The following is a 53885-nucleotide window of genomic DNA, read 5'->3' as shown; positions in this document are numbered from 1 at the left end:
GGCAGGCAACGCCCGCCGCCACCCCGGCCCGCCCTCGCCCCCGGCAGCCGAGGAGGCGACGGACGGGGAGACGGCGGGCGAGGAGACGGCGGGCCTGGAAACGGCAGCCCGGGAGGCAGCGGGCGGGGAGGCGGCGGGTGGGCGGGGGCGGGTCAGGGCGGTGGCCGCCAGGGCGACGAAGGCCAGCGCGGCGGCCAGCACCAAGGCCCATCCCAGCAGCGCGACCGGCCGCGGCACCGGCAGGACCAGCAGCGGCACCCCCGCGTTGAGCGCCGCCAGCCGCGCCGGCCAGCCGCGCTCCAGCAGCGCCGCGTTCTCCTTGAACCGGGCCGGACCGCCGCCCAGCACCGCGGGCAGCAGGTGCAGCAGCGACCCGAGCAGCACCTGCGCCACGAACCCGGCCAGCACCAGCGGCAGCAGCGGGGCCAGCGCGGCGGCGACCTGGTGGGCCGGCCTGGTGGCCACCACCACCAGATCGGCGGCCAGCGCCACCTCGAACCAGACGATCGCCGCGCCCAGCATCCACGCCGCGCCGGTGTGCGGCCTCCTGCGCCGCAGCGCGTCGCCCAGGGGGACGAGCGCCGCCAGCCCGCCCGCCGCGTACGCCGCCAGCCCCGCGAGCGCCACCCACCGCCAGTCCGCCAGCAGCCCGGTGACGGCCACCGCCAGTCCCGGCGCGGCCAGCCACAGGCCCGCGCGCGAGGCACGGCGGGTACGGTCCGACATGCGGGTGCGCAGGACCGTCGGCCACAGGGTGAACAGGGTGCCGAGGACGGTGAGCCCGATCCAGCCGAAGACGTTCACCTGGGAGTGGGCGGCGCTCATGCGCTCGTGCAGCGCGCCCTGGACGGTCTGGGCGGCCATCAGCCCGCCGAGGGTGCCGCCGGCGGCGAGCGCGCAGGCGGCGGTGACGTACCAGCCGATGACGTGGCCGAACCGGCCGGGCAGCGCGCCGCGGACGAGCCGGACCAGGACGGCCGCGTGCCACAGCGCCACGCCCGCCAGCAGCGCCGCGCCCGCCGCCGCCAGGTGCCACGGCCCGTACGCCACCCCGGCGAGCACCGCGACCGTGGCCGTGTTGAGCAGGGCCAGCCGGGTCAGGCTCCCCCGCTCGGACGGGCCGCGGACGCGCAGCAGCGCCACCGTGAAGTGCTCGCTCCAGATGAGCACGGCCGTGCTGACCGCGCCCAGCAGGAACACGTGGATCAGCAGCCACGACGGCGCCGGGAGCACGTCGCCCGCCGTCGCGGCCACGACGGTCAGCGCCAGCCAGGCGACGACGATCGCGTTGGCCCGCAGGTGCCAGGACGCGCGGGCCCGCTTCGGCGGCGGCGGCAGGCCGATCGGCCGGCCGCTCTCTATACGGATGTCGACCGGCATCCCGGGCACCTTCCTGTCTGTGGCGGGCGAGGGCCGGCGGATCGCGGGCGGGTGGATCGGGGGCCGGCGGGTCGGGGGCCGGGACGTTCAGGCACGCCGGGCCCCCGTCCGGTCGAGGACCTCGTACACCGGGCGCCGGGGGACGCGCGGGACCGGCGGCCCGTACCCCAGCCTGATCAGCATCTGCACGTGCCCGAACGGACCGGGCCGGTCGCCGCGGTGCTGCGGCGGGCGCAGGTCGAGCGGCTGGCTGAACATCGAGGCCGCCACGCCGTGCGCGGTGGCGGTCAGCAGGACGCGTTGCAGGGCCTGCCCGGCGCGCAGCCAGTCGTGCGGGCCGTCGCCCCGGGTGAACAGGGCGACGAGCTGCGGCTCCGGCTCGAAGTCGGCGACCTGGCCGCCGCCGAAGCCGCGCATGGGCAGTTCGCCGGAGCGCGGGCGCGGGCCGAAGGCGTGGGCGGGGACGCCGTCGGAGCCGCCTTCGGGCCGGGTCCAGCGGGCCAGCTCGGCCCGGTAGGCGGCGTCGGCGGTCAGCGTGTCGTCGGCCAGGGCGACCATGTCCAGCACCCGCCTGGCCGTCCCGCCCTTGACGAGGAGCAGCGTGGCGTCCTCGTCGTGGGCGGCGTTGACCAGGTCGAGCAGGACGTCCCTGGGCAGCGGGCGGCGCTCGAAGGGGAAGCGGTTGGTGCGCCGGTGCGGGATCATGTCGTGCAGCAGCCGCTCGTCGGGGGTGGGCGGCCCGCCGGGAGTCGCCCGTACGGTCGCCAGCAGCTCGGGCCGGCCGCCCGGGTCGGGCAGCGGCAGGACGACGGGGTCGTGCCCGGTCATCCGGACCGCCAGCCGCAGGTTGAACAGCGCGGCCCCGCAGCTGATGCCGAGCCCGCGCCCCAGGGGGTCGGTGACGGCGAGCAGCCGGTCGAGGTCGGCGTACAGCTCCATGGTGGTGTCGTCGAGGCGGCGGAAGCGCCAGGGCTGGGTGTTGTGCACCGAGGGCGCCGCGACGGCGGAGGCGACGATCCGGCGCACGCCGGCATGTGAGGCGAAGGGTCCGTCCCAGGAGCGGGCGACGCCGGTCATCGCGGGGCTCCCGGCACGACGGTTGCTGCGGGCATGTCTCCACGATGGCGCGGCCGGCGGTGCTCCCGTCAGGGACGAAAGTCCCTTTCCGCGCCTCCGATCGGCCATGATCAGGTGGCGGGCAGCGCGGCGGCCAGCAGCACGACGCCGATCGACCCCACCAGGGCACTGACGGCCATCGTCCGGGCCAGGCGGGGGCGGGCGCGGGCGGCGGCCCAGCCGTGCAGGGCGGCGGCGGCCATGACGGCGCAGAACAGCAGGAGTTTGGCGGCCAGGACGCGGCCGTAGCCGGGTTCGGCGAGCGAGGCCCAGGTGACGCCCTTGTGCCAGGCGATGGCCACGCCGGTGGCGAGCTGGAGGGGCAGGAACAGGGCGGCGGTGAGCAGCCCGAAGCGGCGGCCGACGGCGCCGAGCACCAGGGCGCGGCGCTCGTCGTCCAGCAGGCGGCGGGCCAGCGGCAGCAGGACGAGGGAGACGGCGAGCTGGCCGCCGACCCACAGCGCGGCCCCCAGCACATGCAGGAAGCGCACCACCGACCACCAGGTCATCGCGCGCCCGCCCGGTCGCCGGGCGCCGTCCGGCGCGGGATGCCGGTCGCGCCGAGGTGGAGGCGGGCGTAGAAGTCCTCCAGCGCGGCCAGGGTGCTGTTGATCGTGCTGGTGGCGTAGCGGCCGTCCAGCTCGCCGTGGTAGGCGTGGGCGGTGCGGACGGCCACGGTCGTGTCGGCCAGCGGCTCGCCCGCCAGCAGGCCGCGGTCGGCGGCGGCGGCGACCCAGGTCAGGTAGCGGCCGACGCGGCGCAGGTAGCTGGCCTTGCTGGAGGCGGCCAGCGGCGAGCCGGCCAGCGCGGCGGCGTAGGCGGCCAGCATCGTGTCGTAGGGCGCGGCCAGCCCGCCGGGCCTTCTTCGCTCATACATGGGCGGCCAGTTCCTTCTGGTAGGGGAAGCTGCCGGGCTCGTAGGCGCACCACGGCTCCTCGCCGAGGACGTCTCCCGAGCAAGCGTAGGCGCGTGACCGGGAGCCGCCGCAGATCGTGCGGAACTCGCACGCGCCGCACCGGCCGGTCAGCCGATCGGGGTCGCGCAGCGCGGTGAACAGCGGCGAGGAGCGGTAGATCCCGGTCAGGGGCCGGTCGCGCACGTTCCCGGCGTCCAGCGGGAGGAAGCCCGAGGGGTGCGCGGTCCCGGTGTGGGAGACGAAGACGAACCCGCGTCCGGCGTTGACGTCGACGGGCGGGCGGCGGCCGCGCCGCTCCTCGATCAGCCCGGCCTGCTCGGCGCGTCGCCGCAGGGTGCGGTAGAGCGGGCCGAGCCGCAGCGCCCCGGCGTGGTCCACGCCCTGCCCGGCCAGGACGAGCCGCTGCACGGCGACCCGCCGGAAGTGGTGGGCCTCGGTGGTCTTGACCGGGATCGCGGTGCCGACGTCGTGCAGGAAGTGCAGCACGTCCTCGGTCTCGTGCGGGGTCAGGGCGGCCAGGTCGCGGCCCCGGCCGGTGGGCACGAGGAAGAACACGCTCCACAGCAGCGCGCCCTCCTGGCGGACCAGGGCGGCGATGTCCGGCAGGCTCGCCAGGTTGTGGCGGGTCACGGTGGTGTTGATCTGCACCTTGAGCCCGGCCGCGCGGGCCGCCCGCCAGGCGCGCAGGGTGCGGGCGAACACGCCGTCGTAGCCGCGGAAGGCGTCGTGGACGGGCGCGGTCGCGCCGTCGAGGCTGAGCGAGACGGCGGCGGCCCCGGCCTCGCGCAGCCGGGCGAGGTTCGCCGGGCCGAGGGCGGGGGTGGCCGACGGGGACACGGCCGGGGCCAGGCCGCGGGCGCGGGCGTGGCGGACCAGGTCGAGCAGGTCGGGCCGCTCGAACGGGTCGCCGCCGGTGATCACGAACAGCGGCGGGGGCGTGCCGAAGTCCGCCACCTGGCCGATGAGCCGGCACGCCTCCTCGGTGGTCAGCTCCTCCGGGTGCCGGTCGGGCACGGCTTCGGCGCGGCAGTGCAGGCAGGCCAGCGGGCAGGCGCGGGTGGCCTCCCAGATCACGATGAACGGGCTCGCGGCGACGTCGCGCCGGACGCGGCGCAGCGGCCGCCCGCCGGGTGGTGCGGTCATGCGGGTGCTCCTCGCAGGAGGTGGTCCACGACGTCGGCGGCCGAGTGGTCGTCGGGCAGGCCGTCCAGGAAGCCGAGGTCCTGGCCCAGGGTGAGCAGGGCGGGCTCGTGGTAGCCGTCGGCGCGGTGCTGGCCCAGGCCGATGGCGGCGGTCAGCCCGTTGCACAGGCACTGGCGGCCCTCGGCCTCCTCGGCGGGCCGGCCCTTGCGGACGTAGGCGTCCACGGGTTCGGCGGGGCAGCGGTAGCCGATCGCGCCGCCGGGCCTGACGTACGGGGTGCGCAGGTAGCCCAGGTCGCACAGCCGGGGACGCCGGTCGAACACCCCGGGCTCCGACAGGGTGCCGGGCAGGCTCGCGACCTTGAACGGGAAGCCGGTGGGCGAGGCGCGCGGGTCGTTGCGCACCTCCAGCGCGCCCCGGCGGGCCCGGCTCAGCATGCGCCGCCGCAGGCCGTCGTCCAGGCCCGACTCCCGGCACAGCGCGAACGCCGTCCCGACCTGGATGCCGGCGGCTCCGGTGGCCCGCGCGCCGGCCGCGCCGCCGGGGGTGGCGTAGCCGCCGGCCAGCCAGAACGGCAGGCCGATCGCGGCGACCTTGGCGGTGTCGGCCTCGTCGCGCGGCCCGTAGACGGGTTCGCCGCGCTCGTCGAGCACCAGCCGGCCGCGCGGCGGCGCGCTGTGCCCGCCGGCCACCGGCGTCTCCAGGACGAACCCGTCGGGCCTGGTCACCGGCGAGCGGGCCAGGTAGGCGGCCAGCACGTGCGAGGAGACGATCGCCAGCAGCTTGGGACGCCGCAGCGGCTCGGCCGGGGCGGGCCGGTGCGCGGGCCACAGGGCGGCCGGGTCGAGGCCGACCGTGTGGCGGGCGTCGCCGGCCTCGGCCACGGCGACGGTGAGCTCGGCCGGGCGGTGCGCGGAGAAGGCGTCGAGCAGCGCCGGGATCTCCGCCGGGATGCCGGCGCCCATCAGCACGTAGTCCACGCCGGCCAGCATCGCGCCGTAGGCGGCGGCGGGCGTGGCGAGCTGGATCTTCTCCAGGTAGTTGACGCCGACCGGCCCGTCGTGGCCCTGCTTGGCCAGGAAGACCTCGGCGAAGTTGGCGACCACGGTCAGCTCGTCGCGGGCCCGGCTGGGCCGCAGCCCGAGCCGGGGCACCGGCCGGTACGGCGTGCCGGGCGCGATCCCGCCGGGCACGAACCAGCGTCCGAGCACCCGTTCGGCGATCTCGGGGATCGGGAAGCAGGCCAGCGCCCGGCGCAGGTCGCCGCCGGGGTCGCCGCGCTGGAGGCGGCGGGCCAGGGCGACGTCCAGGGCGGTGCCCGACACCACGCCGAGCTGCCCGGTACGGGCGACCGCGCGCGCCAGCCGCCATCCGGACACCGCGACGCCCATGCCGCCCTGGATCAGGACGGGGAGCCCGGCCTCAGACACGCCGCGCCCGCAGCGTGCCGGCCCAGGTGAGCACGTCGGCGTTGATCTCCCTGGCCACCTCGCGGGTGGCCAGGATGTGCACGACGTCGTCCTCGGGCAGCGTCTCGACCATGAGCGACAGGCCGTCGCAGTCGCTGACGTGCGGCAGGATCTCCCGTGCCAGGGCGATGCCCCAGGCGGCCTGGTTCTCGTCGATCTCGCCCAGGCCGTCGATCGCGGCCAGGTCGGCCAGCTCGGCCAGCTCGCGGATGTTGCGGATCGTGTCGTCGTGGTCGCTGAGCAGCTTGTCCACGTAGTGCGCGCCGAGGACGGACGTCAGCCCCGGGTACATGGCCTCCTCCTCGTAGCGGAAGTGCGGCCCGACGGCCGCCGACAGGGCCGCCACCAGCTTCCCGGCCCGCGCCGCGTCGCCGGCGCCGAAGGCGTCGATCAGCGCCAGCAGCAGGTCCCTGACCTCGCGGTGCTCGGCGTGGAAGGTCTCGGTGAAGTGATGGCCGATGGACAGCACACAGTCCTCCAGCTGGGTCGTTCCGGACGTCGCCGGTCGCATGGTTCCCGTCCCCCGTCACGCGTCGGCGGCGAGGGTGGCGCCGCAGGTCAGCAGGGCGGCGCCGGTGAGCGTCAGCAGCCCGCCCAGGCCGATGGCCAGGTTGCCGAGCTGCCAGGCCTGGTAGGCGTTGAGCAGGGAGGCGCGCAGCATCTGGCCGGTGAAGGCGGTCTGCCGCAGGCTCTCCAGCTCGGCGTCCGCGCCGCCCGCCGCGAACAGCTCGGCGCTGACCTGCGCGTACGTCCGGCCGCCGGTGGCGGTCAGCACGTTGCGGCCGATCACCTGGGCGTAGGCCCTGGCCTGCGGGCCGGTCAGGACGGCGCGGCCCTGGTGGGCGGCGAGCCCGGCGGGCAGCCCCTTGCCGGGGAAGCTGATGGCCTGCCGGCGCAGCTCGTCGCGGATCTCGCCGCGCGCCTGGACGCCTCGGGCGGCCATGACGGGACCGGCGGCCGCCATCGCGGCGCCGGCGGCGCCCAGAAGCGCCCTCGCCGCGCCTCGGACAACGCTCATCTCATCCTCCTGGTCACGTGGATCGCCGGTGGACCGGCGGGTGGTCCGGCGGGCGGGCCGCCGGGGCGGGCGGTCAGCCGGCGGCGAGCCACAGGTCGGGCCCGAAGACCTCGTAGTGCACGTCGCGGGCCGCCACGCCGGCCTTGAGCAGCGCGGCGCGCGCCTCGCGCATGAACGGCAGCGGCCCGCACAGGTAGGCGACCGCGCCCTTCGGGATCGGCACGCCGCCGAGGTCCATCAGGCCGTCGCGGTCTGGGGCCTGGGCGCCGCGCTCGTACCAGAAGACGTGGTCGGGGGCCAGGCGGGTCATGTCCTCGCGCAGCGCGTGCCGGTCGGGCGAGCGGTCGGCGTGCAGGGTCAGGACGCGGCGGCGGGAGCCGGTGGCGGCGAGGTGGTCGAGCATGGCCACCATGGGGGTGCCGCCGATGCCGGCGCTCACCAGCACCAGCGGCGCCTCGGAGTCGTCCAGGGTGACGTCGCCGAAGGGCGCCGACAGGGTGAGCTCGTCGCCCTGGCGCACGGTGGCGTGCAGCAGGGTGGACACCTCGCCGGCGGGGTCGCCGTCCACGCGCTTGACGGTGATCCGGCGCAGGCCGTCGCCGGCGTTGGACAGCGTGTACTGGCGGAGCTGGCGCACGCCGTCGGGCATCTCGACCTGGACGCTGACGTACTGGCCGGGGCGGGCGGGCGGCGGGGGCTCCTCGCCGAGCGGGGTGAGCAGGAAGGAGGCGACGTCGGGCGTCTCCTCGCGGCGGCCGGCCACCCGCCAGCGCCGCCACGTGCGGCCCTCGACGGCGCCGGCCTCGGCGTAGAGGCGGGCCTCCATGGCGATCAGGGCGCCGGCCATCAGCCAGTAGACCTCGTCCCAGGCGGCGGCGACCTGCGGGGTGACGGCCTCGCCGAGCACCTCGGCGATCGCGCCGAACAGGTACTTGTGGACGATCACGTACTGGTCGTCGGTGACGCCGACCGCGGTGTGCTTGTGCGCGATCCGCGCGAGCAGGTGGTCGGGCCGCTGGTCGGGGTGGTCCAGGAGGGTGGTGGCGAAGGCCGCGACGGAGGCCGCCAGCGCCTTGCGCTGCTCGCCGCTGGCCTGGTTGCCGCGGTTGAACAGGCCGTCCAGCAGCTCGGGCCGGTCGGCGAACATCGTCGCGTAGAACCGCTCGGTGATCGCGTCGAGCGAGGCGCCCACGACGGGCAGCGTGGCGCGGACGACGGCGGCGGATTCCGCGGACAACATGTGACCTCCACAGTCCCAGGGGTGAGACCCGCGACCGCGGGCCGGTTCTCAGGCTAGGGAGCGCGGCCCGGCCGCTGACCGGGGCGAACGTCCGCACTTGAAGGGCCGAAGGTCCCGGACGGGACATCCGGCCGCCCGCGGGCCGGTCGGCGGGGAAGATGGGACTTTCGTCCCTGCCGCGGACGGCGGCGGGTGCGGGATCCTGGAGAGCATGCAGCTCGACTCGTCCGGACTGCAGGTGCTCTCCGAGGAGGAGTGCTTCCTGCTGCTGTCCTCGATGCCCATCGGGCGGATCGTGTTCACCGATCGTGCCCTGCCCGCCGTCCAGCCGGTCAACTTCTGTCTCGACGGGCGGTCCATCGTGATCCGCACCGCGACCGGGTCGAAGCTGGCGGCGGCCACCCGGCGGGCCGTGGTGGCCTTCGAGGCCGACGACTTCGACGCCGGGCGGCGTACCGGCTGGTCGGTCACGGCGGTGGGGCACGCGCGCGAGGTGACCGACGCCGCCGAGCTGGCCCGCCTGGCCGGGCTGCCGCTGACGACGTGGGCGCCGGGCGAGCGGGACCACTACATCGTGGTCGAGGCCGAGCAGATCTCCGGCCGGCGCATCGCCCCCGCCCGCGCGGCCGTCGTGTGACGGGTTCCTGAACGGCCGGCGCCGCCCCCGGTCCAGGGGGCGGCGCCGGTTCTCAGTCCTCGTGCGCGGTGGTCACCAGGCCGTAGTCCCCGTCGTCGCGGCGGTAGAGCAGGCAGCCCGCTCCGGTCGCGGAGTCGGCGAAGAAGACGAACGGGAAACCGGTCAGCTCCAGCCGGTCGAGGGCCTGCGCGGCGGTGAGGCGGGGGGCGGGCAGCGGGCTGACCGAGATCGCCGCGCAGGTCGGCGCCGGCAGGTCGGGACGCGGGTCGAGCTGGGCGAGGCGGTAGCCGTCGCCGGTGCGGTAGATCACGCTGTCCTGGCCGGTCGCGGCCTCGGTGAACAGCAGGAAGTCGTAGTCGAGGTCGTCCATGTCCACGGCCGCCTCGTCGGGCACGGCGCGGGCGGCCGTGTACGTCCGGACGATCCGGCGTTCCCCGGCGGGCGGGGCGGGGTGGGACGGCCGGGGGTGGCGGCCGCGCCGGTTCTCCCAGTCGCGGGTGCTCTCCAGCAGCCGCGCCCGCAGCCGGTCGCCGAGCAGGTGGATGGCGGCGCGGGTGGAGCCGGCGCCGGCCCGGGCCCTGATGAGCCGGCCCTGGACGTCCACCACGGCCTCGGCCGTCCGCCGCTCCCCCGCGACCTGCGGTGTGGCGGCGAGCTTGACCGTCGCGCCGAGCACCGGCTCGTGGGCGAGCCGGGTCAGGTCGGCCACGGTGTGGCGGGCACGCCGCACGTCGGCCGCGCGCACGCCGCCGCCGCGGATCCTGACCTGCACGTCGTCGGCGTCAAGGGCGATGGGCCTGTGCCTCATTCGTGAACACCTTCTTCGCATCCGGTGGTGATGATCCAAGCCTCTGGCCTGGGCGGATGCGGCTGCCAGAGCCGTAGGTCCCGCCGCGCGGGGACCTACGGCCCGCCGGGCGGCGGGCGGACTCAGGAGCGGCGGTAGCCGGGATGCACGCCCGGCGTCAGGCCCTGGTCGGCGGCGACCAGCTCCAGCAGGGCGAGCAACTGGCCGCGCTGGTCGGGGCTGAGGCACGAGGTCAGGTCGGCCTCGTGCGCCATCGCGGCCTTCCTGACGTCCTCCATCACCTTCGCGCCCTGCTCGGTCAGGTGCAGCTCGTGGTTGCGGCGGTCACCGGCCGAGCGGCGCCGCTCGACCAGGCCGGCCCGGTCGAGCGGGTCGAGCAGCGCGGTGACCCGGCTGGGCACGACGCCGAGGTCGGCGGCGAGCGACTGCTGGCTGCGGCCCGGCTGGAGGGCGATCATCCGCAGCAGCCCGACGTCGGACGGCGACAGGCCGAGCTCGGCGACCCGCGCGGCGAACCGGCCGGCGGCGTGCGCGCCGAGCTGCGCGAGCAGGAAGGCGACGCCCATCGGGCGGTTGCGGGACGCGGACACAGCGCATACTGTACTCCGCACAGAACCATTCACAAGAGTGAACCTTTCTCCAGAGAGAAGCAATGCGATGACCACCGACCGGCCTGACTGGCCCAGACATCCAGGACTGGAGGGCAAGGTCGCCCTCGTCACCGGCGGCTCCCGCGGCATCGGCGCGGCGACCTGCCACGCGCTGGCCGCCAACGGCGTCAAGGTCGCGGTCACCGGCCGCGACACCGAGGCGGTGGACCGCGTCGTCGCCTCGATCACCGCCGAGGGCGGCCGGGCGCTGGCCGCGCCCGGCGACGTGACCGACGCCGGCGTCCTGGCCCGCATCCGCGCCGAGGTGGAGGCCGCGCTCGGGCCGGTGGACATCCTGGCCCCGTTCGCCGGCGGGCAGGGCGCGCCCGCGCCGACCGCGGGGCTCGACCCCGGCCGCTGGCGCGCCGTGCTGGAGTCCGACCTGACCTCGGTGTTCCTCACCGTCCACGAGTTCCTGCCGGGCATGCTGGCGAGGCGCGACGGGTCGATCGTCCTGATGTCGTCCACCGCGGGCCGGCAGCCCGGAGGCGCCAACGCCGCCTACGCCGCCGCCAAGGCCGGTGTCGTCATGTTCGCCCGGCACCTGGCCGCCGAGGTGGGCGGCGACGGCGTGCGGGTCAACTGCCTGGCGCCCTCGGCCGTGCTCAACGACAAGCTCGCCGCGCTGCCCGCCGAGCGGCTCGCCCAGCTCGCCGCGGCGTTCCCGCTCGGGCGCGTCGGCCGGCCCGCCGACGTCGCCCAGGCCGTCCTCTACCTCGCCTCGCCCGCCGCCTCCTGGGTGACCGGGGCGACCCTCGACCTCACCGGCGGACGGGTCTCGTGATGAACGCCGCGCTCCGCCCGTCCCCCGCATCCACCGTCCAGACGGAGGCCATGTCATGACCGACCCGATGACCGACCCGATGACCGAGCGGCTCGTCCGGTTCCAGCGGCCCGGCGCCCTGCCGTACCTGATCGGCGCCGACGAGGCCCGCCTCGCCGCCCTGTTCGGCCTCGACGCCGGCGCCTACCGCGCGCTGCTGGACGGCTTCGACCGCCAGACCCGGCAGGCCGCCGAGACGCTGCTGGCCCGCCCCGGCCTCGCCGACGCCGTCGACCGGCTGCCCCTGCACCCCGAAGACGCCCGCGACCCCGGCGACGCCCGCGACGCCTTCCATGTCGTCGCCGTCGGGGAGAGCACCACCGCCGACCGCCTGTCCTGGTTCGAGATCCTGCGCCGGCTCGTCGCGCTGCGCCGTCCCGGCGACGCCGTCCGCTTCACCAACCTGGCGATCAGCGGAAGCACCACCACCCAGGCGCTCGCCCAGCTTCCCGCCCTCGGCTTCCAGCGGCCCGACCTGGTGCTGTGCATGATCGGCGCCAACGACACCCAGCACCTGGCCCCCGGCGCGCCGACCCTGGTCAGCGCCGCCGAGACCGAGCGCAACCTGGCCATGCTGCACGACCTGGCCCGGCAGCGGGGGCCCGTCCGCTGGGTCTGGCTCACCCCCAGCCCCTTCGACGAGCCGCGCGCCGCCGCCTACCCGCACTTCCGGCGCGCCGGCATCACCTGGGCCGGCAAGGACGTCGACGCCATCGCCGACCACCTGCTGAGCCGTCCGGAGCCGGTCGTGGACACCAGGCTCGCCGTCCGCGAGGACCACCACTTCCTCGACGACGGCGTGCACCTGAGCATCGAGGGCCAGCGCGAGATCGCCGAGGCCGTCGTACGGGCCCTGGCCGGTGCGGCATGAAGCTGATGGTCCTCGGCGCGACCGGCGGCACCGGACGCCAGGTGGTCGAGCAGGCGGTCGCCGCCGGGCACGACGTCACCGTCCTGGCCCGCGACCCCGGCCGCGTCCCGGCGGGCGAGCGGGTCCGCGTGATCGGCGGCGACGTGCTCACCCCCGGCCCCTGGCGGGACGCCGTCGCCGGGAACGAGGCCGTGCTGTCGTGCCTGGGCAGCACCGACCGCGGCCACCCCACCACCGTCTACTCCCAGGGCACCGCCAACGTCATCGCCGCCATGCGCGACAGCGGGGTGCGCCGCCTGCTGTGCCTGTCCTCGGCGGGCCTGGACATCCCGCCGGGCACGCCGCTGGGCCGCCGCCTGGTCACCCGTTACGTGATCCAGCGCCTCTACCGGCACGGCTACGCCGACATGAGACGCATGGAGGCCGCCGTCACCGCCGCCCACGACATCGACTGGACGATCGTGCGCCCGCCGATGCTCACCGACGGCCCCCTGACCGGCCGCTACCGCACCGCCGAGAACGCGCCCCTGGCCAAGGCCGGCTCGATCTCCCGCGCCGACCTGGCCCACTACCTGCTCGGCCACCTCGCCGGCGAGCACAACCGGCACGCCGTCGTCGAGATCGCCGGCGGCTCCTGACCTGCTTCCGGCCGGCGGCGGTCTCAGCCCAGCCGGGTGGCGAGGAAGCGCAGGGCGCTGTCGATCTCGAAGTCCGGCACGTCGGCGTGCCTGCCGGGATTGGCGTGCAGGGTCTTGTCGGCCGAGCCCAGGGCGTCGAACAGGGCCAGGGCCTCGGCCCGCGGCACCCGTTCGTCGTCCCACTGCACCAGGAACCGCACCGGGACGGTGACCCCGGCGGCGGCCTGGGCCGAGGCGAGCGAGGTGCCGCTCAGCCCCAGGACCGCCGCGCCGATCCGCGGCTCGGCGGCCACCAGCGGGATCCCCAGGGCACAGCCCAGCGACACGCCCCAGTAACCGACCGGCCCCTGGTCGCCGAGCGCGTCCAGGACCGACCGCCACTCCGGCACGGTCCGGGCCGCCAGCAGCGCGTGCAGCTCGGCCAGCAGCGGGGTGGGGTCGCCCGCGCCGGCCATCCGCTCCCGCAGCGCGGCGATGAGTCGCTCGTGCTCGGCGCCCGGCGGCCGGTCGCCGTGGGCCGGGGCGTCGATGGCCGCCGCCGCGAGGCCGCGTTCGGCCGCCAGCCGGTGTGCGCGTCCCACGACGCCCGGGGCCTGCTTGTGCTGCCCGCCGCCGTGCCCGATCAGGACCAGGCCGCGGGGTTCGGCGTCCTGCGGGGTCCACAGGACGCCGGGGATGTCGCCGAGGGCGAAGGATCGTTCGATGACGCCGTCGGCCGACGTCCGGGTGAGAAAACGCATGCGCGTCTTGAGCCTTTCGGGATGCCTTGTGCGGGCGCTCCCTAGGCGATGCGCATGAGGGAGCCCCGACCTGTCACGACGTTGATCGGTCTCACCTCCTCAGTTCGATGCGTGGCAAAACGTACCACACCATCAGTTCTCCGCCGCGGTGAAGGAGATCCACACGTCCGGCGGGACGTCCGGGCGGTTCGGGACGGGCCGGCGCTCCTCCGTCCACGCCGCACCGGCGAACTCGGTCGCGACGCGCCGCCAGAACGCCACGCCCGCCGTGTTGGCGTCCTGGAAGGCGATCCGCCACGGCCCGGGATGCCGGGAGATCACCTCCCGGACGACCCGCAGCCCGATCCCGGACCGGCGCGCCCCGCGCACGACGAAGAAGCTGTTCAGCACCCGGACCGGTCCGGCCGCCGCACGCACGAACGCGAACCCGACCGGCCGGTCGCCGCTGGTGAACAGGTAGGCCGTCCAGTCCTCGCCGTCGAGGGCGGTGCGCAGGCGGTCGCCGTGGTAGGTGCCGTCGGGGTCGGGCAGCCCGCCCTGGAAGTCCGCCATGTCGTGGCGGAACATGAGCCAGAGGCGTTCGACGGTGGGATGGTCCGCAGCCTCGACGGGCCGCACGCTTACCGGAGAAATGCTCATACAAGCACTCTCGGCCGGATGCAACATCCGGCCGGAAGGTAAAAACTAGCAGAAGACGATCACCGCTTGGGCCCGCGGGCGTCAGCCGCGCAGCAGGTCGAGGATGTGCGGCCAGGCGTCGGCTCCGAGCCCGGCGTCGGCGACCGGGTCGCCCCCGTAGAGGAAGTCCGGCGACTCGGGGACGGGCCCCTCCCCCGGCAGGCGCGGACGGTGACCGGCCTCGGCCCGGCTGACCACCCGCACCGGGAGCCCGGCGGCGCGACGCCGGGCGGCCAGCCGCCCGGCGAACGGCAGGGACGGCCACATGGCGTCGTCCCCGCCCGCCACCAGCAGCACGTCGGCCGCCGCCGCCTCGATCGGGATCTCCGCGGCCGGCACCAGGCCGGCGAACGTGCGCTCGCTGAGCTCGTACAGCTCGCGCAGGGCCAGCGGGCCGTGCTCGGGCTCGGCCTCGGCCCAGTCGTCGTCGTACGGGACGAACGGCAGCGGCCGCCCCCGCCACGTCCAGGACGACCGGTAGGGACGTCGCTCCCCGTCCGGCCCCGGCCCGACGTTGCCCCACACGACCGAGGTCGGCGACAGCGCCACCACCCCGCCGATCCGAGGGTCCCGGACGGCGGTCAGCAGCGCGGCCTCGGCCCCCTTCGACATGCCCAGCACGCAGACCCGCCGGACGCCGGTGGACTCCAGCAGATCGACGGCCGACACGAACGTCTCCAGCGGGATCTCGCAGATGCCGGGCGGCTGCCCCGGACCGCCGAACCAGCGGATCGACAGCGCGGTCACCCCCTCCGCGGCCAGCAGGCGGGCCCTGTCCCGTTCGATCCGCCCGCTCGACCCCGCCAGCACGAGCACGCCCGTGCGGACGGCCGGGCCCGGCGTGACCAGGACGCCTTCCCACGGGGAGCTCAGTTCGCGCTCGTCCATCACCGTCACCCCTCGGCCTTGGGCGGAACGGCATTCTACTGAGACCGCGCGCTCACCGAAATGGTGCATCATGGCCGGAACACCCCATGACGAGCGGAGCACACCATGTCCTTCCAGGCTTACCTGGACAACATCGAAGCCAAGACCGGACTGACCCCCCGCGAGTTCATCGCCCTGGCCAAGGAACGCGGCTTCGACGCCCCGTCCACCAAGGCCGGGACGATCATCGACTGGCTCAAGCAGGACTACGAGCTCGGACGCGGCCACGCCATGGCCCTCGTCCACGTGATCAAGAAGGGGCCGCAGATCGACGCCAGGCACGTCGGCACCACCGGTTCCCACCGCGACGAGTCCGACGTCCTCTGGCTGGACGGCAAGGACAACCGTCCCGGCCCCGCCTGACCGCCCGGCGGGGATTCATCTCCCACCGGGCGGCTTTACGTTGTAGATCTGTAGGGGTCAGAAGTCGGCGTCGAAGCTGACCGAGCCGGTCACCCCCACCTGGTACGCCGACACCCGCCGCTCGAAGAAGTTCGACAACTCCTGCACGTCCTGCAGCTCCATGAACGCGAACGGGTTCTTCGACCCGTACAGCGGCTCGATGCCGAGCTGGGCCAGCCGCCGGTCGGCCACGTGCTCCAGGTACGAGCGCATGTCCGCGGTCGACATGCCCGGCACGCCCTGCCCGAGCAGGTCCTCGGCGAACTGCGCCTCGCAGTCGACCGCCTCGGCCAGCATCTCCCTGACCTGGCCGGCCATCTCCTCGTCGAAGAGGCCCGGCTCCTCCTGCCGGACGACGTCCACCACGTCGAAGGCGAAGGCCATGTGCATGGACTCGTCGCGGAAGACCCAGTTGGTGCCCGAGGCCAGGCCGTTCAGCAGGCCGCGCGAGCGCAGGAAGTAGACATAGGCGAACGCGCCGTAGAAGAACAGGCCCTCGATGCAGGCGGCGAAGCAGATCAGGTTGAGCAGGAACGCCCGCCGGTCCTCGCGGGTCTCCAGTCGCTGGAGGCTGCCGATGGAGTCGATCCAGCGGAAGCAGAACTCGGCCTTGCGCCTGATGGAGGGGATGTTCTCCACCGCCGCGAACGCCGCGAACCGCTCCTCCTCGTCCGGCACGTAGGTGTCCAGCAGGTTCAGGTAGAACTGGACGTGCACCGCCTCCTCGAACAGCTGCCTGCTCAGGTACAGGCGCGCCTCGGGGGCGTTGACGTGCTGGTAGAGGTTGAGCACCAGGTTGTTGGCCACGATCGTGTCGCCGGTGGCGAAGAAGGCGACCAGGCGGCTGACCAGGTGGCGCTCGGCCGCCGACAGCTTGGGCAGGTCCTTCAGGTCGGAGTGCAGGTCCACCTCCTCGACCGTCCAGGTGTTCTTGATCGCGTCGCGGTAGCGGTCGAAGAACAGGGGGTAGCGCATGGGCCGCAGGGTCAGGCTCATGCCCGGGTCGAGCAACATCGGATTCTCCTCAGGGGTCACTGGCAGGCCTCGCACGACTCGGGGTTCTCCAGGGAGCACACCAGGGCCTCCTCGGACTTGTTCGCGAGGGGCGCGGGGGGCGCGAGGGGCACGGTGGCCTGCTGGATGCGGGTGGCCGGTCGCGAGCGCAGGTAGTAGGTGGTCTTCAGGCCGGACTTCCAGGCGTACAGGTACATCGAGGAGAGCTTGTCGATCGTCGGCGCGCTCATGAACAGGTTGAGCGACTGGCTCTGGTCGATGAACGGCGAACGCGCGGCGGCCATGTCGATCAGGGCGCGCTGCGGCAGCTCCCAGGCGGTGCGGAACAGCCGGCGCACGTCCTCCGGCAGCTCGGCGATGCCCTGCACCGAGCCCTCGGCCTGCTTGATGGCCGCCCGGACGCGGTCGTTCCACAGGCCGCGCGACTTCAGCTCGGCCACCAGCGCGTTGTTGATCTGCAGGAACTCCCCGCTCAGCGTCTCGCGCTTGAACAGGTTGGACACCTGCGGCTCGATGCACTCGTAGCAGCCGACGATCGAGGCGATGGTGGCGGTCGGCGCGATCGCGATCAGCAGCGAGTTGCGCAGGCCGTGGGCGGCGATGCGCTCGCGCACCGCGTCCCAGCGCGCGGACTGGGTGCCGTTCCGGCCCCACAGGTCGTGCTGGAGCCGGCCGCGGGCCGCCCACGTCTGGTCGTAGGCGGGGTGGGCGCCGAAGCGCTCGGCCAGGCCGGCGGAGGTCTCCAGCGCCGACAGGTAGATCTCCTCGGCGATCCGGGTGGACAGCTCCTTGGCCTCGGCCGAGTCGAACGGCAGGCGCAGGGCGAAGAAGACGTCCTGCAGGCCCATCACGCCGAGGCCGACCGGACGCCAGCGCGGGTTGCTGGCCGCGGCCTGCTCGCTCGGGTAGTAGTTGATGTCGATCACCCGGTCGAGGAAGGTGACCGCGGTGCGGACGGTGGCGCGCAGCCGCTCCCAGTCGATGTCGCCGCCGGTCAGGTGGGCGGCGAGGTTGACCGACCCGAGGTTGCAGACCGCGGTCTCGGCGTCGCTGGACACCTCGACGATCTCGGTGCACAGGTTGGACAGGTGCACGACGTTGCCGGGCTCGGCCGCCTGGTTGCACAGGCGGTTGGCGGCGTCCTTGAAGGTCATCCAGCCGTTGCCGGTCTGGGCCAGGGTGCGCATCATCTTGGCGTACAGGTCGCGGGCCTTGATCTGCCGGACGTACCGGCCGTCGCGCTCGGCGGCGCGGTATGCCTCCTCGAACGCCTCGCCCCACAGGTCGGGCAGCTCCGGGACCTCGTCGGGGTCGAACAGCGACCAGGTGCCGTCGGCCTCGACCCGGCGCATGAACTCGTCGGGGATCCAGTTGGCCAGGTTGAGGTTGTGGGTGCGCCGGGCGTCCTCGCCGGTGTTGTCGCGCAGCTCCAGGAACTCCTCGACGTCCGGGTGCCAGGGCTCCAGGTAGACGCAGGCGGCGCCCTTGCGGCGGCCGCCCTGGTTGACGGCGGCCACGGACGCGTCGAGCGTGCGCAGCCACGGGACGATGCCGTTGGAGTGCCCGTTGGTGCCGCGGATCAGCGCGCCCCGGGAGCGCACCCGCGACCAGGAGATGCCGATCCCGCCGGCGAACTTCGACAGCTGCGCCACCTGGGCGTAACGGTCGTAGATGGAGCCGATCTCGTCACGGGGCGAGTCGACCAGGTAGCAGGAGGACATCTGGGTGTGCCGGGTGCCGGAGTTGAACAGCGTCGGCGAGCTGGGCAGATAGGCCAGCGACGACATGAGCCGGTAGAAGCCGACGGCCTCGGCGGGCGTCTCGGACAGCCCGCAGGCCACGCGCAGCAGCCAGTACTGCGGCGTCTCCACCACCAGCCGGGTGGACGGGTGGCGCAGCAGGTAACGGTCGTAGACCGTGCGCAGCCCGAAGTACTCGAACCGCAGGTCGGCGGTGACGTCGATGGCGTCGTCCAGCTTGCGGGCGTTGGCGTTGACGAACTCGGCGGTCTCGTCGCCGATGAGCCCCTCGGCGTGGCCCAGCCGGATCGCCTGGCTGAAGGAGGCCACGCCCTGCCCGCGGACCTCCTTGTCGATGTAGCCCGACAGCAGCCGCGCGGCCAGGCGCGAGTACTGCGGCTCCTCGCCGATCATCTCGGCGGCCGTCTGGATGGACAGCCGGTCCAGCTCGGCGGTGGTGGCCCCGTCGTAGAGGCCGCTGATCGTCTTGGTGGCCACCCGCATCGGGTCGATGTCCGTCAGATCGGTCGCCCAGTGCTCCACCGCACGTACGATCTTGTTGACGTCGACCGGCTCCGCGGTGCCGTTGCGCTTGCGCACCTGCATCTGCACGCGCCGCGGCGCGGACCTGTCGGCGTCCGCCCGCGCCGGCTCGGCCAGGTCCGTCATCGGGTCCCCTGTGACCGTCACTGCGCTCTCCCCTCGTGAACTCGGTCAGCTGCCGAGAACGCGCGCAGGAGGCGGACGGCGAGGCGCCACAGCCCTCTCGCCAGCGCCGTCCACCGTCCCACGCGGTCTCGGAGCAGCCGCGCGCGCATGATCGCGCGCGGCGCGCCGGCAGGTCTTCGGACTCGTGGGCATGCTGTCGCTGCCTACTGGCCGTCGCTTCCCGGGCCGTCGGCCCAGTGCGTGTGACGGCGTTCGTTCCCACTCACCGCTGCGGGGCAGTCCCGGATTCCCACCGGGTTCCCTCTTGCCTCGGCCGCCCTGGCGGGGCGACCGAACCGGCTGCGGGGAACACCATATATAGGGTGGATCAAAAAGTCACACCCAACATCTCGTGTTGCGAAGAACCCGCGCTCCGATCCGTCCGCCCGCCGCGAGGCCGGCCGGGCCGCCTCTCCGCGTGCCGCGCGGGCGGGGCGTGTGATCGACGCCACAGACCGGTTGCGCCCCGTTTTCGCTACCTTAGGTATCGATACTTCAAGTAGCGAAAAGCTGAGGAGACGACCATGAGCCAGACCTCCACCGGCCGTCCGGTCACGCCGGACTGGGACACCGTCACCCCCGCCGAGCTGGCCGCCTACGCCGAGGCGGAGAACCGGCTGCGCGCCTCCGCCGAGGCCCAGGCGATCACCGGCCGGCCGGACCCCGGCGCCACCATCGACTGGCGGACGGTGGCGCTGCCCGGCCGCGACATCCGCGTCCGGGTCCACCGGCCGCGCGCCGCGGCAGAGCCGGGGGACGTCCTGCCGCTCGTGCTGCACGTGCACGGCGGCGGCTTCGTCGGCACGGCGCCGCAGAGCGACTGGGTCAACAGCCACCTCGCCGCCCGCCTGCCCGCCGTCGTCGCCTCGGTGGACCACCGCCTCCTCGACCGGCGCACGCCGCTGGCCGACGCCGCCGACGACGGCTGGGACGTGCTCCGCCACGTGCTGGAGCACGCCGCGCAATGGGGTGTCGACCCGGCGCGGACCGTCCTGTTCGGCGAGAGCTGCGGCGGCCTGATCTGCGCCCTGGCGGCGATCAGGGCACGCGACGCCGGCCTGCCCCTGAAGGCGCAGGTGCTGGTCAACCCGGCCGTGGACGTGACCGGGACGATGTTCGACCACCCCTCGATCGCCCGGTACGCCGACACCCCGACGCTCAGCGTGCCGGTGCTGCGGCTGTTCCACCGGCTCGCCGTGCCCACGGGGACGGACGCCCGCGCGCTCTCCCCGCTGCACGCCGCCGACCTGGGCGGCCTGGCCCCGGCGCTCGTGGCGGTGCCGACCCACGACCCGATCGCCGACCACGGCCGCCGCTACGCCGAGGCGCTGCGGGCCGCCGGCACCCAGGTCCGCCTGGCCGAGTACCCCGAGGCCGGGCACGCCTTCCTCAGCATGCCGGCGCTGGCCCCCCAGGCCGAGGACGCGCGGGCCGAAATCCTGCGCTTCCTCCGCGACGCCCTCGCCGCGTAACCCCGCGACCGGAGCGGGGACGGGCCGCCCCTCGCGTGCCGCCGGGTTCTGCTTCATGATTCGAAGTGTCACCCCGTGGCCCCTCGCGATGGGACGGTCAGTGAAGCGCATCCTCGCCTGGGTCGGCGTCAACGTCGACATCCTCATCGCCCTGGCGGTGGCGGTCGTCGTGAGCGTCCTCGACGTCGCGGGCATCGCCACCGCGGAGGCCGTCAGCAACGCCACCGTGGCCACGCTGGCGGTGCTCGCGTTCGTCATGCTGCGCAGCCGGATGCGGGCGCAGTCGGCGGAGAACGCCGTGGAGCGGGCCGTGCTCGCCGCCGATCGCAAGCTCGACCTGCTGCCGTCCCTGCTCCAGGAGCAGTCGGCGGTCCGGCTGGTGCGCGGCGAGGAGTTCAACCGGATGCTGGCGCAGGCGCGCGGGGACACCGACCGGTGGATCTTCAAGGGCTCGACCGGCGCGTACGTGCGGGCGGTGACGCTGCCCGAATGCCTGGCCAAGGCCCGGCAGGGACGGCGGGCGCTGCTGGTCCGGCTGGAGATCCTGGACCCCGACGACCTCGTGCTGTGCGAGCGGTTCGTCCGCCTGCACCGCAGCCTGGCGCTGGACGACGACAGCCCGGAGCTGACCTGGACCGCCGACGGCACCCGCAGGGAGCTCTACGCGACCGTGCTGTCGGCCTGCTGGCATCACCAGCGTTACGAGCTCCTGGACATCGAGATCGGGTTCTCCTCGATCGCCTCGACGTTCCGCTACGAGCTGTCCTCCCGCCACATGTTCATCACGCAGCGGGGGCCCGGCTTCCCCGCCACCGTCATCACCGGGAACGCCCTGGCCCTCGACTGCTGGGCCACCGAGCTGCACGCCAGCCTCCGCCAGGCCCGCCCGCTGAACCTCAGGGGCGCCGAGGACGTGACGCTGTCGTTCTCGCCCACGGTCGAGGAGGTCCGGGCGCTGTTCGAACGCCTCGGCCTGGCCCTGCCCGGCGCCTACGGCGACGACGACGTCGAGGAGATCGTCGGGATGGCCTTCAGGAACGTCGACCCGTACGACAAGGCGGCGGCCTGGGGGTGAGCCGCCGCCGGTGCGGTCAGCGCCCGGCGTCCCGGGCGACGACGCCGTGCGCCAGCCGGGTCAGGGCGGCGGTGATCTGCCCGGGGGTGAGCCCGCGCCTGCGCTGCTCGGCGTAGACGTCGGGGCCCAGCGGGGCGAGCAGGATGTCGGCCAGCGCCTCGGTCTCCGGGACGCCCGCCTCGGTCAGCAGCACCCGCACGTGCGCCCGCCAGAATCCGTAGGCGCCGGTGGCGTAGCGCAGCGCGCCCTGCTCGGCGCCCAGGACCAGCGAGATGTGCTCGTCCAGCAGGCCGGTCATCGCGGCGTAGAAGGCGGCGAGCCGGTCGGCGGGGGGCGCGCCGGGGCCGAGCGGCGGGTCGCCGCGCAGCAGGCGTTCCTGCAGCTCGCGCTCGTGCTCGTCGAGCAGGGCCTGCGCGATCGAGACGGTGTCGGGGTAGCGGCGGTAGAGCGTGCCCCGCCCGACGCCCGCGGCCTTGGCGATGTCGTCCATGGTCACGCCGCGCGGGTCGCGGGTGGCGAACAGCTCGGCCGCCGCGGCGAGCACCTTGGCGCGGTTGCGGGCGGCGTCGGCGCGCTCGCGCGGGCGGCCCGCCTCCGCCACGGGACGTCCGGTCAGCAACTCGGTACGGGACTCCATGGCGGCGACTCTAACCCACTCCGAGATAAGTGGACAACGTGCCCGCTTAGTTGCTACGGTCACCTCGACCGCAAAACGGACGTCATGTCCACTTATTTCGAGGAGTCCCTCATGGCCGTTCTGCTGCACCTGGACGCCAGCGCCCGACGCCGTTCGATCAGCCGCGAGCTCGGCGACGCCTTCGCCGAGGCGTGGCGGTCCGCCCACCCCGAGGGCACCTACGTCCACCGCGACCTGGCCGCCGAGCCGGTGCCGCACATCGGGGAGGCGTGGACCGAACTGTGCGACTACGTCATGGCCAACCAGATCACCGACATCTCCCGCTACCACGAGGCCGCCCGCACCCCGGAGCAGGCGGCCGCGTGGGCGATCGTCGAGCCGCTGCTGTCGCAGCTGGTGGCCGCGGACGTGGTGCTGATCGCCACCCCGATGTACAACTACTCGATCCCCTCGGCGCTCAAGGCCTGGCTCGACCAGGTGACCTTCCCCAAGATGTCCCTGGCCGGGCGGCGTTTCGTGATCACCACCGCCCGCGGCGGGGCCTACTCGCCCGGCGCCCCCAAGGCCAGGTTCGACTACCAGGAGCGCTACCTGCGTGACTTCTTCGCCGGCCACTTCGCCGTCGAGGACACCACCGTCGTCGCCGCCGAGCTGGCCAACTCCCGCGTCGACCCCGGCCTCTTCCACCTGCGCGCCCAGCACGACGAGCTGTACGCCTCCGCGCTGCGCGGCGCCCGCGACCTGGGGAAGGAGTTCTGACGATGAACTGGCTCATCCTCGGGCTGGCCGGGCTGGTGGAGATCGCCTGGGCGCAGAGCATCAAGCCCACCCAGGGCTTCACCAGGCCGCTGCCCACCCTGCTCTGCTTCGTCCTCATGGTGGCCGCGGTCTGGCTGCTGTCGTACTCGATGAAGACGCTCCCGGTCGGCACCGCGTACGCCGTCTTCACCGGCATCGGGGCGGTCGGCGCCATCGCCCTGGGCGTCGTCGTGCACAAGGACCCGCTGTCGATCGGCCGGATGGCGGCGCTGGCGCTCATCGTCGGCGGCATCGTGCTGGCCCGCGTCACCAGCCCGGAGTGACCCCGCCCCGCGCGGACGGGCGGCCGGGCTCAGCTCGGGCCGAACCAGCGGGCGAGGGCGGTCCCGAGGCCGCCGGGGTCCGCGCCCGACCAGGCGACGTAGCCGTCCGGCCGGACGAGCAGCGCCGGGGCGGGGGCGTCGGCGGCGGCGGTGGCGGCCACGTGCCGCACCCGGTCGAACCAGGGCGCGGCGGCGGCGGCCAGGGCGTCGCCGCCGGTCAGGTCCAGGAGCAGGGGGCGGGCGTCGCGCATGAGCTCGGCCAGGCGCCGCGGCCGCCCGTCGCCCGTGGTCACCGTCAGGGACGGCGCGAACCAGCCGGTGGGCCCGGCGGGCCGCTCCTCCCCCATGTCGTGGCGGACGTCGCCGCCCGCCATCAGCTCGGCGATCATGCGCAGGTTCTCCGTACGGCCCAGGAGCTCGGCGAACAGCCGTCGCAGCGCGGTGACCTCGGCGCCGGGCGCGAGCAGCGCGGTCGCGGCCAGGGTCTGGGTGACCACGCGTTCCGCGCACGCGCGGCGCTCGGTCTCGTAGCTGTCCAGGAGCCCTTCCGATGCCTGCCCGCGCAGCGTGGCGGCGAGTTTCCAGGCCAGGTTGGCGGCGTCGTGAAGCGCCAGGTTCAGGGTGGGCCCGTGGCTCACCTGGGCGGCGTCGCCGGCGATGAAGACCCGTCCGGCGCGGTAGCGGTCGGCGAGCCGGGTGTTGCGCCCGCACAGCCGGCGCAGCATGACCGGCGCGCCCTCGGGCGGCGGGCTGAGCGGCAGGCGCACCCCGAGAACGCGTTCGACGCTCTTCTCCATCTCGGCCAGCGTCATCGGCGCGCCCGGCCCCGGGAAGCCGCCCGCCGGACGGTCCTCCCACTCGGCCGTGTTGATCAGCGGCCGCCGCGGGTCGTGGGCCAGGAGGGTGAAGACGCCGCGGTCGGTGCGGTGGAAGTGGGCGGGGATCTCGCCGAGCCCCTCGATCAGGACGCGCCCGCCGGGCAGGATCCGGAAGTGCTCGCTCGGGCCGACGAGGGCCGAGCGGTCCACCACGTGGTCGTCGCTGACGCCGGGGAAGCCGATGCCCGCCGCCTTCCTGACCATGCTGTGGCCGCCGTCGCAGCCGACCAGGTAGCGGGCGGTGAGGGTGGTCTCGGCGCCGCCGGGGCCGCGGGTCACCACCTCGACCCGGTCGTCGTCCTGGCCGAAGGAGATCACCTCCTGGCCGCGCCGCACCTGCGCGCCGAGTTCGGCCGCGCGCGCCGCGAGCACCCGTTCGAGGTCGCGCTGGTCGCAGGGCAGGAGGTACATCGGGTTCGCCGCGCCGAGCGTGTGCAGCGGCAGCGGCATCCCGCCGAAGAAGTGGCCCGGCGCGGGCGCCGGGACGCCTCGTCCGCCGCACCGTTCGAACAGGCCGCGGTGGTCCAGGAGCCGGACGACCTGGCCGGCCAGGCCGTGGGCCTTGTCCGACAGGTCGGGCTCCGGCCGTCGTTCCAGCACCAGCGGCCGGACGCCGGCCAGGCGCAGCTCGCAGGCGAGGAAGAGGCCGGCGGGCCCGGCGCCGACGACGATGACGTCGAACATCATGGACGGTCCTTTGGGTACAGGGCTGTATCTAATTCCGGCAACCGTAGGGTGCCGCGTTAAGATACGCAAGTGAATCTCAAGCACCGTGCCCCCGGCGGCGCGTCCCGCCGCCGCGGCCCCGCGCTGGAGGACGCGATCCTCGACGCCGCCTGGCACGTGCTGGTCGAGCACGGCTACCACGGCTTCACCTTCGAGGCCGTCGCCGCCCGCGCCGGCACCAGCCGCCCGGTGCTCTACCGGCGCTGGCCCCGGCGCGACGACCTGCTGCTGGCCACCCTCGCCAAGTTCTGGCGGCTGATCGACGTACCCGACACCGGCAGCCTGCGCGAGGACGCCGTGGGGTTCCTGCGCAACGCCGGCGACGACCGCGCGGGCATGCTGACGCTGATGAGCGTGCAGCTCGCCGGCTACTTCCGGGAGACCGGCAGCAGCCTCACCGAGCTGCGCGACACCCTGCTGCCGCCCGGCCAGGCGACCGCGTTCGAGACGATCGTGGGACGGGCGGTCGAGCGCGGCGAGCTGCCCGACGTGCCGCGTTCGTCCAGGGTGGTGAACCTGCCGCTCGACCTGCTCCGGCACGACATGCTCGTCACGATGAGCCGGGTGCCGGAGGAGTCGATCGCCGAGATCGTGGACGAGGTGTGGCTGCCCCTGCTGGGCGCGCCCACGGGTTGACCGGCCGGTCTCCGCGGCGGCGAGCCGGTCAGCTCCCGTAGTAGTCGCGGATCTCCCAGAACCTGGACGGGTGCCCGTCGCAGGTGTACTGGACGGCCTCCAGGTTGTTGGCGGTGCTGACGCCGCCGCCGATGGTCAGGCACTTGGCGGTCTGCACGTTGCGGAACTCGACGTACTGGCCGACGCGGGTGCCGAGCGCCCAGTAGCGCGAGGGGTGGGTGTCGCAGGTGTACTGGAGGGCGACGACGTTGTTCTCGGTGCTGACGCCGCCGGCGATGGTCAGGCACTTGCCGGTCTGCCGGTTCCTGACCTGCAGGGCCGCGCTGGAGTAGCCCCAGACGTCCCAGCGGCGGGAGGGGTGGCTGTCGCAGTCGTACTGGACGGCGTGCACGTTGTTCTCCGTGCTGACGCCCCCGGCGATGGTCAGGCACTTGCCGGTCTGCCGGTTGACGAGCTGGACGTTCGACGCCGCCCAGACGGACGAGGCCGACGCGGGCGCCGGGGCGCAGGTGAGAGCGAGGACGAGCAGCGGGGCGGCGACGGCCGCCGGGCGAAGGAGGTGTGTCTTCATGCGACCAAGCGTGCGACCGCGCGGGCCCGTACGGCCTGAGTAGCGCGTACTCAATGTGCGCCGGCGGGGTTGTGCGCCTGGACGATCACGAAAGAGGATCGTCCGCATGACAACACAACGAATTCAGGGAAGGGTCTTCGGCGAGGTCGCCGACGAGTACGACAGGGTCCGGCCGGGCTACCCGGCGGAGCTGGCCGCGGACGTGCTGGCCTACGCCGGAGGACCCGCGCTGGAGGTGGGCGCGGGCACGGGGAAGGCGACGGAGCTGTTCGCGGCGACCGGAATCGACGTCGTGGCCACCGAGCCGGATCCGGCCATGGCGGCCGTGCTGGCCCGGCGGACCGCCGACCGCCCGAACGTGACGGTCACCGTCTCGACGTTCGAGGAGTACGTCCCGGAGCGGGCGTTCGGCCTGCTGTACTGCGCCCAGGCCTGGCACTGGGTCGACAAGGAGGTGCGCTGGCAGCGCGCCGCCGCGGCGCTGGCCCCGGGCGGCGGGCTCGCCCTGTTCTGGAACGCCGACTGGCCCGCCGACGAGGGGGTGACCGCGCGGCTGCTGGCCGCGCACGAGCGGTTCGCCCCGCACATCAGGCCCAACACCGGCCCGATCGGCAGGCCGGTCGGCGAGGAGGCCGGGGCCCGCGAGTGGGCCGCGGAGGTGGGGCTGCCGTCCGAGTTCGGCGACCTCGGCACCCGGCTCTACCGGTCGGGACGCACGGTCTCGGCCGCCGACTACGTCGCCCTGCTGTCCACCCAGTCGTCCTACCGCCTCCTGGCCGAGGACGTGCGCGAGAACCTGTTCGGCACGCTCCTCGACACGCTCGGCGACCAGGTCGTCCTGAACGTCGAGACCGTCCTCTACCTGGCCCGCCACCTCCCCTGACCGGCGGCGCGGCACGGACGGGCGCACCCCGTCACGGCTGGGCCCGGCCGGTCGCCCACGCCCATCCCGCGATCATCACGCGGTTCCTCGCGCCGATCTTGCGCTGGACCGCGGCGACATGGTTCTTCACCGTCCCCGGGGACAGGAAGAGCTCGGCCGCGATCTCCGCGTTGGTCCGCCCCTGAGCCACCAGGGCGACGATCTCGTCCTCCCGCTCGGTCAGCACCACGTCCGAGACCTCCCGGCGCGGGCCGCCGCCGCGCAGCAGCCGGACGGTGAGCTGGGGGCTGATGAGCATGTCGCCGTTCACGGCCGCCCGGACGGCCTCCACGAGCAGCGCGGGGCCCGAGCGTTTCAGCACGAACCCGGCCGCGCCGTGCCTGAGCGCCGCCTGGACGTACTCCTCCAGCCCGAACGTGGTGACGACCACCACGTGGATGCCGGTGCCGGACAGGGCGCGGGTCACCTCGATGCCGTCGGCGCCGGGCATGCGGATGTCGGCGAGCACGACGTCCGGCCGGACGGCGAGGGCGGTGTCGATCGCGGTGCGGCCGTCGGCCGCCTCGGCCACCACGCTCAGGTCGGGCTGGGCGTCGAGGATCAGGCGGAAGGCGTCGCGGATGCCCTCCTGGTCGTCGGCGACGAGGATGCGGATGCTCACCCGGGAGATTGTCGCAGCGGCAGCCGCGCCGTCAGCGACCACCCGTCCGGCACGGCCCCCGCGACCAGCTCGCCCCCCTGTCCGGCGACGAGCGCGGCCAGGCCGGGCAGGCCCGAGCCGCCGCGGCGGCGGCCGGCCGCGCCGGACGTCCCGTCGTTGGTCAGCGTGATCTCCAGGACGTCGCCCGGCGTCGTGACGGACAGCTCGACGCGGCCGGCCCGCGGCGCGTGCCGCCGGATGTTGGTCAGCCCCTCGATCACTATCCGGTAGGCCAATGCCGCCGTCTGCGCCGGGACGGCCGCCGCGCGGTCGATCCGCACGCCGACGTGCGCCGATCCGGCGGCGGAGAAGCGCGCGGCGGCCTCGACGATGCCGTCCAGGTCGCCGGACGGGCCGAGCGGCCGGTCGTGATGGAGCATGTCGAGCGTGCGGTCGAGCGTGGACAGGGCCCGCTGACCGGCCGCCTCGACGCGCTCCAGCGCCCGCAGCGGATCGCCCGCGACGGCGCCCGCCTGGGCGTGGGCGACCATCTCGCTGATGTCGTGGGCGAGGAAGTCGTGCAGGTCGCCGGCCAGCCGCAGCCGCAGGACGGTGCGGCCGTCGGCCACCGCCCGCCGCTGCCGCGCGTCGAGCAGGCGCAGATAGGCGCCCGCGGCGGCGCCCGCCAGCACGCCCGCCCCCCAGAACGCGCACGCCCCCACCGCCTCCAGCGCGGAGGCCGGCGTGAAGACCCGCGGCAGCCAGGTGGCCGCGGCGAGCCCCGCCAGCAGCGCCGCGGGCACCGCCCGGCGGACCGGCGCGTACCGGACGACCAGCCCGGCCGCGACCGTCAGCGCCGCGCTCTCGGCCATGCCCAGCGCACCGACGCCCGGCGTGGACGGCCCCCCTGCCGCCCGCCACAGGGCGGTGACCGCCAGGGACGCGCCCGCGGCCGGCAGGAGCAGCCACGCCAGCCACCCGGCCCTGCTCCCGGTCAGGAACAACCCGGTCGCCGCCACGGCGACGGCGACCGCCGCCGGCAGCCAGGCGGCGGCCATCCACAGCACGTTCACCCGGGACACGATATGCGCCCGCGCCGCGCGCCCCCACGTGCCGAACGGCACTGCCGCGGCCTGCGGAAGGTGCCGAACGGCATCTGCCCGCCGTGCGCCCGCGCTGGAAGGCTCGTCGGCATGACGATCTTCACTTCCGGCCGGTACGGGTACGCGGCGGCGCTGTGGGCGGTCGCCTACGGCCTGCTCGGCGCGGCGTGGGCGCTCGGGGCGCCCGGCTACCCCTGGGGGGCCGACGATCCCGACCCCGACGGCGCGCTGTCGATCCTGGCCGGCACGGCGCCGCCGTTCGGCTGGTGGATCGCGGCCTTCTCGGCCCTGACGGCCGCGACCGCCCTGGCCCTGACCCGCCGCAACGGCGTCCGCCCGGCGAAGGGGGCGTGGGGGCGGGTGCCGGTCCTTCTGGCCTGGCCGATCACCGCGCTGCTGGTGCTGGTGGTTCCGGACTCGCGGCTGATGATGGGCGTCGCCTACACGCCGTTGCTGCTGGCCGCGCCCCTCTTCGGCTGGGGGCTGGGCGGCGCGACGTTCGCCGACGCCTGGCCGTGGCCGGTGCTCAACCAGCTCGTGTGCGTGCTGGGCGGCCTGCTGCTGGCCGCCGCCGCGCGGGACCACGGGCGCGGACGCGGGAACTGGTTCACCCCGGCGCGCGGGCGGATCGCGGTGTACGTGGCGGTCGCGGTGCCGCTGGTCTACTGCGCCACCCGGTGGGCCTGGGCGCTGGGCATCCCGCTCGGCGTGAGCGCGCGGTTCCTGGCCGAGGGCGAGGACGGGCTGTGGCTGGCGGGGGCGTACCTGGCGACGTTCGGGGCGCTGGGCGGCGTGCTGACGCTCGGGCTGGTGCAGCGGTGGGGCGAGGTGTTCCCGCGGTGGATCCCGGGGCTGCGCGGCCGGCGGGTGCCGCCGCTGCTGGCGATCGTCCCGGCCGGGTTCGTCTCGATCATCATCACGGTGGCCGGGCTCACCTACATCCGCTGGACCGTGGCCGGCCGGTTCGCCCTGGAGGAGTGGGGAGCCTGGCTGCCGGAGTGCTTCTGGCCGGTGTGGGGGGCCGCGCTGGCCACCGCCGCCGTCTGCTACCACCGGCGCCGCCGGGAGAGCCCGCGGCCGGCGGCGGCGGTCAGCCCACGCTCTGCCGCTCGGGCTCGATGAGCAGGACGACCCGTTCCTCGGCGCGCGAGTAGGGGCCGCCGATGTACTTCGCGGCGATCCGGTCGACGATCTCCCAGCCCGCCTCGCCCTCGACCCACTCCACGACCCGGCCCCGGACGAGCACCGGCCGGAACGGCTCGCCGGGCGGCGTCAGGGAGAGCGCGACCCGCGGGTCGCGCCGCAGGTTGAGCGCCTTGCGGGAGCGCGGGCCGGTGAGGACGGCGACGTGGTCGCCGTGCGTGCCGATCCAGACCGGGACGGAATGGGGAGCGCCGTCGGGCAGGAGGGTGGCGAGGTGGGCGATCGGGGTGCCGTCGAGCACGCCGCGCACGTCGGGGTCGAGTTTCATGGATTCTCTCCGGGCTTCTGGAGTTCCTTGAGGAGACTCTGTAACCGTAGCACTGCGAGTTCCTTCAGGGAACCCCGAAAGGTAGAGTGGGGCCATGCAGCGCACGAACTTCGCGGAGATGGCCTGCTCCATCGCCCGCACCCTCGACGTGATCGGCGAGCCGTGGTCGCCGCTGATCCTGCGCGACGTGTGGGCCGGGATACGGCGGTTCGACCAGCTCCAGGCCGATCTCGGCATCTCCCGCAAGGTGCTGACCGAACGGCTGGCCCACCTCGTCGATCACGGCGTCCTCGAACGCCGCCCCTACGACCAGCGGCCGCGCCACGAATACCACCTGACGGCCAAGGGCGCCGAGCTGGTCGACCTGCTCATGGTCATGGCCGGATGGGGTGACAGGTGGCTGGCGGGCGAGGCCGGGCCGCCCGTGCTCTACCGCCACCACGCCTGCGGCGAGATCAGCGCCGTGGAGCTGGGCTGCGCCCACTGCGGCGCGCCGATGCACGCCGGCGACGTCGACCTGCTGCCCGGCCCCGGCGCGACCGGCCGGCCCGGATGAAATCGGTGGCCGGCGCCACGGGCGGTCTGGGAGCCCGAGCCATGCCTCCCACGGAACCGGGCCCGTACCGAGCCGGCGCAACGGCCCTGGTGGTCGCGATCCCCGAAGCCGAGCCGCTGGTCGGCCCCTGGCGCTCCCGGCTGGACGCCGTCGCCGCCGACGGCGTCCCCGCGCACGTGACGATCCTCTACCCGTTCCTCGATCGCGGCCGTCTCGACGAGGAGGCGCTCGACCGGCTGATCGGCGCGCATCCGGCCTTCGACGTGCGGTTCACCCGATGCGGCAGGTTCCCGGGGGTGCTCTACCTCTCCCCCGCCCCCGAACGGCCGTTCCGTGAGCTGACGGAGGCGGTCGCCGCCCGGTGGCCCGAGGCCCCGCCCTACGGGGGGCGGTTCGCCTCGATCGTCCCCCATCTCACGGTCGCCGACCAGCAGGAACCGGAGCTCCTCGACCACGTGGAGGCCGAGCTGACCGCGGGGCTGCCGCTGGCCGCCCGGGTCCGCGAGGTGCGCCTGCTGGTCAGCGACGGCCGCCGCTGGCACCCGGACCGGACCTTCGAGCTCGGGCGGCGCCGCTGAGCGCCCGGCACGCTTTCGTCACTTACCGCGTCTTTGCCATTCCTTGGCGTTACGATCGGGAGACTCCCGTCCCTGATCGATCATGGAGTGCCGTATGGAGCGAACGGTTCTGGCCGCCGTCACCGAACACCCCGACGCCGACTCGGCGCTCGCCGAGCAGATCCGCCGGGTGTGCGCCGAGATGGGCGAACTCGGCCTCCAGGTGCGCTGGACCCGCCGCACGGCCGACGCCCTGGCGGTGGTCGGGTCCGACGCCTCGCTCACGGCGATCCTGGCGGCCTGGGACGCGCCCGGCGCCGAAGACCTGCTGGCCGCGGTGGCCAAGCGCTTCCGCGGCCTGCCGGTCTTCCTGATCACCCAGGACCAGGAGCTGCCGCTGTGGGTGTACGAGGTCATCCAGGGCTACGTCTTCCCGCTGGAGGACACCCCGCAGTTCATCGCCGGGCGCATCGCGCACGCCGCCGACCAGTACGCCGACCAGATCCTCCCGCCGTTCTTCCGCGCGCTGCTGCACCTGGAGGACCACCACCCCTACTCCTGGCACACCCCGGCGCACGCGGGCGGCGTGGCGTTCCTGAAGTCGCCCGTGGGCCGGGCGTTCTTCGACTTCTACGGCGAGCGGCTGCTGCGCACCGACCTGTCGATCTCCGTCGGGGAGCTGGGCTCGCCGCTCGACCACACCGGCCCGATCGGCGAGGCCGAGCACAACGCGGCCCGCGTCTTCGGCGCCGAGCGCACGTTCTTCGTGGTCAACGGCAACTCCACCGCCAACCGCATCGTCGGGCACCACGCGATCGCCCGCGGCGACACCGTGCTGGTCGACCGCAACTGCCACAAGTCGATCCAGCACGCGCTGGCGATCAGCGGCGCGCGGCCGGTCTACCTGGTTCCCGAGCGCAACGGGCTGGGGCTGGCCGGGCCGATCCCGGCCGCCGCGCTGGAGGCGTCCGCCGTCCGGGCGCGGGTGGCCGGTCATCCGCTCGCGGCGGGCGACCCCGCGTACGCGGTCGTCACCAACTCCACCTACGACGGCGTCTGCTACGACGCGGTCCGGGTCGCCGAGCTGCTGGGCGCCACCGTGCCGCGGCTGCACTTCGACGAGGCGTGGTTCGCCTACGGCCGGTTCCACCCGCTCTACTCCCGCCGGTACGCCATGTCGGTCGACGAGCGCACGCTGCCCGGCCCGGGGCGTCCCACGGTGTTCGCCACGCAGTCCACGCACAAGTTGCTGGCCGCGTTGTCGCAGGCCGCCATGTTGCACGTCCGTCCCTCTCCGCGGGCGCCGGTCGACTACGACGCCTTCAACGAGACGTACCTGATGCACGCCTCGACCTCGCCGCTGTACCCGATGATCGCCTCCCTCGACGTGGCCGCGGCGATGATGGACGGCCCCTCAGGGGCGTTCCTGACCGGCGAGGCGATCGTCGAGGCGGTCCGGTTCCGGCAGGCGATGACCCGCCTGGCCGCCCGCATCCGCGACGACGGCCACCGGCCCGCCTGGTTCTTCGGCCTCTGGCAGCCGCCCTCGGTGCCCGACCCGCACACCGGCCGGGCCGTGCCCTTCGCCGACGCCGACCCGGCGCTGCTGTGCTCGGAGCCGCGCTGCTGGGCGCTGGAGCCCGGCGCCGCCTGGCACGGCTTCGACGGCATGCGCGACGACTACGCCCTGCTCGACCCGGTCAAGGTGACGATCACCTGCCCCGGCGCGGACGCGGCCGAGGGCACGCTGGAGTGGGGCATCCCGGCCAAGGTGGTGGCCGCCTACCTGCAGCGGCGCGGCATCGTGGTGGAGAAGACCGGCGACCACACCCTGCTGGTGCTGTTCTCGATGGGCATCACCAAGGGCAAGTGGGGCACGCTGATCGACGCGCTCACCGACTTCAAGAACGCCTACGACGACGACAGGGCGCTGGCGGACGTGCTGCCCGGGTTCGGGCCGTCCGGCGTGTCGTTGCGGGCGTTCTGCGGCGAGGTGCACGCCAAGCTGCGCGACTCGGGCGTGGGCGCGCTGCTCGACCAGGTCTTCACCGCGCTGCCCGAGCCGGTCTCCACGCCCGCCGACGTCTACCAGGCCATGATCCGCTCCCGTACCGAGCGGGTCCCGCTGGCCCGGCTGGCCGGGCGGGTGGTGGCGGCGACCGTGGTGGTCACCCCGCCCGGCATCCCCATGCTGATGCCCGGCGAGGCGACCGGCGCGGCCGACGGCCCGCTGATGGGCTACCTGCGGGCCCTGGAGGACTTCGACCGGGCCTTCCCCGACCTGGCCACCGACATCCATGGCGCCCACCGCGACGGCGAGGGCCGCTACTGGGTTGAGGTCCTCCGCGACTGACGCCCGCCCCCGCAGGCCGTCAGAGCAGGGCCCTCAGAGCAGGGCCCTCAGAGCAGGGCCCTGCTCGGAGGGCCGGGGCCGGTTCAGGGCAGGGCCGGGACGGCGGGCTGGGCGTCGGTCCAGCCCACCTCGGCCAGCGTCGTGACGTAGGACTTCCCGGGCCCCTTCCCGGAACGCCCGGCCGTGTGCTCCTCCGCCAGCAGCGCCATCCTGCCGGTGTCGACGATCAGCCGGTCCGTCGTGCGCACCGCCGCCTTGTCCGTCCCGTTCCCCGTCCCGTTCACCGTGTCGATCATCGTGTCGATCAGGACGACGGCGCCCGGCCTGCCCAGCTCGTCCTTGGCGGTGCCGTCCGCGCGCACGCCCGGCATGGTGAGCAGCGCCCGGTAGGCGGCGTCGCGGACCTCTCTCGGCGCGGGCAGCACGTGCAGGATCCGGGGCAGCGTCCCGGCCACCCAGCCGGGCAGGGCGCTCTCGGGGACGCGGCTGACCCGGCCGGCCCGGGTGATCCAGTCCTTGAGCCGGGCCGGGTCGGCGGGCAGGCGCTGGACCTCGTCGTAGGTCAGCGACTGCCCGGCCAGCTCGAACGTGACCGATTCCCGCACGCTCCCCACGTGGCCCTTGGACGGCTCGGTGGACAGCCGCACGGTCTTCCCGTCGATCGACTCGCTCCACTTGGCGGGTGAGCCGTCACGCTGCCAGGCCTTCTTGTCGGCCGGGGTCGGCGGCGTCGCCCCGAGCTCGCGGTAGGCGTACCAGGCCCTGCCGTCGGGGGTGCTCCACCGTTCCGTGATCTGCCTGTTGACCAGCGAGTACGGATGCGCCCTGGTGCCGAACCGCCCCAGCTGCGGCATGGTGAGCAGCTCCTTGACGTGCCAGTACGCGCCCTCCGGCGGGGCCGCCGCGGCAGGCGCCGGCGCGCCCAGGGCGGCGCCCGCCGCCAGCCCGGCGCCCGCGGCGATCAGACGGGCGATCAGGCGGCGGGACGTCGCCGCCGCGGTCCATGAATACGAAGTCATGACCCTCCATACGCCTGAGCCCCCCGGAGGGTTGCCCGGCGCCTTCTCCGCTCTCGCGGGCAACCCCCCTCGGCGCCCAGGCGTATTAGGAAGCGTGAAATCGGACAGACAGCCGTGAGCGCCACGGAACACGACTTCGGCGCATTCGTGGCCGCACGCGCCACGAGCCTGCTACGGGTCGCCTACCTCGCCTGCGGCGACGAGGCGGAGGCCGAGGACCTGCTGCAGACCGCGCTGGAGCGCACCTATCGGAACTGGGACCGGGTCCGCCACGACAGCCCCGAGCCGTACGTGCGCCGCGTCATCGTCAACGCCGCCATCAGCCGGGCCCGCCGCCGGGCGATCCTGCGGATCATCCCGATGCACAGCCCGCCGGACCTGCCGGACCGGGCGACGGACACCGACCTGCGCCGCGTGCTCATGGACGCGCTGCGCGCCCTGCCGCCCCGGCAGCGGGCGGTGATCGTCCTGCGGTACTGGGAGGACCTCAGCGAGGCGCAGACCGCCGAAGTGCTCGGCTGCTCGGTCGGCACGGTCAAGAGCCAGGCGTCGAAGGCGGCGGCCAAACTCCGTTCGGCCCTCGGACGGGAGACAGTGGAAGGAGTGATCAGGAATGCCCACGCTTGAGGAGGAGCTCCTCCGGCTCATGACGGAGGAGACGGCCCGGCTGCACGCCGCGCCCGACCTGGTGGACCGGGTGGTGCGCGGGTCCAGGCGCAGGCGGGTGAGAGGCCGGATCGCGGCGTTGTCGGCGTCGGTGGCGGTCGTGGCCGCGCCCGTGGCGTACCTGGGCATGAGCACGACGACCGCGACGGGCGGCCAGGTCACGATCTCCGTGACGCCGGAGCCGCCCGCCATCGACGACACCCCGCCCCCGCGGCCGGAACCGCCGAGCCTCGGCGACCTGGGCGACGGGAAGACGTTCGGGCACGTCAGGGTGGGATACCTGCCCGAGCGGCTGAAGTGGTCCGGCTGGTCGGTGGACTTCGGCGACAAGTACACCACCGCCTACTTCTACGAGGGCGACGACCCGGGCTCCTACCGGGTGCAGATCTACATGTACGAGGAGGGGGCCGTCCAGGAGATCGGCGACCGGATCGCGGCCTACCGCGACGAGGAGGACGGCGAGGAGGTGACCATCGGCGACCGCGGCGGCTACCTGGTCGTCCAGAACGTCGGTGAGGACGGCATGAAGGGCACGCCCACCCTCTTCCTCCGCATGGGCGACCGCCAGTGGGCCGAGATCATGTTCAGCCCGACGTACGCCAAGGAGTTCCGCGACGCCGGGGCCGTGTCCGCCGAGCTGAAGAGGATCGCCGAAGGGCTCACCCCCAACCCGTGACCGCCTCCGCCTCCACCGCGCCCGCGCGAACGTGCGCGGCACCATACCTCGGGGGGTATATTGGCGGTGGAGGTGGAGCGAATGGACATGAACGCGGCCGTCCTGGCCGAGGCGCTCACCCGGCTCAAGCGGGCCCACGGCCAGCTCGGCGGGGTGATCGCCATGATCGAGAACGGTGACGACTGCGAGCGGGTGCTGACCCAGCTCGCGGCGGTGTCCAAGGCCCTGGACCGGGCCGGATTCAAGATCATCTCCACCGGCCTGCAACAGTGCCAGGCGGCGCGCGAGCGCGGCGAGGAGCCGGCCATCACGCCGGAGCGGCTGGAGAAGCTCTTCCTGGCCCTGTCCTGACCCCACGGGCATCCGAAGGCGACGAACGAACCGTACGCCGGAGCATGCCCGTTTTTTTGCCTGCCCTATACCCCCCGGGGTATCAATGGGTAGGACGGTCCGTGACCGGACCACGACCTGCGACGACACGAAGGCGGCGAAGAAGATGAGCACGATCCACATCGAGGTGGTGGAGACCTCCTCCCTGGGCGACCGCAGCTACCTCGCCCACGACGGACAGGTGGCCCTGGTCGTCGACCCGCAGCGGGACATCGACCGGATCCTCGCCCTGGCCGGACGTCTCGGCGTCCGCATCACCCACGTGGCCGAGACCCACCTGCACAACGACTACGTCTCGGGCGGCCTGGCCCTGGCCCGGGTGACCGGCGCCGCCTACCTGGTCGCCGCCGACGAGACCGTGGAGTTCGACCGCCGGCCGATCGCCGACGGCGACGAGGTCGCGCTGTCCGGCGCCATGAGCGTCCAGGCGGTGGCCACGCCCGGCCACACCTTCCATCACCTGTCGTACATCCTGACCGGCCCGGACGGCCCCGAAGGCGTCTTCACCGGCGGCTCCCTGCTCTTCGGCACCACCGGCCGCACCGACCTGCTCGGCGCCGAGCACGCCCACGACCTGGCCCACCGCCAGCACACCTCGGCGCACCGCCTGGCCGACCTGCTGCCCGACGGCGCCCACGTGTGGCCCACCCACGGGTTCGGCAGCTTCTGCTCGGCCACGCAGGCCGACGCCCCGGCCTCCACGATCGGCCGCGAGCGGCAGGCCAACCCGGCGCTGCGCCTGGAGGCCGACGACTTCGTCGCCCAGACCCTCGCCGGGCTCGACGCCTACCCCGCGTACTACGCCCACATGGGCCCGCGCAACTCCGAGGGCGGCGGCCCGATCGACCTCACCCCCGTACGGGCCGCCGACCCCGCGGAGCTCAGCAGGCGGATCGCGGCCGGTGAATGGGTGGTGGACCTGCGCTCCCGCAAGGCGTTCGCCAGCCGCCACCTGACCGGCACGCTCAGCTTCGGCCTCGACGGCCCCATGTCCACCTGGCTCGCCTGGATGGCTCCGTGGGGCGCGCCGATCACCCTGCTGGGCGAGGACGCCGGGCAGGTCGCCGCCGCCCAGCGCGAACTGGCCCGCATCGGCGTCGACCGTCCGGCCGCCGCCGCGACCGGCGACCCCGGCCAGTGGGCCGGCGGCGACGACGAGCGGCTGGGCGAGCTGGCGGTGGCCACGTTCGCCGACCTGGCCGCCGTCCACGCCGGGCGCGCGCCCGCGCACCTGCCCGCCCCGGACGTCGTGCTGGACGTGCGCATGACCAACGAATGGCGGGCCGGTCACGTCGCGGGCGCCACTCACATCCCGCTGCCCGACCTGCCGCACCGCCTGGCCGACGTCCCGGCCGGCACGGTGTGGACGCACTGCGGCTCCGGCTACCGGGCGGCCGCCGCCACCAGCCTGCTCGCCCGCGCCGGACGCCGCGTGGTGCACATCGACGACGCCTACGCGGCGGCCGCCGAAGCGGGCCTGACCATCACCGACGCCTGACCATCACCGACGCCTGACCCGACCGGTCCCGCACCCTCGGCAAGGACCATCGCATGACCACCCCTGACACCCCGCCCGCCACCGTGAACGCCACCGTGAACGCCACCGTGGACGCCGCCGCCCTGCGACGGCTGCTGGACGGCGGCGGCCCGCCCCAGATCATCGACGTGCGCACCCCCGGCGAGTTCGCCGCCGTGCACATCCCGGGCTCCCGCAACGTGCCGCTCGACCTGCTGCGCGCGCACCACGCCACCCTGCGCCCCCGCCTGGACGAGGGCGCGGTGCTGGCCGGCGCGCGTCTTCCGCGGGCCAAGTGGATCGCGGCCGGCATCGGCGCCGGGCTGACCTTCGCCGTGTCGGACACCTGCGCCATGGGCATGCTGCTGTCCAGGCTGCCCTACAACCGGGGGCCGCGCACCGACCTGGCCGCCGTCCTCGACTCCCTGGCCGCCGTCCTCGACTCCCTGGCCGGCGGCCGGGGATGACCTGACGGGACGCGCGCCGGGCGTCAGGAGTGGCCGTGGCGGTCGAGGCCGAGGGTGGAGATCAGGTCCTCGTGCAGCTCGAACCAGACGCGGTGGCAGGAGTCGACGTCGGTGCGGTCGACCCAGGCGCCCTCCCCGTTGCGGGCGCGGGCCAGGGCCGCGGCGAAGCGCTCGTCGTACCCGCCGAACCGGGCCAGGACGCCGGTCAGCCGGTCGGCCAGCGGCTGGAGGGCGCGGCCGACGACGGTGAGCTCGTGCAGGATCCGGGCGTCCCAGGCGGGGTCGGAGTGGTCGTTGGCGGCGAGCCGGTCGCGGCCGTCCGGGCGTAGCTGCCAGTCGGTGCACGCCTTGAGCAGCAGGGCGTTCAGCGGGAGGAACTCGCGGTAGACGTCGCGGACCTCCTCGGCGCCGCCCGCCCGGTCGAGCTCGGCGGCCAGGCGCCGTTCGTCCTCGGCCCGGCCCGTCTCGGTGAGCGACCAGCCGCCGGTGCCGGCGAACTCCGACCGGCTCACCCAGCCGCGCGCCTCGGCGTCGAGCAGCTCCTCCTCCGTCTCGGCCACGCCGAGCGCGTACCGGCGGGCGAGCACCGGGGTGTCGGCGAACCCGGTGACCCGTACGGCGTGCAGCGCCAGCAGGCCAGGCGCGGACTGCCGGGTCATGAGCCGGCCTCCTGACGGGCGGTCAGGCGGGTGTAGTGCTGCTGGCAGGCCTGCGGCGAGTTGAACCCCATCGCCTCCGCCATCTGCGCCCAGGTCAGCCCGGTGCTGCGGGCGGTGAACAGCAGGGCGGACTCGATCGCCTCGACCTCGGCGCGCGCGGCGGGCAGCAGGGCCAGCGCGGCCAGGACGTCCTGCTGCTCCAGGCCGGCGTTGCGCCAGACGGCGAAGCGCGTCAGGTCGACCGCCGAGGGCGGGACGGGCGGAGGTTGCCACGGGCGCGGGTCGAGCAGGTCGGCACCCATGGCCATGAGCCGCCGGCGGGCCTCCTTCTCGCGCTGCGCCTGGAGCTGGTCCGCGTTCGGGGGGTGGGCGGGGTCGTGGTTGCGTTGCATGCGGGACATGATTCACAATCGCCGGGACATCGTCAACATTTTGTTGAAGGGCGGGGCGGATGATCGTACCCCTCGGCGTGGCCGCGGCCGACGCCTGCGGAGGCAAGGGCGGCGCGCTCGGCGAGCTGCTGCGGGCGGGGCTGCCGGTTCCCGACGGCTTCGTGGTGCCGTTCGCCGCCTACCAGGCCGCGGTCAGGGGCCTGGAGCTCGGGCGGCGCACGGCCGGACCGGACGGCCTGGCCGCGGCGCGGCGGACGGTCGAAGGGCTCGCGGTCGACGCCGGGCTCGCCGCGGCGCTGGCCCGGGGGCTCGGCGCGCTCGGCGACCCGCCCGTGGCCGTGCGGTCGTCGGCGGCCGACGAGGACACCGGCCTGAGCTCGGCGGCCGGCCGGTACGAGAGCTTCCTCGCCGTGCGAGGCGCGGGCGGGGTGGCCGAGGCCGTGCGCGCCTGCTGGGCGTCGCTGTTCTCGCCGCGCGCCGCCGCCGAGGGCCGGTCCGGCGACGGCCCGGCGATGGCGGTGATCGTCCAGCGCCACCTGGACGCCGAGGCGTCCGGGGTCATGTTCACCCCCGGCGGGCCGGGCGAGCCCACCGGGATCGAGGCGTCGTGGGGGCTCGGGCCCAGCGTCGTCGGCGGCACGGTCACGCCCGACTCCTACCGGGTCGGCGCGGACGGATCGGTCGTGCGCGCCGTGGCCGACAAGCGCACCCGGCTCGACCGGGACGGCGCGCGGCTCGTCGTGCGGGACGTGCCCGACGGCGACCGGGGGCGGGCGGCGATCGACGACGCGACCGCCGTGCGGCTCGCCGGGCTGGGCGCGCGGATCGCGGCCCTGCGCGGCGGGCCGCAGGACGTCGAGTGGGCCGTCGCGGGCGGCCGCGTCTGGATCCTGCAGGCCCGCCCGGTCACCGCCGCTCCCCCGGCCGCCGGCCCGCCCGCCCCGGCGGCGGACGTGCCGGCCGGGGTGCTCGCCGGGACGCCGGGCAGCCGCGGAGCCGTGACCGGCACCGCGCGGATCGTGCGCGGGCCCGGCGACTTCGCCCGCGTGCGCCCGGGCGACGTGCTGGTCTGCCCCTTCACCGACCCGGCGTGGACGCCGCTGCTGCGCATCGCCGCCGGCGTCGTCACCGAGACCGGCGGCGTGCTCTCCCACGCCGCGATCGTGGCCCGCGAGCACGCCATCCCCGCCGTCCTCGGCGTCCCGGACGTGACCAGCAGGCTCCGGGACGGCGCGCTCGTCACCGTCGACGGCACCGCCGGCACCGTCACCGCCACCTGAACCCCGGGAAAGGAGAGGGGAGCGGTCTCCGACCGGCCGCTCCCCGCGCACCTATGTCGCTACGACGCCTCTACCTGGCCCGCCACGGCGCGGCCGACGCGTTCGGGCAGCTCACCGACGACGGGCGGCGGCAGTCGGCCCTGCTGGGCGAACGGCTGGCCCGGATGCCGATCGGCGCGGTGTGGCACTCCCCGCTGCCGCGGGCCGCCGAGAGCGCGCGCGAGCTCGCCCGGCGCCTGCCGGACGTCCCGGTGGCCGAGGCCGCCGAGCTGGTGGACCATGTGCCGTACGTCCCCGCCCCCGCCGAGACGCCCGCTTCCTGGGCCGGCTACTTCGACGGCTTCGACCGGGCGGAGGCGGCCTCGGGGCGCGCGCTCGCCGACGCCCTGGTCGCCCGGTTCGCGAGGGTCCCCGACGACCCCGCGTCCGACGTGCACGAGGTGCTGGTGACGCACGCCGATCAGATCGCCTGGCTGGTCCGGCACGCGCTGGACGCGCCGCCGCCCCGGTGGCTCGGCCTGAACAGCGCCAACACCGGGCTGACGATCATCGAGTACCGCACCGGCCTGCCGCCCACGATGGTGATGTTCAACGACCTGAGCCACCTCCCGGCCGGCCTGCGCTGGACCGGCTTCCCACGGGACATGTGGCCGTGAGCGGGGGCCGGGAGGCGTCAGGAGGTGGCGCGGGGAGGTGGCGTCGGGTGATGCCGCGTCAGGAGATGCCGCGTCAGGAGATGCTGCGTCCCTCCACCGCGTCGAGCACCAGCGGGCTGGGGCCGGGGTCGCCGCGCACGCCGAAGCCGTAGCGGTAACCGGCCCTGACCTGCGGGTCCGACAACGCCGGCAGGTGTTCCAGCGTGGCCGCGGTCACCAGCTCCCAGCCGGAGCCGGTGTCGGCGTACATGGCGGCCCGCTCGCCCACCAGCGACAGCGCGAAGCGGCCGCCGTCGGGGATGGTGACGCCCTGCTTGACGCCGAAGACCGCGAGCCCGCCCGGCACCTGCGGGCCGCGCACCTCGAACCCGGCGAACCTGTGGCTGTTGACGTAGAACGCCGCCACGTCCGTCCTGCCGTCCTTGACCAGGCCCGTGTAGACGGTGTCCATGTCGGTGGAGTCGCCCTGGAACTTCCTGATCGTGATCGCGGTGGCGAACGCCGGGTTGCGCGGCGAGACGCCTGACGACATCAGCCCGAACCAGGACGCCGACGGATGCCCGGCCGACAGCGCGCCGCCCGCGTACGTCACCTGCGGCAGCTCCTTGTCCTCCGGCAGGACCCGATGGGCCTGGTAGTCGCCCGCCCGGTCGAAGCCGTCGGCCAGCTCCTGGTTGGCGAAGGCGTCGGGGGCGGGCGGCACGTACGCGGCCTGGGGCGGCAGCCGGAACGTCACCCGGTCCGTGTGCCCCAGGTAGGACGCGCACACGACCGGGTACTCCTGGTTCGCGGGCGCGTACGCCGTCAGCGTGGTCTCCGTCGTGCGGCTCGCGCCCGTGCGCAGGCCGGTCACCGGCAGCGCGGGCGGATCGACGGCCACGCCGTCGCAGGCGGACAGGGTGACCCGGCCGGCCATCGGCAGCACGTCCCGGTTGGTGACGGTGAAGGTGACCTTGGAGCCGAGCCGGCCGCGCTCGGCGGTGGACGCGCTCACCTCGACGTTGCGCCGGGCCAGGCCGGGCAGCGCCGCCGCGGCCACGCTCAGCCGGTCGATGTCGTACGAGCCCGCCCAGTCGGAGCCGGCCGAGCCGCGTACCCACACCTTGACCCGGGAGATCGCGGCGCGCGGGGCCCAGCGGGACAGGTCCAGCGTGAGCCGGTTCCAGCCGAGCTCGGGGTCGATCGTGCCGGCGCCCTCCGCGACCGCGCCGCCGCGCCCGTAGACGCGGACCCTGGCGGTGAAGACGTTGCCCGGCTTGAAGCCGTCGTCGGCCTCGGGCGGCACCCGGACCGACAGCGACAGCGACGGCGTGCGCGAGGCGTCGAGCGGCTTGCCGAACAGCACGTCGGCGCCCTTGTACGACTTGGCGTACCGCGACCAGCCGGGCAGGTCGCGGTCGAAGCGCACGCGCAGCGCGTGCCCGCCGTCCACGGCCACCCGCTCCACGGCGGCGGCGTTGTCCGAGGGCCGCCAGCCGTCGGCGCCGGTCTCGAAGCCGGAGATCACCCGCTCGGCCACCGGCCGGGCGTCGAGCTGCGTGCCCGCCACCGCGGGCGGCTTGCGGACGGCCAGCTTGCCCGGGTCGAAGCCGGGGATGACGTCCTTCCAGTCGGAGATGCCGATGATCTTCTTGGCGAACTCGGTCGCCTCCAGCGACCGGTCGGTGTCGATGGCGGCGAACACCTCGTGCAGGGGCTTGCGCTCCCCGGCGTTGGAGGGCGCGCCGTGCTCCTCGTCCCACGTCCACAGGCCGAGCCGCAGGCCGCCCTCCTGCTTGTGGTCGACGTGCCGGTGCAGGATGAAGGAGTCGATGCCATCGGCGAAGGCGATCTTGTAGTAGGCGTAGGCGTAGGCCGCGGCCTGCAGCTCCAGCTCCTTGGCGGAGTAGTCCTGGGAGTTCAGGCCCTGTTCGGACAGGATCACCCGCCGCCGTTGCCCGTTGTAGGTGAGGTCGCCCTGGGCGAGGTAGCGCGGCAGCAGCTCGATGTTCTTGAACGTGATCCGCAGGGTGTCGAAGCCGTCCGTGGCGGTCTTGTCGTTCCAGAACGCCGGGTTGAACAGGTTCTCCGGGTAGGGGTGGTAGGCGATGTTCCAGTCGAAGTCGCCCTGGCGCTTGGTGAGGGCATTCAGGCCGTCCACCACGTCGCGGCCCTTGTAGGTGTACTTCGGGTCGTCGTTGGCCGCGCCCGTCCAGAAGTGCGTCAGCGAGGTGTAGACGCGGGCTGCGGCGTCGGCCTTGCGCACGGCCTGCCAGGTCAGCCGCATGGCGCGGGCGTACTGGTCGAGGAAGACGTCGCGGTCCTGGCGGCCCATATTGTACCAGAACTGCTGGGCGTCGATCTCGTTGCCGACGATCCAGCCCCACGCCCGGCCGTAGCGGCCGTCGGGCCGGCTGTAGCGCTGGGCGAAGAACTCCATCGCGGCGGTGAAGTGCGCCTCGCCCTCGGCCGTCTTGGTGTTGAACGCGTACACCGTGCCCTTGCCCAGCTCGGCGTCGGGGTGGATGAGCGTGCGCGCGGCGGAGTTGGCCGCGCCGCTGTTGTAGACCAGCACGATCATGTTGACCAGGACGCCGTTGTCCGACAGCGGCTTGACCTGGGCGTCGAGCCCGGCGACGGCGCCGCGGTCGAAGTAGTACGTCTTTCCCTGCGAGACGAACTCGATGGTGTTGCCCGGGGCGCCCGGCCCGGCCGTCATGACCGAGTCGAGGGCCAGGTTGATGCCGGCGTGCTGGACGCCGATCTCCTCGGCGTCGTCGGTCATCTGCACCTGTAACCCCTTTTTGCCCGACATTTCGGGATAAGGGGTTTGGTTGGCCGACGCGAAGCTCAGCTTGTCGGCGTAGTGCACCTCTCCCAGCGGGCCGTCCGCGCCCACCGCCAGGAACTTGTCGTAGAGCCGGTCCTGGTCACCGTCCATCCGGGGCACCTCGACGCGGAACGGGCCCGCCTCGACGGAGGCGACCGGCCGCTCGCCCGCGGGCGAGTCCTGCCAGGTGTCCAGCGCGTACAGCTCGGCCGGGCCGGGGGCGAGGCCGGTGACGGTGATCGTGTCCCCGCCGACCTCGACGCCGCTCACCCCGCCGGCCGCCGCCGCGCGCGCGGGCAGGGCCTGCGCCGGGACGGCCAGCATCGGGACGGCCAGCGCCAGGGCGATCAACAATCGCATGGTCATCTCCTCCTACTTGGCCCAGTCCTCGTCGCCCCAGGCGTTCTTCTTGATGCCGGCCTCGATGCCGCGCTTCCACCACTTGTCCAGGTCGGCCAGCTCCTCCTCCAGGGAGCGCCGGCCGAGCAGGTAGCCGTCGAAGACGTCGCGGAAGGAGGTCCCCTCCGGGCCGCCCGGCAGGGCCGTCACCCGGAACGGCTTGCCCCACTCGCCCTCCAGCAGCCCGGCGGTCTCGGCCGACGGCTCGACGCCCTCGACGGCGGGCAGGCCGCCGGTCGCGTCCAGCCAGGGCTTGATCGCCGGCGAGCTCATGTACTGCAGGAACTTGACCGCCGCCGCGTACTTCTCGCCCTTGACGGTGGAGGGGATCATGTAGCTGGTGCCGCCGATCGAGGCGCCGTAGCGGGCCGGGGCCTCCGACGACAGCGGCGTGCTGGCCCTGGTGATGGTCGGGAACGGCATTGTGCCGAGGGCGAACTTGGCGTCCGCCTTCAGCGCCTCGACGGCGAAGTCCGTGCCCCACGACATGGCGGCCTTGCCCGAGACGAAGTCGCGGTAGCCCACGGTCGCGCCGCCGTCGGCGACGCCCGTCCAGTTGGGCGTGCCGCAGTCGAAGAACTCCTTGTAGATCTTCAGGGACTCGGCGACCTCGGGCGTCCTGGTGGTGAGCGTGCCCTGCTTGATGGCTTTGCTCATCGACTTCTCCGTCACGGTCGGCGCCTTGCCCGGCTTGCCGGTGGCGTCGAAGAAGTTCCAGTCGTCGTGGTACTTGTCGATGAGCTGGGTGCTGACCGCCTCCCACGTCCAGCCGGCGGCCAGGCCGCCCTTGTCGAGGGCGACGGGGTCGAAGCCGGCCGCCTTGAGCTTCCCGCAGGCGCTCCTGAAGTCCTCCCAGGTGGCGGGGGGCTGGTCGACGCCCGCCTTGGCGAAGGCGTCCTTGTTGTAGAACAGGCCGATGGCGACCAGGTTGAAGGGGATGTACTCCAGCTTGCCGCTCTCCTTGCTCAGCGCCTTGGAGACGGCGGGGCCGTAGTACTCCTTCCTGAACACGTCGATCCAGCGCTGGTTGCCCGGCACGTACGGGTTGGGCTTCTGCAGCTCGGCGTCGAGCGCGTGCACCTCGTGGGCCTTGTGCGGCGGCTGGTTGAAGACCAGTTCGGGCGCGGTGCCGGCGGCGAGCTGGGTGGTGATCGTCTGCATGAAGCCGTCGAGGGGCAGCACCTGCGTCCTGACCTCGATGCCGGGCTCGCGCTTCTCGAAGGCGTCGACCAGCGCCTCCCAGGCCGGTCCGAAGCTGCTGCCGCTGGCGTTCCACTGGTTGGGGCCGGCCAGCGTGATCGTCACCTTGCCGCCGCCGTCCTGGGCGGACGTGCCGCCGGTGCCGAGCAGGCCGCAGCCTGTCAGCGCGAGCAGCGCGGCCATCGCGGCCGGGGCCGCGAGCCCGCTCTTGGGGGGTGTTCTCATCGGGGTAGGGGTCCTTCCTTTATTGATACGTTTCAATCGCGGGACCGGCTCACTTGCCGGACACGATGCCGCCCTGGATGCCCGCCAGGAACCACTTGGACAGGAATGTGAACAGCACCACCAGCGGCAGGCTGGCCAGGACGTAGCCGGCGAACAGCGGCCCCCACTGCTGCGCGTTCTGGTTGGCGAAGAAGGCCAGCCCCGCGGGGATCGTCCGGTAGGCGTCGGTCTGCACGGTGAGCAGCGGCCAGAAGTAGTCGTTCCACACGCCCAGCACCGTCATCAGCGCCACCGTGCCGATGACCGGCCGGGCCAGCGGCAGCATGAAGGCCACGAACAGCCGGACGCCGCCCGCCCCGTCCACCCGCGCCGCCTCGAAGATCTCCTCGGGGATCTGCGCCATGTACGTGCGCATGACGACGATCCCGAAGACCGTGTTCGCGGTGACGTGCGGGATGATCAGCACCAGCCGGCTGTCCAGGATGCCGAGGTCGCGCATCAGCACGAACAGCGGGATCAGGCTGGTGATCGAGGGCACCATGAGCAGCGCCGCGACCAGCCCGAACAGCGCGTTGCGCCCCGGGAAGCGGTAGCGGGCGAACACGAAGGCCGCCGCCGGGGCCAGCAGCATCGTGCCGGCGATGGCCAGCGCCGCCACCACGAACGACGTGAACAGGTACGGGCTGACCTGCTCCCAGGCCGCCGCGTAGTTGTCCAGGTGCACCGGCCAGGCCGGCGACCAGTAGCTGCCGAAGAACTGCTCGTTGTCCTTGACCGACGCGGCGAGCATGAACAGGTACGGGAACAGCCCGGCGAAGGCCAGCACCGCCAGCAGGCCGCCGGCCACCAGGTCGGTCCTGCGGGTCCGGCTCACGATCCCGACCTCCTGCCGAGCGCCAGCGCGACCAGGCTCACCCCGAGGGTCAGCGCGAACAGCACCGTGCCGAGCGCGGCCGCGTACCCCCAGCTCGTGTCCACGAACGCGGCGTCGAGCATGCGCAGCACGGGCACCTGCGTGGCGTTGTCGGGGCCGCCCTTGGTCATGATGTGGGCCTGCATGCCGTACTGGAGCACCGAGATCACCGCCAGCACCAGCAGCAGCTTGACGTCGCGGAACATCATCGGCAGGTCGATGCTCCAGAAGCGGCGCAGCCGGCCGGCGCCGTCCACCTCGGCGGCCTGGTAGATCTCGGCCGGCACGTTCTGCAATGCCGACAGGAAGACCAGGAACGGCAGGCCGGCCACCCACGGGAAGCCGATCGTCATCAGCGCGGCCAGCGCCGTGGCCGGGTCGCCGATCCAGTTGCCCGCCAGCCCGTCCAGGCCGAGCGCGCGCAGCAGGCTGTTGACGACGCCGTCGCGCGGGTCGTACATGAACTGCCACAGCAGCACGTTGACCACGGCCGGGAAGGCCAGCGGCAGGATGAGCAGGGTGCGGAAGACGAACCGCAGCCGCTCGCTGGACAGCGACATCACCAGTTCGGCGGCCAGCAGCGGGAACAACCACATGAGCGTGACGGCCCAGACGAAGATGATCCCGGCGTTGCGGAAGGAGGCCCACCACAGGTCGTCGCCGAGCATCGTGAGGTAGTTGGCCAGGCCGACGAACGGCGAGCCGAAGCCCGGCCGCCACTCGTACAGCGAGTGCAGCATGCCGTTGAGCGCCGGGTAGTAGGCGAACGCCGCGAGCAGGGCGAAGGTGGGAAGGAGGACGAGGTAGACGCCCCACGGGATCCGGCGGCGCGCTTTTGTGCTGGTCACGATCGTCAATGCCTCTCAGCGGTGGTGCGGAACGCGTACGAGCCCGAGCCGACCCGGTAGACCGCGGCCCCCTTGTCGAGGCGGTCGAAGGTCACACCCTCCGCCTCGGCCGCCGGCCGGCCGCCCTCGGTCACCCGTTCCGGCGGCGCGGGCACGTGCACCTCGGCGCGGGTGTTGGGCGGCACGACGACGTCCAGGGCCAGGCCGCCGTCCGTCAGCCGCCAGGAGATCTCCACCTGGCCGTGCCGGGTGCGGTGGGCGGTCCGCGCCCAGCCGATCCCGCCGCCGGGGCGGGGCCGCACGACGATGTCGGCGTAACCGGGCGAGCCGGGGGCCAGGCCGCCGACCGTCCGGTACATCCAGTCGCCGACGGCGCCGTAGGCGTAGTGGTTGAAGGAGTTCATGCCCGGGTCCTGGAGCCCGCGGTGGTGGCTCCAGGAGTCCCAGCGCTCCCACATGGTGGTCGCGTCGCCGTGCACGACCGGGTAGAGCCAGGACGGGAAGGTGTCCTGCGTCAGCAGCCGGTAGGCCACGTCCAGCCGCCCGGTCGAGGTGAGCGCGTCCAGCAGGTACGGCGTGCCGAGGAACCCGGTCGACAGGTGGCCGCCGCGCGCCTCGACGTCGCCGGCCAGCCGGGCCGCGGCCCTGGGCAGCTCGTGCTCCTCCAGCAGCCCGGCGGTGACGGCCAGCACGTACGCGGTCTGCGTGCCGCTCGCCACCACGCCTGGGCCCTCGACGAAGGCCGCGCGGAAGGCCCGGCGCACCCGTTCGTACAGCTCCAGGCAGAACCGCTCGTCGGCGTCGCGGCCGAGCGCGGCGGCCAGCCCGGCGAGCTGCCGGGCCGACAGCGCGAAGATCGCCGTGCCTACGAGCCGCTTGGGGGTCTCGGCGCCGATCGACAGCCAGTCGCCGAACCCCTCGTCGGGGAAGATCCCGTTCTCGGAGCGCCGGTCCAGGTAGGCCAGCCAGCGCAGCATCGGCTCGAAGCAGGCGGCGACCACACGGGCGTCGCCGCGCAGCCGGTGCAGCGCCCACGGCAGCATCACCAGCGCGTCGCCCCAGCCGGGCGAGCCGGCCTCCTTGGGGTTCGGCGACAGGCCGCGGCCCGACAGCACGTCGGGGACCACGTGGGGGACCGCGCCGTCCTGGCCCTGGGCGTCGACGACGTCGGTCAGCCAGCTCCGCAGGAACGCGGCGGCGTCGTAGTTGAACAGGGCGGTCGGGGCGAAGGCCCAGATGTCGCCGGTCCAGCCGAGCCGCTCGTCCCGCTGCGGGCAGTCGGTGGGGACGGCCAGGAAGTTGCCGCGCTGCCCCCACACGATGTTGCGCTGCAACCGGTCGAGCCGCTCGTCGGAGCAGGTGAACTCGCCGGCCGGCTCCATCGCGGCGTGGGCCACCCTGGCGGTGATCGACTCGGGGGCCGCGCGCAGGCCCGACACCTCGGCGTACCGGAAGCCGTGGAAGGTGAACCTCGGCTCGAACGTCTCGGCCTGCTCGCCGCGCGGCAGGAACTCGTCCGTGGCGCGGGCCGAGCGCAGGTTGGCCAGGTGCAGGCCGCCCTCGTGGTCGAGGACCTCGGCGTGCCGCAGCACCACCGGGCGGTCGCGGCCGGCGCGGCCGGTGAGCCGGACCCAGCCGACCAGGTTCTGGCCGAAGTCGGCGATCCACACGCCGGGCCGGTGCTCCCACACGCGCACCGGCGCCACCTCCTCGTGCACGCGGATCGGCGGCGCGACGGAGGCGGTCACCCGGCCGGCCGGCGGGCTCACCGGCACCGCGGGCGCCCAGCCGGAGTCGTCGAACCCGGCGGCCGTCCAGCCGAGCGGCTCGGCCGCCAGGTCCTGCCGCTCGCCGTTCTGCAGGTCGGCGTAGCGGATCGCGCCGGAGCCGGCCCGCCAGTCGGTGTCGGTGCGCAGCCGGGTGCGGGTGCCGTCCTCGTGCAGGATCTCCAGCTCGGCGCGGAAGGCCAGGCGGCGGCCGTACTGGAAGGAGCCGAACCAGCTGATGTTGCCGGCGTACCAGCCGTCGGCGAGGACCGCGCCGATCGCGTTGCGTCCCTCCGACACCAGCGCCGTCACGTCGTAGGTCTGGTACGTGACGCGGTGGCGGTAGTCGGTCCAGCCGGGGGCCAGGTGGTCGGCGCCGACCCGGGCGCCGTTGAGGTGGATCTCGTAGACGCCGAGCGCGGTGGCGTACAGCCTGGCCCGGCGCACCGGCGACGGCACGCCGAACTCGCGCCGCAGGTACGGGCTGGGCCGGTCGCCGACCGGCTCGCGGCCCAGCGGCGGGTCGCCGTGCAGCCCGACCTCCTCGGCCAGCCGCCAGCCGGAGTCGTCGAAGCCGGGCTGCTCGAAGCCCTCGCCCGGCCGGTCCTCGGCCCGCCACCGGCCGCCGGAGGTGACGGTCACCGTGCTCTCGCCCGCCACCGGGACGAGCTGCGGCAGCGCGGGCCTCCCTTCGACCACGACCTCCAGCCGCACGCACAGCCCCGGCCCGGCGGCTTTGATCGCGAGCACGTTCTCGCCCGAGGTCACCAGGTCGCCGGCGTCGGCCACGAACGCGCCCGCCCGCCGCTCCCCCGCGACCGGCACCCCGTTGACGTACGCCTCGACCGCCTCGACCGCCTCGACCGCCCCGGCCGCCCCGGCAGCCCCAGCCGTCCCGGCCGCCCCTGCCGCCGCGGTCCCGCCGCCGTCGCCGATCACCAGCCATGCCGACAGCGGCCTGGCCCCGCCCGGCACCGAGAACCGCGTCCGGAACGCCCCGGCCGGCGACCCGGACGGGCCGAGCGGGCCGGCGACCCAGATGCGCGGCACGTTCTCCAGCGACGGCAGCCGCTCGGAGCCGGGCACCATGGGGGTGCCGATCCAGCCGGCCATCCAGCCGCCGGCCTCGCCGAGCCCGGTCTCGAACCAGTGCGCGGGGCTCCACCCGGACCATTCGCCGTGCTCGTCGGCCGCCTTGACCCGCCACTGGTAGCGCGTCCTCGGCCGCAGCGCGGCGCCGCCGTACGGGACGTCGAAGGTCGCGGACGAGGTCACCACGCCGCTGTCCCAGACGACTTCGGCCCCTTCGCCGGCCGGATCGCCCTCCCGGGCCACGGCCAGCCGGTACGCGCTCTGCGCCCGTCCACGCCCGGCCCCGGTGATCCGCCAGGAGAACTCCGGCGCGTCCACGTCGAGGCCCAGTGGTTCGGCCAGTCCTTCGACACGCAGGTCGGTCACGGCGAGATGCGACAAGAGAGCTCCCGGCTAGTTGAAACATTTCAAGCAATGCGCACCGTAGGCACCGTTAGGTACATCCGTCAATGCCCCGATTCCAGACGTGCAGCGAAGGGTCGTTTGGCTGAAACATTTCAACCAGTAGACTGGCTCTCTCTGCCAGGTGACCAGAAGGGCTGCCCACCGGTGACCGACATCCACAAGCCGGCCGAGCGCCGCCGGCTCAGCATGGTCGACGTCGCGGCTCATGCCGGCGTGTCCGTGGGAACGGTCTCCAACGTGCTCAACCGGCCCGAGCTGGTGGCCGAGCGCACGTTGCGCCGGGTGCGCGCCTCCATCAAGGCGCTCGGCTTCGTGCCCAGCGCGCCGGCCCGGCAGCTGCGCGGCGGCTCCGGCCGCTCGGTGGGCGTGATGGTGCGCGACATCGGCAACCCGTTCTTCAGCGAGGTGCTGCCGGGCATCGAGACCCGGCTGTCGCAGGAGCAGCTGCTGCTGGTGCTGTGCAGCTCCGGCGACTCGGCCGAGAAGGAGGCCCACTACCTGCAGATCCTGGAGCAGCACCGGGTGCCCGGCATCCTCATCACGCCCGCCGGGCCCGACATCTCCCACCTGGTGGAGCTGCGCAGGCGCGGCATCGGCATGGTGCTGCTCGACCGGCCGGGCGCCGACGCCCAGCTCTGCGCGGTGGCGGTCGACAACGTTAAGGGCGGCGAGCTGGCCGGCGCCCACCTGCTCGCGCTCGGCCACCGGCGCATCGCCTTCCTCAACGGGCCGCCGATCGTGCGCCAGTGCGCCGACCGGCGCGAGGGGCTGGCCAGGGCGGTGCGGGCCGCCGGACTCGACCCCGACGAGGTGATCACCGAGGTCACGCTGCCCGCGCTGACGCCGCGCGAGGGCGAGGCGGCGCTGGAGCGGCTGCCCGCGCGCAAGGGGCCGACGGCGCTGTTCTGCGTCAACGACACGGTGGCGCTGGGCGCGCTGCGCGGGCTGGAGCGGCGCGGCGTGCGCGTCCCGCACGACATGGCGGTCCTGGGCTACGACGACGTCGAGTTCGCCGAGCTGCTGTCGCCGTCGCTGACCTCGGTCCGCCAGCCCAAGCACCAGCTCGGCCAGGCGGCCGCGGAGCTGCTGCTCACCGACGCCCGGGGCGACGCCAACCACTGGCACCAGGAGATCGTCTTCCAGCCGGAGCTCATGGTCAGGGCCTCGACCGTTCCTCAGTGACGTTTCAAGCCGGTCCGCCGCAGGAAATCGGGTCTTGCCTGGCCGCCTTCTGGGCCTCATTGTTGAGACGTTTAAATCCAGGAGGTCCCATGGGTTGGGTTGCCCGTATCGCCGCCGTCCTCTTACTGCTCCTCCCGGCCGCTCCGGCCGCCGCCGCCACCGCTGCCGCCGCTCTGCCGTACCCGGAGGTCCGACTACCGCATCAAGGGCCTGCAACCGGACTTCTGGCCCGACAAGAACGAGATCGCCGGCAACAACGCCGGCGGCGTCGCCATGAACCTCATCTGGGCCGACTGGGAGCCCAGCGTGCGGACGCCGCCGTGCGCGGCGGGCGCGCAGGAATTCGGCGGGCGCTGCTTCACCGTCGGCTCGGCCGTCGACGCCGCCATCAGGGACTGGACCGCCCGCGGTCTCGTCGTCACCGCCGTCGTCTACGGCACCCCGGCCTGGGCGCGCGGGGCCCGTCCCTGCACGCCCGCCGCCCCCGGGTTCGAGAAGTTCTGCGTCCCCGACGACCCCGCCGACTACGGCCGCTTCGCCGGCATGCTGGCCCAGCGCTACGACGGGCAGCACGGCAACGGCCGCATCGCCGACTTCGTCGTCATGAACGAGGTCAACAGCAACACCTGGTTCGACATCGGCTGCGGCCAGGGCACGGCCTGCGGCACGACCGCCTGGCTGGACGCGATCGCCGCGAACTACAACGCCGCCTACGACGCCGTCATGGCCCAGCAGCCCACGGCGAAGGTGCTCACCTCGCTCGACCACCACTTCGGCACCGCCTACGACCAGCCGGCCGCCTCCGACGCGATGCTGTCGGGCATGACCGTGCTCAAGGGCCTGGCCGCGCGGGCCGGCAACCGGGCCTGGCGGGTCGCCTACCACCCCTACCCGCCGAACCTGCTGGCGCCGCAGTTCTCCGCCGACGACTTCCCGAAGGTCACCTACGGCAACATCGGCGTGCTGGTCGGCTGGCTGCGCCAGCAGTTCCCGAACACGCCGTCGGCCTGGCAGGTGCAGCTCACCGAGAGCGGCGTGAACTCGTTGTCGCCCTCGTCGGAGGCCGCGCAGGCGTCGCAGTTGTGCAACTCCTTCCGCAACGTCCTCGGCACGCCGGGCATCGAGAGCTACGTCTGGCACCGCATGAGCGACCATCCGGACGAGACGGCCGCCGGCCTCGGCGTGGGGCTGCGCCGTACCGACGGCTCGGCCAAGCCGGCGTGGTCGACGTGGGCGCTGGCCAACCGGAACGACCTGTCGCCCCCGCAGTTGTCGTGCGGCTTCGAGCTGCTGCCCCACACCCAGCTCCGGCGCGGCTACCAGGCGAGCAAGGGGCACGTGGCCAGCTCCCGGCTGCTGCCGCCCGGCTTCGCCCAGGAGCGCGTGTGGAAGCTGCTGCGCAACCAGGCGGCCGGCACCGTGCCCCTGTACGAGTGCAAGGTCGGCGCGCACACCATGCTCACCCGCGACCCCGGCTGCGAGGGCCAGTTCCCGATGGGCCCGGTCGGGCACGTCTACACCAGCCAGGTGCCCGGATCGGTCGCGCTGCACCGGTGCCGGGCCGCGAGCGGCGACCACCTGGTCACCGACCAGGCGGGCTGCGAGGGCCTGATCCACGAGCAGGTCCTCGGCTACGCGCTGTCCTGACCCCGTCCCGGGGCGGGGGGGGGGCGCCGGGGGGGGCCCCCCCCGGGGGGGCCCCGGGGCCCCCCCCCCCGGCCCGGGCCGCGGCGCGCCCGCGGGGGGAGTGGGCGCCGGCGGAGTTGC

54 protein-coding genes and 1 riboswitch (1 of these 55 running past the window's edge) are annotated in these 53885 nt (G+C 74.1%); of the genes, 24 read left to right on the top strand and 30 right to left on the bottom strand.

The window, feature by feature from the left end; all coding sequences use genetic code 11:
* The 9 genes from ACIBQ8_RS46745 to ACIBQ8_RS46705 form a co-directional block, all read right to left on the bottom strand.
* Positions 1-1380: the 5' portion of a multicopper oxidase domain-containing protein gene (locus tag ACIBQ8_RS46745; protein WP_397195363.1), read on the bottom strand. The gene continues 1329 nt to the left of window position 1, outside the view; only the first 1380 of its 2709 coding nucleotides appear in the window; the start codon lies at positions 1378-1380; the stop codon falls past the left edge of the window.
* Positions 1381-1467: 87 nt separating this feature from the next.
* Positions 1468-2457 (bottom strand): Acg family FMN-binding oxidoreductase, encoded by a 990-nt coding sequence (locus ACIBQ8_RS46740; protein ID WP_397195362.1) that lies wholly within the window; start codon positions 2455-2457, stop codon positions 1468-1470.
* Positions 2458-2567: 110 nt separating this feature from the next.
* Positions 2568-3005, bottom strand: a complete 438-nt coding sequence (locus ACIBQ8_RS46735) for a hypothetical protein (protein WP_352328625.1) — start codon at positions 3003-3005, stop codon at positions 2568-2570.
* Positions 3002-3373 carry a hypothetical protein gene (locus ACIBQ8_RS46730; protein ID WP_364418554.1) on the bottom strand — a complete coding sequence of 124 codons (372 nt, stop codon included), beginning with the start codon at positions 3371-3373 and terminating at the stop codon, positions 3002-3004. Before ACIBQ8_RS46730 ends, ACIBQ8_RS46735 begins: the two co-directional genes overlap by 4 nt.
* Complete coding sequence (locus ACIBQ8_RS46725) at positions 3366-4556, bottom strand: TIGR04053 family radical SAM/SPASM domain-containing protein (protein ID WP_397195361.1); 1191 nt, start codon at positions 4554-4556, stop codon at positions 3366-3368. The genes ACIBQ8_RS46730 and ACIBQ8_RS46725 overlap by 8 nt, the downstream gene beginning before the upstream one ends.
* Positions 4553-5986 (bottom strand): nitronate monooxygenase, encoded by a 1434-nt coding sequence (locus ACIBQ8_RS46720; protein WP_397195360.1) that lies wholly within the window; start codon positions 5984-5986, stop codon positions 4553-4555. Before ACIBQ8_RS46720 ends, ACIBQ8_RS46725 begins: the two co-directional genes overlap by 4 nt.
* Complete coding sequence (locus ACIBQ8_RS46715) at positions 5979-6536, bottom strand: hemerythrin domain-containing protein (protein ID WP_397178915.1); 558 nt, start codon at positions 6534-6536, stop codon at positions 5979-5981. Before ACIBQ8_RS46715 ends, ACIBQ8_RS46720 begins: the two co-directional genes overlap by 8 nt.
* Before the next feature lie 15 nt (positions 6537-6551).
* Positions 6552-7043, bottom strand: a complete 492-nt coding sequence (locus ACIBQ8_RS46710) for a hypothetical protein (RefSeq protein WP_397195359.1) — start codon at positions 7041-7043, stop codon at positions 6552-6554.
* A 73-nt stretch (positions 7044-7116) separates the two neighbouring features.
* The gene (locus ACIBQ8_RS46705; RefSeq protein WP_397195358.1) at positions 7117-8283 is read right to left on the bottom strand and encodes a globin domain-containing protein; all 1167 of its coding nucleotides are present in this window, start codon (positions 8281-8283) and stop codon (positions 7117-7119) included.
* Positions 8284-8494: 211 nt separating this feature from the next.
* Between ACIBQ8_RS46705 and ACIBQ8_RS46700 the strand changes: the two genes are divergently transcribed.
* Positions 8495-8920, top strand: coding sequence for a pyridoxamine 5'-phosphate oxidase family protein (locus ACIBQ8_RS46700; protein ID WP_397178918.1), 426 nt, complete (start codon positions 8495-8497; stop codon positions 8918-8920).
* 52 nt (positions 8921-8972) lie between these two features.
* Here the strand turns inward: ACIBQ8_RS46700 and ACIBQ8_RS46695 are convergent, their stop codons facing one another.
* Positions 8973-9728, bottom strand: a complete 756-nt coding sequence (locus tag ACIBQ8_RS46695) for a sigma 54 modulation/S30EA ribosomal C-terminal domain-containing protein (protein ID WP_364393565.1) — start codon at positions 9726-9728, stop codon at positions 8973-8975.
* Positions 9729-9850: 122 nt separating this feature from the next.
* Positions 9851-10318, bottom strand: a complete 468-nt coding sequence (locus ACIBQ8_RS46690) for a MarR family winged helix-turn-helix transcriptional regulator (protein ID WP_397178919.1) — start codon at positions 10316-10318, stop codon at positions 9851-9853.
* 67 nt (positions 10319-10385) lie between these two features.
* On the opposite strand from ACIBQ8_RS46690, the gene ACIBQ8_RS46685 reads away from it, so the two are divergent.
* From ACIBQ8_RS46685 to ACIBQ8_RS46675, 3 genes are read left to right on the top strand one after another with little or no spacing between them, the layout of a single operon-like run.
* Complete coding sequence (locus ACIBQ8_RS46685) at positions 10386-11162, top strand: SDR family NAD(P)-dependent oxidoreductase (RefSeq protein ID WP_397195357.1); 777 nt, start codon at positions 10386-10388, stop codon at positions 11160-11162.
* A 55-nt stretch (positions 11163-11217) separates the two neighbouring features.
* A complete protein-coding gene (locus ACIBQ8_RS46680; RefSeq protein ID WP_397195356.1) occupies positions 11218-12072 on the top strand; it encodes an SGNH/GDSL hydrolase family protein in 855 nt (284 codons plus the stop codon).
* Positions 12069-12710, top strand: coding sequence for an NAD(P)-dependent oxidoreductase (locus tag ACIBQ8_RS46675; RefSeq protein ID WP_397178922.1), 642 nt, complete (start codon positions 12069-12071; stop codon positions 12708-12710). The genes ACIBQ8_RS46680 and ACIBQ8_RS46675 overlap by 4 nt, the downstream gene beginning before the upstream one ends.
* A gap of 23 nt (positions 12711-12733) precedes the next feature.
* Here the strand turns inward: ACIBQ8_RS46675 and ACIBQ8_RS46670 are convergent, their stop codons facing one another.
* The 3 genes from ACIBQ8_RS46670 to ACIBQ8_RS46660 all read right to left on the bottom strand — a co-directional run bounded on the left by ACIBQ8_RS46670 (position 12734) and on the right by ACIBQ8_RS46660 (position 15016).
* A complete protein-coding gene (locus ACIBQ8_RS46670) occupies positions 12734-13450 on the bottom strand; it encodes an alpha/beta hydrolase (protein ID WP_397178923.1) in 717 nt (238 codons plus the stop codon).
* Positions 13451-13582: 132 nt separating this feature from the next.
* On the bottom strand, positions 13583-14089 hold the full coding sequence (locus ACIBQ8_RS46665; RefSeq protein ID WP_364418580.1) for a GNAT family N-acetyltransferase: 507 nt from the start codon (positions 14087-14089) through the stop codon (positions 13583-13585).
* Positions 14090-14170: 81 nt separating this feature from the next.
* Complete coding sequence (locus ACIBQ8_RS46660; protein ID WP_397195355.1) at positions 14171-15016, bottom strand: acyl-CoA thioester hydrolase/BAAT C-terminal domain-containing protein; 846 nt, start codon at positions 15014-15016, stop codon at positions 14171-14173.
* Between the two features lie 105 nt (positions 15017-15121).
* Between ACIBQ8_RS46660 and ACIBQ8_RS46655 the strand changes: the two genes are divergently transcribed.
* Positions 15122-15418 carry a DUF4287 domain-containing protein gene (locus ACIBQ8_RS46655; protein ID WP_397178925.1) on the top strand — a complete coding sequence of 99 codons (297 nt, stop codon included), beginning with the start codon at positions 15122-15124 and terminating at the stop codon, positions 15416-15418.
* Positions 15419-15475: 57 nt separating this feature from the next.
* Here the strand turns inward: ACIBQ8_RS46655 and ACIBQ8_RS46650 are convergent, their stop codons facing one another.
* A complete protein-coding gene (locus tag ACIBQ8_RS46650) occupies positions 15476-16471 on the bottom strand; it encodes a ribonucleotide-diphosphate reductase subunit beta (RefSeq protein WP_397195354.1) in 996 nt (331 codons plus the stop codon).
* Positions 16472-16488: 17 nt separating this feature from the next.
* Entirely contained in the window at positions 16489-18900 is a 2412-nt protein-coding gene (locus ACIBQ8_RS46645) for a ribonucleoside-diphosphate reductase subunit alpha (protein WP_397178927.1), read from the bottom strand.
* Positions 18901-19028: 128 nt separating this feature from the next.
* Positions 19029-19234: riboswitch (cobalamin riboswitch) on the bottom strand.
* Between the two features lie 208 nt (positions 19235-19442).
* Here ACIBQ8_RS46645 and ACIBQ8_RS46640 point away from each other — a divergent pair.
* Positions 19443-20390 (top strand): alpha/beta hydrolase, encoded by a 948-nt coding sequence (locus ACIBQ8_RS46640; RefSeq protein ID WP_397178928.1) that lies wholly within the window; start codon positions 19443-19445, stop codon positions 20388-20390.
* Between the two features lie 100 nt (positions 20391-20490).
* Complete coding sequence (locus ACIBQ8_RS46635) at positions 20491-21465, top strand: hypothetical protein (protein WP_397178929.1); 975 nt, start codon at positions 20491-20493, stop codon at positions 21463-21465.
* 16 nt (positions 21466-21481) lie between these two features.
* Here the strand turns inward: ACIBQ8_RS46635 and ACIBQ8_RS46630 are convergent, their stop codons facing one another.
* The gene (locus tag ACIBQ8_RS46630; RefSeq protein ID WP_397178930.1) at positions 21482-22102 is read right to left on the bottom strand and encodes a TetR/AcrR family transcriptional regulator; all 621 of its coding nucleotides are present in this window, start codon (positions 22100-22102) and stop codon (positions 21482-21484) included.
* A 111-nt stretch (positions 22103-22213) separates the two neighbouring features.
* Between ACIBQ8_RS46630 and ACIBQ8_RS46625 the strand changes: the two genes are divergently transcribed.
* Both ACIBQ8_RS46625 and ACIBQ8_RS46620 read left to right on the top strand, forming a co-directional pair.
* Positions 22214-22861, top strand: a complete 648-nt coding sequence (locus ACIBQ8_RS46625; protein WP_397178931.1) for an FMN-dependent NADH-azoreductase — start codon at positions 22214-22216, stop codon at positions 22859-22861.
* Between the two features lie 2 nt (positions 22862-22863).
* On the top strand, positions 22864-23184 hold the full coding sequence (locus ACIBQ8_RS46620; RefSeq protein WP_397178932.1) for a DMT family transporter: 321 nt from the start codon (positions 22864-22866) through the stop codon (positions 23182-23184).
* A 29-nt stretch (positions 23185-23213) separates the two neighbouring features.
* Here the strand turns inward: ACIBQ8_RS46620 and ACIBQ8_RS46615 are convergent, their stop codons facing one another.
* Positions 23214-24749, bottom strand: coding sequence for an FAD-dependent monooxygenase (locus ACIBQ8_RS46615; RefSeq protein WP_397195353.1), 1536 nt, complete (start codon positions 24747-24749; stop codon positions 23214-23216).
* A gap of 69 nt (positions 24750-24818) precedes the next feature.
* On the opposite strand from ACIBQ8_RS46615, the gene ACIBQ8_RS46610 reads away from it, so the two are divergent.
* Positions 24819-25424 (top strand): TetR/AcrR family transcriptional regulator, encoded by a 606-nt coding sequence (locus ACIBQ8_RS46610; RefSeq protein WP_397178934.1) that lies wholly within the window; start codon positions 24819-24821, stop codon positions 25422-25424.
* A 28-nt stretch (positions 25425-25452) separates the two neighbouring features.
* Here the strand turns inward: ACIBQ8_RS46610 and ACIBQ8_RS46605 are convergent, their stop codons facing one another.
* On the bottom strand, positions 25453-25995 hold the full coding sequence (locus ACIBQ8_RS46605) for an RICIN domain-containing protein (RefSeq protein ID WP_397195352.1): 543 nt from the start codon (positions 25993-25995) through the stop codon (positions 25453-25455).
* 106 nt (positions 25996-26101) lie between these two features.
* On the opposite strand from ACIBQ8_RS46605, the gene ACIBQ8_RS46600 reads away from it, so the two are divergent.
* A complete protein-coding gene (locus ACIBQ8_RS46600; RefSeq protein ID WP_397178936.1) occupies positions 26102-26878 on the top strand; it encodes a class I SAM-dependent methyltransferase in 777 nt (258 codons plus the stop codon).
* A gap of 31 nt (positions 26879-26909) precedes the next feature.
* On the opposite strand, the gene ACIBQ8_RS46595 is transcribed toward ACIBQ8_RS46600, so the two are convergent.
* On the bottom strand, positions 26910-27539 hold the full coding sequence (locus ACIBQ8_RS46595; RefSeq protein ID WP_397178937.1) for a response regulator: 630 nt from the start codon (positions 27537-27539) through the stop codon (positions 26910-26912).
* Entirely contained in the window at positions 27536-28591 is a 1056-nt protein-coding gene (locus tag ACIBQ8_RS46590) for a sensor histidine kinase (protein ID WP_397195351.1), read from the bottom strand. Before ACIBQ8_RS46590 ends, ACIBQ8_RS46595 begins: the two co-directional genes overlap by 4 nt.
* A gap of 120 nt (positions 28592-28711) precedes the next feature.
* Between ACIBQ8_RS46590 and ACIBQ8_RS46585 the strand changes: the two genes are divergently transcribed.
* Positions 28712-29743, top strand: a complete 1032-nt coding sequence (locus tag ACIBQ8_RS46585; RefSeq protein ID WP_397195350.1) for a hypothetical protein — start codon at positions 28712-28714, stop codon at positions 29741-29743.
* On the opposite strand, the gene ACIBQ8_RS46580 is transcribed toward ACIBQ8_RS46585, so the two are convergent.
* Positions 29712-30092, bottom strand: a complete 381-nt coding sequence (locus tag ACIBQ8_RS46580; RefSeq protein ID WP_397178940.1) for a PPOX class F420-dependent oxidoreductase — start codon at positions 30090-30092, stop codon at positions 29712-29714. The two genes, ACIBQ8_RS46585 and ACIBQ8_RS46580, sit on opposite strands and share 32 nt — an antisense overlap.
* A 94-nt stretch (positions 30093-30186) precedes the next feature.
* Between ACIBQ8_RS46580 and ACIBQ8_RS46575 the strand changes: the two genes are divergently transcribed.
* The 3 genes from ACIBQ8_RS46575 (at position 30187) to ACIBQ8_RS46565 (ending at position 33558) form a co-directional block, all read left to right on the top strand.
* Positions 30187-30648, top strand: a complete 462-nt coding sequence (locus tag ACIBQ8_RS46575) for a winged helix-turn-helix transcriptional regulator (protein WP_397178941.1) — start codon at positions 30187-30189, stop codon at positions 30646-30648.
* 41 nt (positions 30649-30689) lie between these two features.
* Positions 30690-31226 carry a 2'-5' RNA ligase family protein gene (locus ACIBQ8_RS46570; RefSeq protein ID WP_397195349.1) on the top strand — a complete coding sequence of 179 codons (537 nt, stop codon included), beginning with the start codon at positions 30690-30692 and terminating at the stop codon, positions 31224-31226.
* 94 nt (positions 31227-31320) lie between these two features.
* A complete protein-coding gene (locus ACIBQ8_RS46565) occupies positions 31321-33558 on the top strand; it encodes an Orn/Lys/Arg decarboxylase N-terminal domain-containing protein (protein ID WP_397195348.1) in 2238 nt (745 codons plus the stop codon).
* An 83-nt stretch (positions 33559-33641) separates the two neighbouring features.
* Here the strand turns inward: ACIBQ8_RS46565 and ACIBQ8_RS46560 are convergent, their stop codons facing one another.
* Positions 33642-34577 carry a hypothetical protein gene (locus ACIBQ8_RS46560; protein ID WP_397195347.1) on the bottom strand — a complete coding sequence of 312 codons (936 nt, stop codon included), beginning with the start codon at positions 34575-34577 and terminating at the stop codon, positions 33642-33644.
* A gap of 114 nt (positions 34578-34691) precedes the next feature.
* On the opposite strand from ACIBQ8_RS46560, the gene ACIBQ8_RS46555 reads away from it, so the two are divergent.
* From ACIBQ8_RS46555 to ACIBQ8_RS46535, 5 genes are all read left to right on the top strand, one after another.
* Complete coding sequence (locus ACIBQ8_RS46555; RefSeq protein WP_397195346.1) at positions 34692-35204, top strand: SigE family RNA polymerase sigma factor; 513 nt, start codon at positions 34692-34694, stop codon at positions 35202-35204.
* A complete protein-coding gene (locus ACIBQ8_RS46550) occupies positions 35191-35919 on the top strand; it encodes a hypothetical protein (protein ID WP_397178946.1) in 729 nt (242 codons plus the stop codon). The genes ACIBQ8_RS46555 and ACIBQ8_RS46550 overlap by 14 nt, the downstream gene beginning before the upstream one ends.
* A gap of 81 nt (positions 35920-36000) precedes the next feature.
* Positions 36001-36270, top strand: a complete 270-nt coding sequence (locus tag ACIBQ8_RS46545) for a metal-sensitive transcriptional regulator (protein WP_352328991.1) — start codon at positions 36001-36003, stop codon at positions 36268-36270.
* 85 nt (positions 36271-36355) lie between these two features.
* Positions 36356-37807 carry a rhodanese-like domain-containing protein gene (locus ACIBQ8_RS46540; protein WP_397195345.1) on the top strand — a complete coding sequence of 484 codons (1452 nt, stop codon included), beginning with the start codon at positions 36356-36358 and terminating at the stop codon, positions 37805-37807.
* Positions 37808-37860: 53 nt separating this feature from the next.
* Positions 37861-38292, top strand: a complete 432-nt coding sequence (locus tag ACIBQ8_RS46535) for a rhodanese-like domain-containing protein (RefSeq protein WP_397195344.1) — start codon at positions 37861-37863, stop codon at positions 38290-38292.
* Between the two features lie 23 nt (positions 38293-38315).
* Here ACIBQ8_RS46535 and ACIBQ8_RS46530 read toward each other — a convergent pair whose 3' ends face one another.
* Together ACIBQ8_RS46530 and ACIBQ8_RS46525 are read right to left on the bottom strand one after the other, a co-directional pair.
* Positions 38316-38951, bottom strand: coding sequence for a transcriptional regulator (locus ACIBQ8_RS46530; protein WP_397178949.1), 636 nt, complete (start codon positions 38949-38951; stop codon positions 38316-38318).
* Positions 38948-39343: a DNA-binding protein gene (locus ACIBQ8_RS46525; RefSeq protein ID WP_397178950.1), complete on the bottom strand. Its 396-nt coding sequence runs from the start codon at positions 39341-39343 to the stop codon at positions 38948-38950. Before ACIBQ8_RS46525 ends, ACIBQ8_RS46530 begins: the two co-directional genes overlap by 4 nt.
* A 59-nt stretch (positions 39344-39402) precedes the next feature.
* Here ACIBQ8_RS46525 and ACIBQ8_RS46520 point away from each other — a divergent pair, with 59 nt between their 5' ends.
* Both ACIBQ8_RS46520 and ACIBQ8_RS46515 read left to right on the top strand, forming a co-directional pair.
* Positions 39403-40623 (top strand): PEP/pyruvate-binding domain-containing protein, encoded by a 1221-nt coding sequence (locus tag ACIBQ8_RS46520; protein WP_397195343.1) that lies wholly within the window; start codon positions 39403-39405, stop codon positions 40621-40623.
* A gap of 53 nt (positions 40624-40676) precedes the next feature.
* Positions 40677-41279, top strand: a complete 603-nt coding sequence (locus ACIBQ8_RS46515) for a histidine phosphatase family protein (RefSeq protein ID WP_397178952.1) — start codon at positions 40677-40679, stop codon at positions 41277-41279.
* 73 nt (positions 41280-41352) lie between these two features.
* On the opposite strand, the gene ACIBQ8_RS46510 is transcribed toward ACIBQ8_RS46515, so the two are convergent.
* The 5 genes from ACIBQ8_RS46510 to ACIBQ8_RS46490 are packed head-to-tail and all read right to left on the bottom strand — an operon-like array spanning position 41353 to position 50897.
* Positions 41353-44448, bottom strand: a complete 3096-nt coding sequence (locus tag ACIBQ8_RS46510) for a DUF5722 domain-containing protein (protein WP_397195342.1) — start codon at positions 44446-44448, stop codon at positions 41353-41355.
* A 12-nt stretch (positions 44449-44460) separates the two neighbouring features.
* The gene (locus ACIBQ8_RS46505; RefSeq protein ID WP_397195341.1) at positions 44461-45912 is read right to left on the bottom strand and encodes an ABC transporter substrate-binding protein; all 1452 of its coding nucleotides are present in this window, start codon (positions 45910-45912) and stop codon (positions 44461-44463) included.
* A gap of 49 nt (positions 45913-45961) precedes the next feature.
* Positions 45962-46786, bottom strand: a complete 825-nt coding sequence (locus tag ACIBQ8_RS46500; protein WP_397178955.1) for a carbohydrate ABC transporter permease — start codon at positions 46784-46786, stop codon at positions 45962-45964.
* Positions 46783-47673: a carbohydrate ABC transporter permease gene (locus ACIBQ8_RS46495; RefSeq protein ID WP_397195340.1), complete on the bottom strand. Its 891-nt coding sequence runs from the start codon at positions 47671-47673 to the stop codon at positions 46783-46785. The genes ACIBQ8_RS46500 and ACIBQ8_RS46495 overlap by 4 nt, the downstream gene beginning before the upstream one ends.
* Positions 47674-47678: 5 nt before the next feature.
* Positions 47679-50897: a family 78 glycoside hydrolase catalytic domain gene (locus tag ACIBQ8_RS46490; protein ID WP_397195339.1), complete on the bottom strand. Its 3219-nt coding sequence runs from the start codon at positions 50895-50897 to the stop codon at positions 47679-47681.
* 183 nt (positions 50898-51080) lie between these two features.
* On the opposite strand from ACIBQ8_RS46490, the gene ACIBQ8_RS46485 reads away from it, so the two are divergent.
* On the top strand, positions 51081-52118 hold the full coding sequence (locus ACIBQ8_RS46485; protein WP_397195338.1) for a LacI family DNA-binding transcriptional regulator: 1038 nt from the start codon (positions 51081-51083) through the stop codon (positions 52116-52118).
* Between the two features lie 99 nt (positions 52119-52217).
* On the top strand, positions 52218-53765 hold the full coding sequence (locus ACIBQ8_RS46480; RefSeq protein ID WP_397195337.1) for a DUF5722 domain-containing protein: 1548 nt from the start codon (positions 52218-52220) through the stop codon (positions 53763-53765).
* Positions 53766-53885 lie beyond the last annotated feature (120 nt).

The sequence above is a fragment of the Nonomuraea sp. NPDC049646 genome, assembly GCF_044465525.1.
GTDB lineage: Bacteria > Actinomycetota > Actinomycetes > Streptosporangiales > Streptosporangiaceae > Nonomuraea.
This window is presented reverse-complemented; position numbering and strand designations above follow the sequence as displayed.

Bases quoted from the DNA above. Each gene is read 5' to 3' on its own strand.
- ACIBQ8_RS46575 (WP_397178941.1), top strand. From the start codon at position 30,187: ATGCAGCGCACGAACTTCGCGGAGATGGCCTGCTCCATCGCCCGCACC.
- ACIBQ8_RS46535 (WP_397195344.1), top strand. From the start codon at position 37,861: ATGACCACCCCTGACACCCCGCCCGCCACCGTGAACGCCACCGTGAAC.
- ACIBQ8_RS46700 (WP_397178918.1), top strand. From the start codon at position 8,495: ATGCAGCTCGACTCGTCCGGACTGCAGGTGCTCTCCGAGGAGGAGTGC.
- ACIBQ8_RS46650 (WP_397195354.1), bottom strand. From the start codon at position 16,471: ATGTTGCTCGACCCGGGCATGAGCCTGACCCTGCGGCCCATGCGCTAC.
- ACIBQ8_RS46550 (WP_397178946.1), top strand. From the start codon at position 35,191: ATGCCCACGCTTGAGGAGGAGCTCCTCCGGCTCATGACGGAGGAGACG.
- ACIBQ8_RS46705 (WP_397195358.1), bottom strand. From the start codon at position 8,283: ATGTTGTCCGCGGAATCCGCCGCCGTCGTCCGCGCCACGCTGCCCGTC.
- ACIBQ8_RS46515 (WP_397178952.1), top strand. From the start codon at position 40,677: ATGTCGCTACGACGCCTCTACCTGGCCCGCCACGGCGCGGCCGACGCG.
- ACIBQ8_RS46735 (WP_352328625.1), bottom strand. From the start codon at position 3,005: ATGACCTGGTGGTCGGTGGTGCGCTTCCTGCATGTGCTGGGGGCCGCG.
- ACIBQ8_RS46570 (WP_397195349.1), top strand. From the start codon at position 30,690: ATGCCTCCCACGGAACCGGGCCCGTACCGAGCCGGCGCAACGGCCCTG.
- ACIBQ8_RS46670 (WP_397178923.1), bottom strand. From the start codon at position 13,450: ATGCGTTTTCTCACCCGGACGTCGGCCGACGGCGTCATCGAACGATCC.
- ACIBQ8_RS46625 (WP_397178931.1), top strand. From the start codon at position 22,214: ATGGCCGTTCTGCTGCACCTGGACGCCAGCGCCCGACGCCGTTCGATC.
- ACIBQ8_RS46675 (WP_397178922.1), top strand. From the start codon at position 12,069: ATGAAGCTGATGGTCCTCGGCGCGACCGGCGGCACCGGACGCCAGGTG.
- ACIBQ8_RS46710 (WP_397195359.1), bottom strand. From the start codon at position 7,043: ATGAGCGTTGTCCGAGGCGCGGCGAGGGCGCTTCTGGGCGCCGCCGGC.
- ACIBQ8_RS46585 (WP_397195350.1), top strand. From the start codon at position 28,712: ATGACGATCTTCACTTCCGGCCGGTACGGGTACGCGGCGGCGCTGTGG.
- ACIBQ8_RS46730 (WP_364418554.1), bottom strand. From the start codon at position 3,373: ATGTATGAGCGAAGAAGGCCCGGCGGGCTGGCCGCGCCCTACGACACG.
- ACIBQ8_RS46715 (WP_397178915.1), bottom strand. From the start codon at position 6,536: ATGCGACCGGCGACGTCCGGAACGACCCAGCTGGAGGACTGTGTGCTG.
- ACIBQ8_RS46615 (WP_397195353.1), bottom strand. From the start codon at position 24,749: ATGATGTTCGACGTCATCGTCGTCGGCGCCGGGCCCGCCGGCCTCTTC.
- ACIBQ8_RS46545 (WP_352328991.1), top strand. From the start codon at position 36,001: ATGGACATGAACGCGGCCGTCCTGGCCGAGGCGCTCACCCGGCTCAAG.
- ACIBQ8_RS46740 (WP_397195362.1), bottom strand. From the start codon at position 2,457: ATGACCGGCGTCGCCCGCTCCTGGGACGGACCCTTCGCCTCACATGCC.
- ACIBQ8_RS46580 (WP_397178940.1), bottom strand. From the start codon at position 30,092: ATGAAACTCGACCCCGACGTGCGCGGCGTGCTCGACGGCACCCCGATC.
- ACIBQ8_RS46540 (WP_397195345.1), top strand. From the start codon at position 36,356: ATGGGTAGGACGGTCCGTGACCGGACCACGACCTGCGACGACACGAAG.
- ACIBQ8_RS46525 (WP_397178950.1), bottom strand. From the start codon at position 39,343: ATGCAACGCAACCACGACCCCGCCCACCCCCCGAACGCGGACCAGCTC.
- ACIBQ8_RS46660 (WP_397195355.1), bottom strand. From the start codon at position 15,016: ATGGACGAGCGCGAACTGAGCTCCCCGTGGGAAGGCGTCCTGGTCACG.
- ACIBQ8_RS46510 (WP_397195342.1), bottom strand. From the start codon at position 44,448: ATGCGATTGTTGATCGCCCTGGCGCTGGCCGTCCCGATGCTGGCCGTC.
- ACIBQ8_RS46685 (WP_397195357.1), top strand. From the start codon at position 10,386: ATGACCACCGACCGGCCTGACTGGCCCAGACATCCAGGACTGGAGGGC.
- ACIBQ8_RS46565 (WP_397195348.1), top strand. From the start codon at position 31,321: ATGGAGCGAACGGTTCTGGCCGCCGTCACCGAACACCCCGACGCCGAC.
- ACIBQ8_RS46695 (WP_364393565.1), bottom strand. From the start codon at position 9,728: ATGAGGCACAGGCCCATCGCCCTTGACGCCGACGACGTGCAGGTCAGG.
- ACIBQ8_RS46630 (WP_397178930.1), bottom strand. From the start codon at position 22,102: ATGGAGTCCCGTACCGAGTTGCTGACCGGACGTCCCGTGGCGGAGGCG.
- ACIBQ8_RS46680 (WP_397195356.1), top strand. From the start codon at position 11,218: ATGACCGACCCGATGACCGACCCGATGACCGAGCGGCTCGTCCGGTTC.
- ACIBQ8_RS46505 (WP_397195341.1), bottom strand. From the start codon at position 45,912: ATGAGAACACCCCCCAAGAGCGGGCTCGCGGCCCCGGCCGCGATGGCC.
- ACIBQ8_RS46665 (WP_364418580.1), bottom strand. From the start codon at position 14,089: ATGAGCATTTCTCCGGTAAGCGTGCGGCCCGTCGAGGCTGCGGACCAT.
- ACIBQ8_RS46520 (WP_397195343.1), top strand. From the start codon at position 39,403: ATGATCGTACCCCTCGGCGTGGCCGCGGCCGACGCCTGCGGAGGCAAG.
- ACIBQ8_RS46620 (WP_397178932.1), top strand. From the start codon at position 22,864: ATGAACTGGCTCATCCTCGGGCTGGCCGGGCTGGTGGAGATCGCCTGG.
- ACIBQ8_RS46725 (WP_397195361.1), bottom strand. From the start codon at position 4,556: ATGACCGCACCACCCGGCGGGCGGCCGCTGCGCCGCGTCCGGCGCGAC.
- ACIBQ8_RS46600 (WP_397178936.1), top strand. From the start codon at position 26,102: ATGACAACACAACGAATTCAGGGAAGGGTCTTCGGCGAGGTCGCCGAC.
- ACIBQ8_RS46605 (WP_397195352.1), bottom strand. From the start codon at position 25,995: ATGAAGACACACCTCCTTCGCCCGGCGGCCGTCGCCGCCCCGCTGCTC.
- ACIBQ8_RS46655 (WP_397178925.1), top strand. From the start codon at position 15,122: ATGTCCTTCCAGGCTTACCTGGACAACATCGAAGCCAAGACCGGACTG.
- ACIBQ8_RS46530 (WP_397178949.1), bottom strand. From the start codon at position 38,951: ATGACCCGGCAGTCCGCGCCTGGCCTGCTGGCGCTGCACGCCGTACGG.
- ACIBQ8_RS46640 (WP_397178928.1), top strand. From the start codon at position 19,443: ATGAGCCAGACCTCCACCGGCCGTCCGGTCACGCCGGACTGGGACACC.
- ACIBQ8_RS46560 (WP_397195347.1), bottom strand. From the start codon at position 34,577: ATGACTTCGTATTCATGGACCGCGGCGGCGACGTCCCGCCGCCTGATC.